Source organism: Nitratireductor aquibiodomus, from assembly GCF_900105565.1.
GTDB classification, from domain to species: Bacteria; Pseudomonadota; Alphaproteobacteria; order Rhizobiales; family Rhizobiaceae; genus Nitratireductor; species Nitratireductor aquibiodomus.
The window spans coordinates 2334845-2389963 of sequence record NZ_FNSL01000001.1 but is presented as its reverse complement, the minus strand read 5'-3'; the positions used below and the strand labels follow the sequence as shown (position 1 = coordinate 2389963).

Here is a 55119-nt window from a genome sequence, read left to right as displayed (position 1 = left end):
CGCGCGCTTTATAACTGACGCCACCCCAGCCCTCATGTTGAGTCTCTTGAGCTTGCCGAAAGGCGAACCACGAGAGCGGGATGACGGTCTGATTTTGCCTTACATCTTGCACTCGGCCGCGTAGGCGTCCTTGTGGTCGGTGAATGCGGTGGCCACGATCTTGTTGGTCAGCGTGTCGCCATCCTTCACCACCTCGCGGACGTAGAAGTCCTGGATCGGGTGGTTGTTGGTGTTGAAGGAGAACTTGCCGCGAACGGAATCGAAATCCGCTTCCTTCAGGGCAGCGCGGAAGGCTTCCTTGTCCTTCACGCTCGCCTTGCCGGCGGCGGAGAGGATCAGGTTCGCTGTGTCATAGGCCTGAGCGGCATAGACGGAAGGCAGGCGGCCATAGGCTTCCCTGAACCCCTCGACGAAGGCCTTGTTGGCCTCATTGTCGAGGTCATAAGCCCAGGAAGCGGTGTTTTTCACCCCAAGCGCCGCATCGCCAATGGCGGGCAGCACATCCTGGCTGAAGGAGAAAGCAGGTCCCAGCAGCGGCAGGCCGACGCCCGACTGGGCATACTGCTTGGTGAAGGCAATGCCCATGCCGCCCGGCAGGAAGATGAACACCGAATCCGCACCCGAAGCGCGGATCTGGGCGATCTCGGCGGCATAGTCCGTCTGACCGAGCTTGGTGTAGACCTCACCCGCCAGTTCACCCTTGTAGAAGCGCTTGAAGCCAGTCAGCGAATCTTTGCCGGCCGGATAGTTGGGCGCCATGATGAAGGTCTTTTTGTAGTCCTTGTTGGCGGCCTCGCCCATCGCCTCGTGGAAATTGTCGTTCTGATAGGCGACGTTGAAATAGCTCGGGCTGCATCCGGCACCGGCAAGGGCCGAGGGGCCGGCGTTGACTGACAGATAGATGACGTCCTGCGCGGTCGCCGACGGCACGACCGCCATGGCGAGGTTCGACCAGATGATGCCTGTCATCAGGTCGACCTTGTCGCTCTGGATCATCTTGTCGGCGATCTGGACCGCGAGTTCGGGTTTCTGGGCATCGTCTTCAACAACGACATCGATCTCCTTGTTGCCGGACTGTTCGATCGCCAGCATGAAACCATCGCGGGCGTCAATGCCAAGGCCGGCGCCGCCGCCTGAAAGCGTGGTGATCATGCCGATCTTGATCGGCTCGGCGAAGGCGTTTCCGGCAACGCTTGCCGAAAGGGCAAGCAGGCTTGCTGCAAGTAGCTTTCTCATGTGTGGTCTCCCAATCGTTCCCTTGTCATTGACGCCACGATCCGCGGCTTTGTTACCCGTGCCCCGCTACATGTCCGTTCGGACCCGCCAGAGCTCAGGGAATAGTTCCACATCCAGCATCTTGCGCAAGTAGGAAACGCCGGATGTGCCGCCGGTGCCCCGCTTCAGCCCGATGATCCGTTCGACGGTGGTCACGTGATTGAAACGCCAGCGACGGAAATAGTCTTCGAAATCAATCAGTTTTTCCGCCAGCTCGTAAAGCGCCCAGTGCTCGTCGGGCCGCGCATAGACCGCCTTCCATGCGGCCTGCACCTGATCGTTGGCCTCGCGCTTCTCACGCCAGCTCGTCCGCTCCGCATCGGGGCCAATGTCGAAACCGTTGCGCGCCAGAAGCTGCAGCGCCTCGTCATAGAGGCTGGGCTCGGCCAGAATCTCTTCAAGCCGTGCGGTGATCTGCGGCAGGTCGGAATGCGGTTTGAGCATTGCCAGATTGCGGTTGCCGGCCAGAAACTCGATGGAACGGTATTGCCAGGACTGGAAGCCCGAGGACTGGCCGAGCGCATCGCGGAAGGTGGAATACTCGCTCGGCGTCATGGTACGCAGCACGTCCCAGGCGCTGTTCAACTGCTCGAAGATGCGTGCCACGCGGGTCAGCATCTTGAAGGCCGGGCGCAGGCGGTCTTCGGCGATGGCAGCGCGTGCGGAGCGGATCTCGGTGATGGCGAGTTTCATCCAGAGCTCGGAGGTCTGGTGCTGGATGATGAAGAGAAGCTCATCACGTGCCGTGGACAGGGGTTCCTGCGCGTCGAGTATTTTCTCCAGATGCAGATAATCGCTGTAGGACATGGGCGGCTTGATGTCCGCTGCCCTTTCGTCGTCGAGCTCCGGCTGGCTTGCCATGGTCAGTTCTTCTCCCGCAGGCGGAAACGCTGGATCTTGCCTGTCTCGGTCTTCGGCAGGGCGTCCAGAAACTTGATGGAACGTGGATATTTGTAAGGCGCGATTGCTGCCTTCACGTGGTCCTGAAGGCGTTTCACCGTGAGCTCATCGCGCGCGACGCCATCGGCCAGAACCACATGAGCCTCGACAATCTGTCCGCGTTCCTCGCTCGGTGCGCCGATGACGGCGCATTCCATGACGTCGGCATGGGCAAGCAGTGCCGCCTCCACCTCGGGACCGGCAATGTTGTAACCGGCGGAAACGATCATGTCGTCAGAGCGGGCGGCGAAATGGAAGTGGCCGTCCTCATCCTGATAGAAGCTGTCGCCGGTGAGATTCCAGCCGTCACGGACATACTCCTTCTGTCTGTCGTCGGCGAGATAGCGGCAGCCGGTCGGGCCACGCACGGCCAGCCGGCCGGTTTCGCCGCGCGGCAGTTCGTTCATGTCTTCGTCCACGATGCGCGCTTCATAACCGGTCACCGGGCGGCCCGTGGTGGCCGGGTGGCGATCGTCGAAGCGGTTGGAGATGAAGATATGCAGCATCTCGGTGGCGCCGATGCCATCGAGGATCGGTTTTCCGGTCTTTTGCGTCCACGCCTCGAACACGGGACCGGGCAGGGTCTCGCCGGCCGAAACGGCAACGCGCAGCGAGGAAAGGTCCGCACCCTCGTCCATCGCCGCCATCATGGCGCGGTAGGCGGTGGGAGCGGTAAAACTCACCGTCGCACGGTATTTTTCGATGATCTCGATCATGTTGGGCGGGGTGGCGCTTTCGAGCAGAGTCGCCGTTGCACCGAAACGCAAGGGGAAGATCGCCAGACCGCCAAGCCCGAAGGTGAAGGCGAGCGGAGGCGAGCCGACGAAAACGTCCTCGGGTGTGACCTGAAGCACTTCCTTCGCATAGGCATCGGCGATGATCAGCAGATCGCGGTGGAAATGCATGGTCGCCTTGGGCGTGCCGGTGGTGCCGGAGGTGAAACCCAGAAGCGCGACATCGTCACGGCCGGTTTTGACGGCATCGAACTGGACCGGCTTGTCGAGGGCGATGCGGTCGAGTTCTGCGTCGAAATTGGCGGTGCCGTCGAAGCCGACCACCTTTTTGAGGAATTTGCTCTCCTTCGCGCAGGCGACGAGCTCGTCCTTGATGCGCGTGTCGCACAGGGCAAGGTCGATTTCCGCCTTGTCGACGATCTTGGCGAGCTCGCCGGCGCGCAGCATCGGCATGGTGTTGACCACCACTGCGCCCGCCTTGGTGGCGGCCAGCCAGCAGGCCACCATGGCCGGGTTGTTGGCCGAGCGGATCAGGATGCGGTTGCCGGGTTTGACGCCGTAATCCTCGACCAGCGCATGGGCGAGGCGGCTCGTCCAGTCTGCCAGCTCCTTGTAGGTGCGGCGGCGGCCATTGCCGATCAGCGCCACATGGTCGCCAAAGCCGCGCTCGACGAGGCGGTCGGTCAGTTCAACGCCGGCATTCAGATACTCGGGGTAGTCAAAGCCATCGAGAAGGAAGGCCGGCCATTGGTCTTCCGGCGGGAGATTGTCCCGCGCAAAGGTGTCGGTATGACCTGTCGGTCCGAGCATGTTTCCTCCCTCATTTTCCAATCTGCCGGGCAATCACGACCTTCTGGACGTCTGATGCGCCCTCATAGATGCGCAGAGCCCTGATCTCCCGGTAAAGGCTTTCCACGATATGTCCGCGGCGCACACCGTCGCCGCCATGAATCTGAACCGCCTTGTCGATGACCTGTTGCGCGCGGTCGGTGGCAAAGAGCTTCGCCATTGCCGCTTCGCGGGTCACGCGCGGCGCACCCATGTCCTTGGTCCAGGCGGCGCGGTAGATGAGAAGTGCTGCGGCGTCGATGTCGAGCGCCATCTCGGCGATGTGGCCCTGCACCATCTGCAGGTCGAACAGCGGGGCGCCGAAAAGTTCGCGGCTGCCTGCCCGGTCCAGCGTCTCGTCCAGCGCGCGGCGCGCAAAGCCGAGTGCGGCCGCACCCACGGTGGAGCGGAAAACGTCGAGCACCGACATGGCAATCTTGAAGCCCTCGCCCGGCCTGCCGATCATCGCGGAGGCAGGCACGCGCACATCGTTGAAGGCGAGCCGCGCCAGCGGATGCGGCGCGATCACGTCAAGGCGCTCTGCCACCTCCAGCCCTGGCGTGTCGGCGGGAACGAGGAAGGCCGAGATGCCTTTGGCACCCGGCGCTTCGCCGGTGCGGGCAAAGACGGTGTAGAGGTCGGCGATGCCGCCATTGGAAATCCAGGTCTTTTCGCCGGAAAGCACATAATCATCGCCATCGCGGGTGGCGGTCATGTCCATGTTCGCCACGTCCGAACCGGATCGCGGTTCCGACAGGGCGAAGGCCGAGATCGCCTTGCCGGCACGGGTCCTGTCGAGCCATTGCTGCTGTTCGGGCGTGCCGAACAGGCTGATGGCGCCGGTGCCAAGCCCCTGCATGGCGAAGGCGAAATCGGCCAGCCCGTCATGTCGGGCCAGCGTTTCGCGCGTCAGGCACAACGTGCGCACATCGAGCGGGCCGGGATTGTCGGTGTCGAGCGCGGTGGGTTTGAGGAAACCGGCTTCGCCGAGCCGCGCAACGAGGTCGCGGCAGGCGGCGTCCACATCGCTGTGGTCGACGGGGAGGTTTTGGGCGCACCATGCGTCGAGTTTATCGGCCCAGTCGCGGTGGCGCTGTTCGAAGAAGGGCCAGTCGAGGAAGGAGCGGTCAGGCATCAATCCCCCTCGAACACCGGTTTTTCCTTGGCGACAAATGCCCGGTACGCCCGCTCGAAATCCTTTGTCTGCATGCAGATGGCCTGTGCCTGTGCTTCGGCCTCGATGGCCTGTTCGAGACCCATCGACCACTCCTGGTTGAGCTGTGTCTTGGTGATGCCATGGGCAAAGGTCGGACCGGCGGCGATGCGCGCGGCCATGCTCAGTGTCTCCGCTTCCAGAGCATCGACAGAGACGAGCCGGTTGTAAAAGCCCCAGCGCTCTCCTTCTTCGGCGCTCATGGAGCGGCCGGTGTAGAGCAGTTCCGCCGCACGGCCCTGACCGATGATGCGGGGCAGCATGGCGCAGGCGCCCATGTCGCAGCCGGCGAGCCCGACGCGGGTAAAGAGGAACGCTGTCTTTGCCTCCGGCGTCGCAAGCCGCAGGTCCGATGCCATGGCGATGATGGCGCCAGCGCCCACCGCCACGCCATCGATGGCGGAGATGATGGGCTTGTTGCAGGCGATCATCGCCTTGACCAGATCGCCGGTCATGCGGGTGAAGGCGAGCAGGCCCTTCATGTCCATATCGACCAGCGGGCCGATAATGTCGTGCACATCGCCGCCCGAGCAGAAATTGCCGCCATTGGGAAGGAACACCACCGCGTCCACGTCATCCGCATAGGGCAGGGCGCGGAATGTGTCGCGCAGTTCTGCGTAGGATTCGAAGGTGAGCGGATTCTTACGGTCTGGCCGGTCGAGCTGGATCAGCGCGACATTGCCTTCCATACGCCAGATGAAGTGTTTCGGTTTCAGGCCTGCCATGGTGCTCATACGCCGCCCTCCCAATTGCTTTCGAACGTTTTGAGTGTGCCGGCCAGAGCCCGTGCTTCATCCTCCGGCAGACTGCCGAGAAGCTCGTCGACCCAGCGCTCATGCGCTTCGGCCATTGCCGCGAAGGCTTCCTTGCCGGCCGGTGTCAGCTTTATGATGGAGGTGCGGCGGTCGCCATCGCGCTTGGTTCGACTGGCCAGACCATCGGTCACCAGCCGCTCGACAATGCCGGTTACATTGCCGTTCGAAACAAGCAGGAAGCGCGAGATGTCACTCATCGCCATGCCCTCGGGAGCGCGGTCGAGGGCCGACAGCACATCGAAACGCGGCAGGGTCGTGTCGAAGCGGGTCTTGAGCCTTTCGCGCAGAACGGCTTCGATGAGACGCGAGGCGCGCAGAATCCTGATCCACAGGCGCAGGCGTTCCTTTGCCGGTGCGCCGCTGCGGACGGAAGCCAGGGGAGCGCTTACCATGTTTCACCTCCAGAGATTGAAATCGACTGGCCGGTGACCGACGAGGCGGCCGGACTGACGAGCCACAATGCTGCCGCCGCGACCTCTTCCGGCTGGATCAGCCGGCCATGGGGATTGGCTTCGACAAAGCCCCTGCGGGCCTCCTCGTGGCTGCGCCCGGTCTTCTCGACCACGCGCTCGATGGATTCTTCCAGCATCTCGGTTTCCACGTAACCGGGACAGATGGCGTTGACCGTCACGCCGGTCTTGACCAGTTCCACGGAAAGCGCCCGCATGAGCCCGATGACGCCGTGCTTCGATGCGACATAGGGCGCGACATAGGCATAGCCCTTGAGGCCGGCGACAGAGGCGACGAAGATGATGCGTCCGCTGCCGCGTTTGGCCATGGGCGAAAGCGCTGGCTTCACGCTTAGAAACGCTCCCGTCATGTTGACGTCGAGGATGCGGTTCCAGTCTTCGAGTTTCGTGCGGTGGGCGGGCGCGCTGGAGGCCGTGCCTGCATTGGCGATGACAATGTCGAAGGGTCCGCGCGCGGCTTCCGCCACCTCATAGAGTGCCTGCATGGAGGCTTCGTCGGTCACGTCGGCGGTGAGCGCGTGGATGCGCTCGTGCCGGGCCGCGACCTTTTCGAGAGGCTCGGCCCGCCGCCCGCAGATCGTAACGTCGATGCCGGCTTCCGCGAGGGAGAGCGCGATCGCTTCGCCGACGCCCGTTCCGCCGCCTGTGACGAGTGCGTGGCGGGTTGCGTTCATCGTCAAACCTTCCCCGTCATCTGTTCGGCCCGCTCAGCGAGCCGGTAGAGCTGATCGCGGCCTGGCAGGTAGGGATCGGGCCAGGTCACGCCGCGATCACCAAGCGATGCCGCGGCATGCAGTGTCCAGTAAGGATCGGCCAGATGCGGGCGGGCGAGGCAGACAAGGTCGGCCCGGCCGGCCATCAGGATCGAATTGACATGGTCGGGCTCGTAGATGTTGCCCACGGCCATCGTCGCCATGCCGGTTTCGTTGCGGATGCGGTCGGAGAACGGCGTCTGGAACATGCGTCCATAGACGGGGCGGGCGCGCTTCGAGGTCTGGCCCGCGGAAACGTCGCAGATGTCGACGCCGGCTTCCTGCAGCATGCGGGCGATCTCCACGGCCTCTTCCGGTGTCACGCCTTCACCGCCCACCCAGTCATTGGCCGAGATGCGTACGGAAATGGGCTTGTCGTCTGGCCAGACGGCACGAACCGCATGGAAGATTTCCAGCGGATAGCGCATGCGGTTTTCAAGGCTGCCGCCGTAGTCATCCTCGCGCCGGTTGGTGAGCGGCGAGATGAAGGACGACAGGAGATAGCCGTGGGCGCAGTGCAGTTCGAGCATGTCGAAACCGCAGCGCTCGGCCATCTGGGCAGCCGCGACGAACTGGTCGCGCACCATGTCCATGTCGTTGCGATCCATGGCTTTCGGTGTCTGGTTCTGCTCGGACCAGGACACTTCGGAAGCAGCCAGAACCGGCCAGTTGCCGTCTTTCAGCGGAGCGTCCATTTCTTCCCAGCCAAGCTGGGTCGAGCCCTTCGGGCCGGAATGGCCGATCTGCGCACAAATCTTCGCATCCGTCTCCCGATGAACGAAATCGACGATGCGTGTCCATGCGACCTCATGCTCGGGTTTATAGAAGCCGGGACAACCGGGCGTGATGCGGCCCTCGGGGCTGACACAGGTCATCTCGATATAAACCAGGCCGGCACCGCCCTTGGCGCGCTCGCAGTAGTGCACCATGTGCCAGTCGGTCGGTGAGCCGTCGACGGCCTTGTACTGGGCCATGGGTGACACGACCACGCGGTTTTTCAGCGTCAGGCCGCGCAGTTTGTAGGGCGCGAACATGGGCGGGCGGGCGGCATTGTCTTCCGCGCCGGCCTGCTGCTGGAACCAGCTTTCGGCGTCCGCAAGCCATTCGGGGTCGCGCAGGCGCAGGTTTTCATGGCTGATGCGCTGGGAGCGGGTGAGCAGCGAATAGTTGAACTGCACCGGATCGAGATCGAGATAGCGCTCAACCTCCTCGAACCATTCCAGCGAGTTGCGCGCCGCCGACTGGAGACGCAGCACTTCCAGCCGCCTTGCGTCTTCGTATTTGTCGAAGGCTTCCTTCAGCGTCGGCTCGGTGTGGAGATATTCGGCCAGGGCAATGGCGCTTTCGAGCGCCAGCTTGGTGCCCGAGCCGATGGAAAAGTGGGCGCTGGCAGCGGCGTCGCCCATCAGCGCGATGTTTTCGTGCGACCAGCGCTCGCACAGCACGCGGGGGAAGTTGATCCACGCCGATCCGCGAATGTGGTTGGCATTGGTCATCAGGCTGTGGCCACCCAGATGATCCTTGAAGATCCGCTCGCAGACCGCGATGGATTCCTGCTGGCTCATCTCCCCGAAGCCGAACTTCTCCCAGGTTTCCGGGCCGCATTCCACGATGAAGGTCGCGGTCTCGTCATCGAACTGGTAGGCGTGCGCCCACACCCAGCCATGCTCGGTCTTTTCGAAGATGAAGGTGAAGGCGTCGTCGAATTTCTGATGCGTGCCGAGCCAGACGAACTTGCACTTGCGCACGTCGATGTCGGGCTTGAACACGTCGGCGAAGGTGGTTCGCGTGCGGGAGTTCAGACCGTCTGCCGCCAGCACCATGTCGTGTTCGGCCATGAAGGGGCGGGGATCGTCGATTTCCGTCTCGAACTGGAGATTGATGCCGAGCTCGCGGGCGCGCTCCTGCAGGAGAATGAGGAGGCGCATGCGGCCGATGCCGCAGAAGCCGTGTCCCGTGGAGAGCGTGCGCACGCCCTTGTGCACCACCGCGATGTCGTCCCAATAGGCGAAATGCTCGCGGATGCGTTCGGCACTGACCGGATCGTTTTCGGCCAGATTGTCGAGGGTTTCATCCGAAAGCACCACGCCCCAGCCGAATGTGTCGTCGGGCCTGTTTCGTTCGAAAACCGTGATGTCGTGAGCCGCGTCGCGCAGCTTCATCGAGATTGCGAAGTAGAGGCCCGCCGGGCCACCGCCGAGAACAGCAACTTTCATGCTCGCGCTCCTTCCTCCCAGGATCGCTTAACACCTGGCTTGTAAGCTTGGAGCATTGCACCGGACCGGGAACATTTCAAGTATGAAATTTTAAGGTTGAAATATATCCGGCCTGGGCGCAGTCTACATGACGTGCTGCAATGATGACAGAGTCTGGGATGACAGGGTTTGCGACCACGGGGCCTGCTAGAACGTCAGGCAGGCCGGCTCGCTTTACCACAGGGAGGAATGCTCGTGTTTTACCGCCAGGTTGCTGACTGGGACGACGCTTATGCCAATGGCGCAAACATTCCTCAGGGTGAGCGATGGCCCGGTGTCTGGGTCGAGCCCGCGCAGGCTTACCGCGACGCGCTTTCCGCTGCGGGACGGGCCAAGCTCGACATTCCGTACGGGGAAGGCGCGCGCAACCGTTTCGATCTCTTTCTGCCGGAAGGCCGGCCAGCCGGTCTGGTTGTCTTCATCCATGGCGGCTTCTGGCTGAAACTCGACAAGAGCTACTGGTCGCATCTGGCGGCCGGGGCGGTCGATAGCGGCTATGCGGTTGCCATGCCGTCCTACACGCTTTGCCCGGAGAACTCGATTGCAGGCATCGTGCGTGAAATCGGTGCAGCGGTTTCCGCTGCGGCGGAGCGCGTTGATGGTCCCTTGATCCTGACCGGCCATTCGGCGGGCGGGCATCTTGCGTCGCGCATGGCCTGCGAGACCTCGCCACTGCCTTCGGGTGTGCGTGCGCGGTTGCGTCATGTCCTGTCCATTTCCGGCGTGCATGACCTGCGCCCGATGATGAAGACGGCCATGAATGAGGGGCTCAGGATCACGCCCGAGGAAGCACAGGCGGAAAGCCCGGCGCTGCTTGCGCCCATGCCTGGCGTCAAACTCACCTGCTGGGTTGGTGCCTCCGAACGTGGCGAATTCCTGCGCCAGAACGCACTTCTGGCCAATGTCTGGGTCGGGCTCGGCGCGGAGACCGCGGCTGTGGAAGAATCAGACCGGCATCATTTCGATGTCATTGACGGACTGGCGGATTCGGATCATCAGATCGTCCGCTGTCTGTTGACAGCATGAGACTATGGGCCAAGTCTGGTCCGACCCCGTTTAGCATCCGCTCCATGGAGCCCCTATGAGACCTGTCTTCGTTCAACTGCGCTGCAAGCCCGGCAAGACCTACGAGGTTGCCGATGAGCTTTACAAGCGCGAAATCGCCTCGGAACTCTACTCGACCAGCGGCGACTACGACCTGCTCATGAAGGTCTATATCGACGATGGCGTCGACATCGGAAAATTCGTCAGCGAGAATATTGCCAATGTGCCTGGCATCCGTCGCTCGCTCACCACGTTGACCTTCAAGGCATTCTGAGCAAACAAACGTCTTGGCGCGGCGCCCGGCTTGCGATACGAACCGACGATCTAAATCGGTTCGCATATGGGAGGCGGCGGTGAAACGGTCGAAAGTCAACGAGATTTTGCGCGAGGGAGACGCGTTCATCCGCTCCTTCGGCTACGTGATGCCGCCATTTGCAGACTGGACGCCCGACGAGATGAAACGGCGGCGCGAGTCGATCGGCGGCATTGTCGATGCGAGACTCGGCTGGGACATCACCGACTATGGCGGCGGCGATTTCGACCGGCGCGGCCTGTTCCTCTTCACGGTGCGCAACGGCAATCAGGACGATTTGAAGCATGGCCGCGGCATGCTCTATGCCGAGAAAATCATGATCTCCCGGCGCGACCAGGTTGCGCCGATGCACACCCATGCCATCAAGGCTGAAGACATCATCAACCGCGGCGGCGGCACGCTCTGCATCGAGCTTTTTGCGTCGGATGCCGATGGCAAGATTGACCGGACGGCCCCGGTCAGCGTGCCCACGGACGGCATGATGCGCCGCGTGGATGCAGGCGGTGTCCTGAGACTGCAGCCTGGAGAGAGCGTTACGCTCCTGCCCGGTGTCTGGCATGCCTTCTGGGGCGAGAAGGACGATGTGCTGATCGGTGAGGTTTCAACCGTGAACGACGACGTGACGGACAATATTTTCGCCGACCCGATCGCGCGGTTTTCCGAGATCGAGGAAGACGAAGACCCCTATCGGCTGCTCGTTTCGGATTACCCGACCTGGCTCTGAGGGAACCCGCACCATGGTGTGCCCGTTGCCTTCCGTGGCAGAACATGTTTTCTGCGCGACGGAACATACGGGATTGAATCATGAGCTTGAGCACTGCGGCGCGGCCGGGATCGGTCGATGCCAGATTTCACTGGATCGCAGCACTGGCGCTGGCAGTGGCATTTGCCCTGCAGACCCCACTTTCTGCACAGGGCCTGCAGAGCGAAGAGGCTATCGATGCCATCGTTGGCTCCGAGGTAAAGACCGAAGAGGTCGAGGCCGAAACGGCGAGCGCGCGCATCGTAGCGGCGATCGGCGCAACGGCGGAGAACGCCGAGCGGGTGCGCAAGACCTTTTCGCTGGAAGAGATCGACATCGTCTTCCTTCCGGATCTGGATGAAAAGAAAAGCGAGATCGCCTCGGTGATTGCCGAACACGAGGATGAGATTCGCCTGCTGCGCGAGTCGATTGAGGGCAGCGCGCTGTTTTTCCATGCGGTGGATTCGCGCTCGATCCAGCTCAAAGACGTGGTCGCGCTCGAATATGCCGACAATGGGGCCGTAACAATCTTCGTGAAAGGCGGTGCAAACGGAAACTGACTGTGCGGTGTCGGCGGATATGCACCGCATACCCTTGCCGCTTGCCCCGCTTTGGTTTCTTATGGCTGCAGATTGTCAAGAGTAGAGTGCGGACGACTTGCCCCGCGATATCACAGCCGGCGCAAAAGCAAGCAGTCCCAGGAGATGTTTCATGAATGCTGAAGCCAGTTTGAGCGCAGACGAGATCGGCAAGACGATCCTGGAGAAGATCAAGACCCACGCGCAGGACGATGTCGAGACCATCACGCTCGATACGCCACTGGCCGACCTTGGCATTCATTCCCTCGAACTCACCGAGATCATTTTCGATGTCGAAGACGAGTTCAATATCGAGGTGGAGATGAACACCGCTGAAGCCTGGGAGAACATGGAAACGGTCAAGGACATCGTTGCCGCCGTTCGTGAACTGGTGGACGCCAAGAAATAAATGACAGCGCCGCGCATCGTCATAACCGGCATCGGCGGCATTTGCGCGCTTGGAACCGACGCCCCGGCCATCTGGTCGGCCATGCGGGCCGGTCGTCCTGCCATCGGACCAATCACCACCGCAGCACTTCACGAACTGAAAGTGCGCATCGGTGCCGAGATCAAGGATTTGCCGGATCACGGGATCGACCGGAAACGGCTCGTGACCATGGACCGCTTCAGCCTTCTTGCGGCGATCTCCGCCCAGGAAGCGCTGAGCCAGTCGGGTTTTACGGTTGACGCATCGAACACGCACCGTGTGGGGGCCGTCGTCGGCACAGGCGTTTGCGGCTGGGAAGCCATCGAAGACAGCTATCGGGCCATTCTCCTTGAGGGGAAGCCGCGGACCGGAATTTTCACGGTGCCGCGTGTCATGCCGGGCGCTGCCGCCGGGCAGGTCAGCATGACGCTTGGTCTGCGCGGGCCTGTTTTCGGCGCCACATCTGCCTGTTCATCATCCAACCATGCAATATTGGCCGCTGCCGATCAGATCAGGCTCGGCCGGGCCGATGTCATGCTTGCCGGTGGTTCGGACGCGCCGCTGATCTACGGCATTCTAAAGGGATGGGAAGCGCTGCGGGTCCTTGCATCCGAGACCTGCCGGCCTTTCTCGGCCGACCGTAACGGGCTGGTGCTCGGCGAAGGCGCCGGCATTGCCGTTCTCGAAACGCTGGAACACGCAAAGGCGCGCGGTGCAACCATTCTGGCCGAGCTTGCCGGTGGTGGCATGTCCGCCGATGCCTCGGATATTGTGGCTCCAACGGTCGACGGGCCGGTGTCCGCCCTCAAGGCGTGTCTGGATGAAGCCGGCCTTTCGCCTGCCGATGTCGATTACATCAATGCGCATGGCACCGGCACCAAGGCCAACGACAAGATTGAGACGGAGGCGATCAGGCGCGTGTTCGGCGCGCATGCGGAGAAGCTCTCCGTGTCTTCGACCAAATCGATGCATGCGCATTGCCTGGGCGCATCCGGTGCGCTGGAACTGATCGCCTGCGTCATGGCGATCCGGGATGGCGTGGTGCCTCCCACGGCCGGTTACCGGGAGGCCGATCCCGACTGCGATCTGGACGTGACCCCAAATGAGGCGCGCAGGCGGGATGTGCGCGTGGCGCTCAGCAACGGGTTTGCGTTTGGCGGCACCAATGCGGTGATCGCTGTCAGAGCGATGGAGTAGCCCCGCAAAAGCGACGCCGGGGTTGCCTTCATAAACCTGATAATCTAAATCCACATTATTTGATGGCCGTCAATGGCCGCAGGTCGATCGCATGTTTCCTGCGGTCGATGATCTGGATTGGACGAGAGGGGAAGTCACATGAAGCGTCGTTTACTCATCGGTACCGCACTCGCAGCCGTCATGGCATCGCCGGCTGTTGCAGCCGAGCCGCAGGAGGTGGTTTCCACCTATGCAGACATTGCGCTGGCCACCTATGAAGACAGCCTGGAGACCGCGAAGACGCTGCGCGAAGCGGTGAACCGGCTGGTGGAGGCGCCGTCTGAAGAAACTATGGCAGCCGCCCGTGAAGCCTGGCTCGCGGCGCGTGTTCCTTACCAGCAGAGCGAGGCTTATCGCTTTGGCAACGCGATTGTCGATGAATGGGAAGGCAAGGTGAACGCCTGGCCGCTCGATGAGGGCCTGATCGACTATGTCGACGCGAGCTACGGCACGGAATCCGATGCCAACGAATTCTACACGGTCAATGTGGTCGCCAATGACAAGGTGAGCGCCGGCGGTACGGAGATCGATGTCTCCGAGATCACGCCCGAGGTGATCCAGTCGCTTCACGAGGCTGGCGGCATCGAGGCGAATGTGGCCACGGGCTACCACGCCATCGAGTTTCTCCTCTGGGGGCAGGATCTCAACGGAACGGATGCTGGCGCCGGCGCGCGCTCCCACACCGATTTCGATGCGGACAACTGCACCGGCGACAATTGCGACCGTCGTGGACAGTATCTTCAGGCCGCTGCCGACCTCCTGGTCACCGATCTGGAAGAGATGGTGGCCAACTGGCAGACCGATGGCGAGGCGCGCGCGGAGGTGGCGGCTGACCCGAAGGTCGGCCTGACCGCCATGCTGACGGGCCTTGGATCGCTTTCCTATGGCGAACTGGCAGGCGAGCGCATGAAGCTGGGCCTGCTTCTGAACGATCCCGAAGAGGAGCATGACTGCTTCTCCGACAACACCCACAACAGCCACTATTATGATCTCGTCGGTATCCGGAATGTCTATTTCGGTTCCTATGAGCGTGTCGATGGGTCCAAGGTTGAGGGTCCGAGCCTTGCCGACCTGGTGTCCGAGAAGGACCCGGCGCTCGCCGAAGAGGTGAAGGCGAAGCTCGACACCACGCTGGAGGCGATGACGGCTTTGAAGGAACGCGCCGAGGGCGGCGAAGCCTATGACCAGATGATCGGTCAGGGGAACGAGGAAGGCAATGCGGTCGTGCAGGCAGCCATTGACGGGCTTGTCGACCAGACCCGCTCGCTGGAGCGCGTGATTGTTGCACTCGACCTTTCCGGTATCGAACTCGAAGGCTCTGACAGCCTCGATAACCCCGACGCCGTTTTTGAGTGAGATCAATTCTGCACCGGGCCGCTTGTCGGCCCGGTGTCCGTTTGTATAGACCCTTTCCATGAACGCTTCTGTCCGCGCCGCGCTTCTGAGCGGCCTGATTTCTCTCGTGACGCTATCCGTTCAGGCGGACAGTCTGTCCCCTGGTTCCCGCGAAGATCTGAGCGAGAAGGATCGCAGGCGGGTGGAAAAGGTGACCCGGCCTGCGACCACTTTCGACAAGCCGGAACGTTTCGAGCGCATGTCTGCAGGCGCGACAACGTCGACGAAGCTGATCAATGCGGATGCGTTCTCGCACTCTTCCGCCAATCTGGAATTTGCCGAACTGGAGCGCTTCCTGCTCGGCAACGGTCTTTTCCGCAAGGACTGGGTTTCCTCGCCGTCGTCAACACAGGCCTCCGACGGGCTTGGACCGCTGTTCAACGCGCGGGCCTGCCAGTCGTGCCATATCAAGGACGGGCGCGGTCATGCGCCGGCGCGGCCGGAGGATTCGGCGGTGTCGCTGCTCGTGCGCCTGTCCGTTCCAGCGAACAGGGAACAGGAAGCGGCGATTGCAGACGGTCGTTTGGCGGCGGCACCTGATTCTGTCTACGGGCTGCAGCTTCAGGACCATGCGGTGGCGGGGCTCAATCCCGAGGGTCGAGTCAAGATCACCTATGAGGACGTGCCGGTGGCGCTTTCCGGGGGCGAGAAGGTCACATTGCGCAAGCCGACGCTTCGGGTCGCCGAACCCGGGTTCGGCCCGATGCGCGATGATCTGATGATGTCGGCGCGCGTTGCGCCGCCGATGATCGGGCTCGGCCTTCTGGAAAGCGTGCACGAGGCTGACATTGTCGCCTGGGCCGACCCCGACGATGAGGATGGCGACGGTATTTCCGGACGCGCCGCAAGGGTGCGCGACGCGGAGGGCCGATGGAGACTTGGCCGCTTTGGCTGGAAGGCCATCGCGCCCACCATCGCCGAACAGACGGCAGGCGCGTTTTCCGGCGATATGGGGCTTTCGACCCCGCTTGCGCCGGACCATTGGGGTGACTGCACCGCGGTGCAGATCGAATGCCGGGCCCTGCCGCATGGCGCGCAGGAGCGACTGGGCGCCGAGGAGGTGCCGGAAGACCTGTTGAACCTCGTAACCTTCTATTCGAGCCACCTCGCCGTACCCGTGCGGCGTGACGTGGACGACGCTGCGGTGCTTGCCGGGAAGAAGGTCTTTTACGACAGTGGCTGTGCCTCGTGCCATCGGCCGAAATATGTGACCCGGCGCGATGTGGACGATTCGGCCCTGCGCTTCCAGCTGATCTGGCCGTATACCGACATGCTGCTGCATGACATGGGCGAGGGGCTGGCCGATGGTCGCGGTGAGGGGCTTGCCGATGGCTATGAATGGCGCACGCCGCCGCTCTGGGGCATCGGCCTTACCGCGACGGTGAATGCGGAAGCGACCTTCCTGCATGACGGTCGTGCGCGGACGCTGCTTGAGGCCGTTCTCTGGCACGGCGGAGAGGCGCAGGCGGCGCGTGATCGCGTGGTCGACATGGCAAAGCAGGATCGGGACAATCTGATCCGTTTCCTGGAATCACTTTAAGTTTCCCGGTGCAGATTGAGTTCGGCGACGAAGTCGAACCGGTCGCCTTTGAAGTGGGAACGGGTGAACTCCACCACGCGCCCTTCGACCGTGCGCGATATGCGTTCCAGAAAAAGGGCGGGCTCTCCGGCCTCGGCTTCGAGAAGACGCGCTTCGAACTCCGGCAGGGCACATGCGCGCATGCGCTGCAGCGCCTTGTGCGGCCGCGCCCCGGCTGATGCCATGGACTCGTAGAGCGAGGTCCCCAGGGCCGAAAGGTCCGGCAGAAGGTCTGCCGGCACGATGGCCAGTTCGACCGCAAGCGGCAGGGCATCGGCAAGCCGCAGACGATGCAGCCGCAGCACGCGGTCGCCGGGCGAGAGACCGAGCGTCATGGCCTCCTGCGCCGAAGGGCTTGCATATTCGCGTGCCAGCCAGCGCGTTTCGGGCTTCCGACCATAGGAAAGCATGTCCTCGGTGAAGCTGGTGATCGCCGCCAGCGGCTGCTCGAAACGCTCGACCGGTGCGAGAACATAGGTGCCCGAGCCCCGGCGCTGTTCCAGAACACCCTCGCGCACCAGGAGCTCAATGCCGCGCCGCACGGTGACGCGCGAGAGTCCGGTCATCCCGGCCAAGAGGCGCTCCGACGGCAATGCGGCTCCGGTGCCCAGAGCATCGGTCTCGATCAGAAGCCGCAGCGCATTGGCGAGCCGGATGTAGCGCGGCGTCGCGTCGGCGGCATCGATTTCGATGCTCCGGGCGAGGAGTGCACCGAGATCTTCCCTCGTTTCTGGAAGGGTATCTGTCATCGATTTGGCGGGCTCATCATCGTAGAAATGGTATTTATCTTATAAGTCCAATTATGGATTCTACGGAAACCCAATGCAAGCGGATTTGACTGGAAGCGCGCTGTCTTACTCCTGAAACAGGCAGATATAATGGTTGCGCGTAAATTTTGCTCAGGGGAATGGATTTTTGCAAGGATGCCTGATAAATAATTTGGTATTTAATTGGTCTATCAAAGACGGGCAGACCCGCAACCAGAGAGCCGGCCATGACAACAGCGACAGAAATAGCTAGCGAGGCGTATCGTGACATTGAGCGGTTTTCGACCGCGGATATGCTGAGCGCCATGCTTGATGGTCAGCGGGCCGCGGTGGATGCGGCCGCTGCCGCCCTCCCGGCGCTGGAAGAGGCTGTCGAAGCGGCGGCAAAGCGTCTGGCGAACCCGGAGAGCCGGCTCATCTATGTGGGCGCCGGCACATCGGGCCGTGTGGCCATGCTGGATGCGGTCGAGCTTTATCCCACGTTTGGATGGCCGGAGGAGCGCAGCCTTTTTCTGCTCGCCGGCGGCAGCATCAGTGTGGCTGAAGCGCGCGAAAGTGCCGAGGACGACACGGATGCGGGCAGAGCCGAGATCGACGCCGTCAACTGTGGTCCTCAGGACGTGGTCGTCGGGCTCGCCGCGAGCGGAAGCACGCCCTATACGCTGGCCGCAATCGAGGCCGCGAAGGCGCGCGGGGCGCTGACCATCGGCATCGCCAACAATCCCGGCAGCGCGCTTCTTGAGAGCGCTGATTGTGCGGTGCTTCTGGAAACGGGCGCGGAGGTGCTTGCCGGCTCCACGCGCATGGCGGCCGGCACCAGCCAGAAGATCGCGATGAACCTTTTTTCCACGGCGGTCATGATGCGGCTGGGCAAGGTTTATCGCGGCCGCATGGTGGACATGAAGCCCTCCAACAGGAAGCTGGTGCGCCGCGCTGTCGAGATGCTGATGCAGGTTGCCGACTGCGACGAGGCTTCGGCGCGGAGGGCGCTCGAGGAGACGGAATTCCACGTCAAGCCGGCAGTGCTCGTCCTGCGTGGCCTTTCGGCGGGGGAGGCGAAGGCCGCCCTCGATCGCAATGGCGACGACCTGCACCGTGCGCTTGCCGAACTTGGCTGAATGGTCCCACATTTACCTACGAACCCACGGAAAGACTGACATGACTGACACGCCTTCCCTGATGTTTCAGGAAACCGCCGAGGCTGCCGAGGCGGTAGAGCGGCTTTTTGCGCAAGAGGCAAAGACCTTCGCCGAACTTGGCCGGGTGATTGCCGAGCGCGGACCCGCCGTGGTGAGCATGTCGGCGCGGGGCTCGTCGGATCATGCCGCGAGCTTCTTCAAATATCTGTTCGAGATCCACACGGGCATTCCCGTGGCCTCCATCGGCCCTTCGGTGGCGTCCGTCTATGACGCGTCGCTAAAACTGGAGCGCGCGCTTCACATCACGATTTCCCAATCCGGCGGGAGTCCTGACATCGTTGCCGCGCAGGCATCGGCCAAGAAGGGCGGCGCGGTGACGCTCGCTGTGGTCAACGTGGCCGACAGCCCGCTTGCGAAGGCGGCCGACATCGTCTTGCCGATCCATGCCGGACCGGAGCGGAGCGTCGCGGCGACCAAGAGCTTCATCGCGTCCGCAGCGGCACTTGCCGGTGTCACGCAGGCAGCCTCGGGCGATGCAGCGCTCAAGGACGCGCTCGGTCGGCTGCCCGGGGCGCTGGCCGCCGCCTGCGACGTGGACTGGGAGCCGGCGCTGCCACTCCTGACAAATGCCGGGTCGATCTACACTGCCGGTCGTGGCCCGGGCTTCGCCATCGCGCTGGAAGCGGCGTTGAAGGCAAAAGAGACGGCTCAGCTTCATGCGGAAGCCTTCTCCCTCGCCGAGCTAATGCACGGGCCTATGCAGCTGGTCGACAAGGGCTTTCCCATTCTTGCCTTTGTGCCGGAAGACGCAGCGCTTGCTTCAAGCGCGCAGTCGCTCGAAAAGCTGCGCGGCTTCGGTGCGCAGATTGCGAGCTTCTCTTCGCGTGATCTCGGAGAAAGCACCATCAGAACGCCGTCCACCGGCCATGGCCAGGTGGACCCGCTGGTCTCGCTCGTCGGATACTATCGCCTGATCGAGCGGGTCGCGCGGGAGCGTGGGCTCAATCCGGATACACCGGACAAGCTCAAGAAGGTCACGGAAACGATCTGATCCTGCACCAGCGGCCTCCCAATCATGCCGCTGGCGTCGGGTCTGATCCTGCGTTAGCTTCCGGCAGATCAACACCGTGCCGGAAGCACTTCCATGACCTTCATTCCCGACTTCGCCACCATTCTCCAGTTTGCCCTCGCCACCTTCGTGATTTCGATTACGCCGGGCCCGGATATGACGCTGTTCGTCGGCCGGGCGCTGAGTCAGGGCAGGGCGGCCGGCTTCGCCTGCATGTTTGGTGCGATGACCGGGATCATGATACACACGGCGCTTGTGGCGCTGGGGCTCTCGGCGCTGATTGTCGCTTCACCCGAGGCATTCCTCGCGCTCAAGGTGTTCGGTGCGGGCTATCTGATCTGGCTGGCAATCCAGGCGATCCGCAAAGGCTCCGCCTTCTCGCCGGAGAAGAAGGGCGGGGTGGGGCGGTCGCTATTGAAGAACTGGGCCACGGGGCTCGGCATCAATCTTCTGAACCCGAAGATCATCCTGTTCTTTATGACATTTCTGCCGCAGTTCGTGTCGGCCAGCGATCCGCACGCGCCGGGCAAGTTGTTCTTTCTTGGGCTTCTGTTCATTCCGCTGGCGCTGCCCATCGTCGCGCCGATGGTGATCGCGGCAGACAGTTTTTCCAAGCTTCTGAAGAAGAGCCCGCGTGTCACCCGCGTGGTCGACTATCTGTTCGCAGGCGTTTTCTCGGCCTTTGCGCTGAAGATCCTGACAGCGCAGGCGCGGTGAGCCAGAATTGCCCTATTCGCCGTGGCCAGCGATCATCATGGCTTCCAGCTTCAGCCGGTCGGCCTTCTTCATCCGCTCCGATGCGGATTTGAGCTGACCGCAGGCGGCCAGGATGTCGCGTCCGCGCGGGGTGCGGATGGGCGAGGCGTATCCGGCCTTGTTGACCAGGTCCGCAAACTCCTCGATCTGCTCCCAGTCGGAGCATTCATAGTCGCTGCCCGGCCATGGATTGAAGGGGATCAGGTTGATCTTGGCAGGGATGCCCTTCAGAAGCCGCACCAGTTCGCGGGCATCGTCGAGCGAGTCGTTGACACCCTTCAGCATCACATACTCAAAGGTGATACGCCGCGCGTTCGAGAGGCCCGGATAGGCGCGGCAGGCGTCGAGCAGCTCCTTCAGCGGATACTTTTTGTTGATCGGCACCAGCTCGTTGCGCAGCTCATCGCGCACGGCGTGCAGCGAGATCGCCAGCATGACGCCGATTTCCTCGCCGGTGCGATAGATTTCGGGAACCACGCCGGAGGTTGAAAGCGTGATGCGGCGCTTTGAGAGCGAAAGGCCCTCGCCATCGGAAGCGATGAGAAGCGCCTGCTTTACATTCTCGAAATTGTAGAGCGGCTCGCCCATGCCCATCATGACGATGTTGGTGACCTTGCGGCCTTCCGCCGGCACGATGGCCCCGTCCGGCGTATCGGCATCGGGAAAATCGCCGAGGCGATCGCGCGCGACGAGAAGCTGGTCGAGAATTTCTCCTGGCGTGAGATTGCGAACCAGCTTTTGCGTGCCGGTGTGGCAGAAGGTGCAGGTAAGCGTGCAGCCTACCTGGCTGGAGATGCACAGCGTGCCACGGCCTTCTTCGGGAATGTAGACCGTTTCCACGTCGACCGGGCGACCCGCGCCGCGCGCCGGAAAGCGCATCAGCCACTTGCAGGTGCCGTCCTTCGAAATCTGCTCTTCGATGATTTCCGGGCGGGCGATTGTAAAGCGCTCATCGAGCTTTGCGCGCAAATCCTTGGAGATGTTGAACATCTGCGAGAAATCGGAAACGCCGCGCACATAGAGCCAGTGCCACAATTGGCGTACGCGCATGCGCGCCTGCCGTTCGGGCACGTCGAGCGAAAGAAGGGCCTCGGCGAGTTCATCGCGCGAAAGCCCGATCAGCGATTGCCTGTCTGCGGTGGCCTGGGGGCGCAGGTCGGCGCGGCCCGCAGGCGTGGATAGGTCGAGTGTCAGTGCCATGGCGTTCTTGAAGTGCGTTGCGGGTGGCTCACTCCGAAAGCCGGGGCCACCCTTCAATTGCCGCGCTCATAGCACGCTTGCGGGCCGCCGTCACCCATGGCGGCGGCAAACCCGGTTTTGCGGAACGCTATTTGCAGTTCTGCGTCGCGTTGATCGCGGCGGTGACACCGCTCAGCGAGAAGGTGTAGCCGGTGTCGTTGCCGCGGCCGGATTTGGCTGCGATCTTCATGTCCGAACCACCCTTCATGGCGGCGATCAACTGGGGCTCCTCGGCGGCATTTTCCAGCCAGGCGGATTTGCCCTGGGTGAACATGCTGAACCTCTTGTTGCCAATCGTGACGATCACCTTGGATCCCGACTGGAAATTGTAGGCGGCGATGAACTGCGGTTCTGAAGCCACGTTCTGACCGGGCTTTTGGCTGACGAAGAAGAAAATATCGCCATGGTCGAGGCTGGCCGGCTGCTTTTCCTTCGGCACGCTCATGGCGTAGCACACCTTGCCGTTACCGGACTGGTAGCTGTAGACACCCCAGTCGCGATGCTGTCCCACCGCCGTTGCCTGGGCCAGCGCGGGGCTTGCCGCCGCCATTCCGCAAATGAGCATCAGTGTCGAAATCAGTACGCGCATCGTCTTGACCGTCTTTTTCTGCCAGTGTTTGGAGACCGGCTGGTCCCTCTAGATCACTTCATTTTTATTTAATCTGGGTTACCAAAGCGTGAAGCGAATCGACGGATTCTTCATGCGTTCAACCCCGATTGTCCGTTGCCGCAAAAAAGATGCGCCAACTCCCGAACACCCTTCATTTCCGGTTGAAACGAATGAAAGAGGCAAGAATTTGACTGGCTAGATCGTCGTGCGTCCATCCGGACGCACAAAGGACGATCTAAATTATTGATGGGACATCGGAATAATCCGAAAATCGGATCCCACTTTTCGGGCGATGCTCTAGGCTTTGCGTTCGGTTTCCGTGAGGGCCTGTCTGGCGGCAATGCGATGCGCCGGCGTGATGTGGCGGCGTACGGCGTTGAGTGCCGCCGCCAGCACGGCGACGTCATCCGTAAAGCCGAAACCCAGCAGAAAATCGGGCACTACATCAAGCGGAAGCACGAAGTAGGCCAGTGCGGCGAGGAGAATGCCACGCACCTTTGGCGGTGTGTCATTGTCGAGCGCGCAGTAATAGCCAGCGACAAGATCTTCCATGAAGGGCACCTGGCGGGCGGCCTTCTTCACCGTGCGCCAGAACTTGGCGCGCACACGTTCCTCGCGTTCCCGGTTCTCGCCGGGCCCGACAGGTTCAAGGATTTCGCCGATTTTCACATCTTCCATTGTGTGCTCCTGCAGGCAAAGATGTGGGAATCAGCCTGCAAAATTCAATGCTCAGCTGGAAGCGATGGCTGGATCAGTCGCGGGCCAGGTCGTTCATTGCGGCAGCGAGCTTCAGATCGAGTTCGGTCAGCCCGCCCGCATCATGCGTGGACAGACTGACATCCACGGTCTTGTAGACATTCGACCAGTCGGGGTGATGGTTGAGTTTCTCGGCCATCAGTGCCGAACGTGTCATGAAGGCGAACGCTTCGGAGAAATCGGCGAAAACGAAACGCCGCTGGATGGAGCCGCCATCCTCCGCGAGATCCCATCCGTCGAGTGTTCTGAGCGCCTGTTCCAGTGCTGCCGGATCGAGCTTTGCCCTTGCCATTGCTTCTCTCCATGGTATCGCCTGTCGGAACCATCACCCGGATGATAGCGCATAGACCATGAACGCAAAGCCCCGTACCTCGATCCTGTTTGTCTGTCTCGGCAACATCTGCCGTTCACCGCTCGCCGAGGGCGTGTTTCGCAGTGTGGTGGCCGAGCGCGGGCGGGATGCGGATTTCATGATCGATTCTGCCGGAACGGGTGCCTGGCATGTGGGCAATGCGCCCGACCCACGTTCTATCGAGATCGCCCGCCGGTTCGGTGTCGACATCTCCATGCAGCGGGCGCGACAGGTGAACGCCAGGGACTTTGAACGGTTCGACCTGCTTCTGGGCATGGACCGCAATAATGTCCGGACGCTGCGTGAGCGAGCGCCGGAGGCGGCGGCAGGGAAGATCCACCTCTTCCTCAATTATGCAGACGGCCGAACGCTCGACATTCCCGACCCCTACTACGGGGGCGATGATGGCTTCGCGTCGGTCTACCAGACGATCCGCGAAGCTTCCGAAGCACTGTTGTCGAAACTCGCCTGACGGTCGTGGTCCGCACCCACCAGAGGCCAGGCTTCCTCTATGATATACGGCCCGCCGCCGAACGAGGCACGCGACGACATGAGCACGAAACGGCCCACGCTGAAGGGCACCGAGGCAAAGTTGCCGCGGGCGGAAAGATAGTTTGCCACGTCGCGTGGATTGGCGTTCTTCAGGCGCGCCAGCGTTACATGCGGTGTGAACTTCCTGGGATCCGGCGGCAGTCGTAAGCGCCGGCAGATGCCTTCAATCTCACCCTGCAGGGCGTAGAGATCGGGCGAAGCGGACACGCCGGCCCAGATGGAGTGCGGTTTCTTCTGCCCGAACGCCCCGACACCGGAGAGCTTCATCGTGAAAGCTGGCCGCCGAACCCTATCGAGGGCATTGGCGATCTCGTCGGCCGTGTGGCCTTCCACATCGCCAAAGAACCGCAATGTCAGATGATAGTTTTCGACGTCGATCCAACGAGCTCCTGGGAGGCCCCCGCGCAGAAGTGACAACGACAAAGCGGCGTCACGCGGGATCTCGAGGGCGGTGAAAAGTCGCGGCATGGCAACCTCCTCGAATCGCACTGTCAATGACAGCGAATCACCGATTGCCACCGTGAGCAAGCGGTTTCTTCATCAAGTTTTACGTGCCTTCTTCCTGTTGCTCGTCGAGCACTTCGCGGAAGGTGGGCAGGATGCGCTCCACCATGCGTGCGACGCCCTGGGCATTCGGGTGCATTCCGTCTTCCAGAAGCAGTGACGGTTCGGCGGCCACGCCGTCGAGAAAGAACGGGATGAGCGGGATTTCGTGTTTCTCCGCCAACCGCTCATAGAGCGGGTTGAAGGCGGCGGCATAGTCTTCGCCGAGATTGGGCGCGGCCAGCATGCCGGCCAGGATCACGTGCTGCCCGCGTTCCTTCAGTGTGGAGATCATCCGATCGAGATTTTGCTCGGTGGATGCGGGGGGAATGCCACGCAGCATGTCGTTGGCGCCCAGCTCCAGAAGCACAATGTCTGCCGTTTCGGGAACGGACCACTCAAGGCGTGAAAGCCCGCCGCTGGTGGTGTCGCCGGATACGCCGGCATTGGTGATTGCAACATCGTAATCTTCCGCCCTGAGCGCGTCTTCGAGCTGCTCCGGGAAACCTTCTCCTGGCCCGAGATTGTAGCCCGCCATAAGACTGTCGCCGAAACCGACGATTTCAATTGTCACGGCGGTTTCGGCTCGTGCGGTCACGGCGATGCAAAGCGCCAGCATGAGTGCTGCGGCGGCCGATGAAATTTTTGTGAACTGGCCGGAAGGACGAAAAAATTTGAATGCCATGCGGGATAACCCATATTTGCCAGAATCGTGCGGTTGTACGATCCCAGCGTCATTTCTTCCCAATATAGGATGTCTTTTCCGTGACAGAAGCCGTGATCGAACTTGAGAACGTTTCGCTGACGCTGGGCGAGGGCGCTTCCTCGGTGCATGTTCTCAAAGGGGTAAGCCTCTCCGTTGAACGGGGACGCTCGACAGCGATTGTCGGCCCTTCCGGTTCGGGCAAGTCCACACTGCTGATGGTGATCGCAGGGCTCGAGCGCGTCGATGACGGCATCGTGCGCGTTGGTGGGACGCAGATCAACGGGCTGAGCGAAGATGCGATTGCCGCCTTTCGCGGCCGTTCGATCGGTATCGTTTTCCAGTCCTTTCACCTCATCCCCAACATGACGGCGCTGGAGAACGTCGCCGTGCCGCTGGAACTGGCCGGGCACGCCGATCCGTTCGGTGCGGCCGAGGAGGAGCTGGCCGCTGTCGGTCTTTCGCAGCGCCTGACACACTATCCGGGCGAGCTCTCGGGCGGTGAACAGCAGCGCGTGGCCATTGCCCGCGCGCTGGCGCCGGGGCCGGCGATCCTGATCGCCGACGAACCGACCGGCAATCTCGATCAGGCCACGGGCCGGCAGATTGCCGATATGCTGTTTGCCAAGGCGAAGGAACGGGGGACGTCGCTTGTGCTCGTTACCCATGATCCCGCCCTTGCCGCACGCTGCGAGCGACAGGTGGCTATGCGCTCGGGGCGCATCGAGCCCGAGGTCGCGGTCGAGAAGGCCGCAATGGCATGAATTCGGACGAGATGAGCTTCCGTCGCAGCCTCAGCCTGGCTTTTCGTTTCTCTTTGCGCGAGATGCGCGGCGGGCTCTCGGGCTTTTTCATCTTTCTGGCCTGCATTGCGCTGGGCGTGGGCGCCATTGGTGGCGTCAACTCCGTGGCCACGGCTATTACCGGAGCCGTGGAAGCCGAAGGCCAGTCGCTGCTCGCCGCCGATCTGCGTTTCGAGTTGAACCAGAGGCGTGCCGGCGATGCCGAGTTGTCGTTCCTTTCCGGGCTGGGCGACGTCGCCGAGAGCGCGAACATGCGCTCCATGGCGCGGCTCCCGGACGGTTCCGACCAGACGCTCGTGGAGGTGAAGGCGGTCGACGCGCTCTATCCGCTCTATGGAGAGCGGGTGACCGAGCCGCAGCTTTCCCATGCCGAACTCTTCGATGAGAAGGCGGGCGCGTATGGCGCCGCGGCGCCTCAACTGCTTTTTGAGCGGCTGGGTCTCGGTGTCGGCGACCGCATCATGCTGGGTGGGGAGACCATCGAGCTGCGTGCCGTGCTTGTCAGCGAGCCGGATGCCGTTTCCGACGGGTTCGGCTTTGCGCCGCGGCTGATGATTTCGCTGGATGCGCTTCAGGCGACCGGGCTCATCCAGCCGGGCAGTCTCGTCGAGCACGTCTACAAGGTGCGGCTCGATGGCGACGCTGGCGCTCTCGAAACCGTGCAGGCGCGAGCTGCGGCCGCGTTTCCGGAGGCCGGGTGGAGCATCCGTACGCGCAGCAACGCCGCGCCCTCGCTTTCGCGCAATATCGAACGGTTTTCGCAGTTTCTCACCCTGGTGGGTCTAACGGCTCTTGTGGTGGGGGGCGTCGGGGTTGCCAACGCGGTACGAGCCTACCTCGACAGCAAGCGTGCCGTGATTGCGACCTTCAAGAGCCTTGGCGCTTCCGGCGGTTTCGTCTTCACCGTTTACCTCGTGCAGATCCTGATGATCGCCGGGATCGGCGTTCTCGCCGGCCTGGTGATTGGCGCCCTGATGCCGTTCGGCGCATCGGCTGTTCTGGCGAATGTGCTGCCGGTTCCCGCGACGGGCGGCGTCTATCCGGCTGCGCTTATGGTGGCAGCGCTGTTCGGCGTCATGATCACGCTCGTGTTTGCGCTGATGCCGCTTGGCCGTGCGCGTGATGTGCCGGCGACAGCGCTTTTCCGGGAAATGGGTGTCGACGGGCGCGGCTGGCCGCGTTCTGTCTATATCGCTCTTTCGGTTGCCATCGCGGCGGGTCTTGCCGGTTTCGCGGTCTGGTTTTCCGACGACCGGCGCATGGCTGCGATCTTCGTCGGCGCGACCGTGTTCGCGTTCATAGTTTTGAGGGTCGTGGCGCTTGGCATTGAGTGGCTGGCGCGCCGCAGTCCGCGTGTAGCCTCGACGCCGCTGCGCCTGGCGCTCGGCAATATCCATCGCCCCGGCGCGCTGACGCCCTCCGTGGTGCTGTCGCTGGGCCTCGGTCTCACGCTGCTTGCCACGCTGGCGCTGATCGACGGCAATCTGCGCCGGCAGATCACCGGCAATCTGCCGGACGTCGCGCCAAACTTCTTTTTCGTCGACATCCAGAGCGGTGAGGTGGAGGCCTTTGCTGATCTGGTGAAGCGGGAAGCGCCCCGTGGCAAGCTGATCCAGGTGCCGATGCTGCGCGGGCGCATCACCGCGCTCAACGATGTGAATGTGCGTGACATGGAAATTCCGCCGGAGGGCGGCTGGGTGCTGCGGGGTGACCGTGGCATCACCTATGCCCGCAACGCGCCCGAAAACGCCACGCTGACACAGGGTGACTGGTGGCCGGCAGATTATCAGGGCGAACCGCTCGTTTCCTTCACGGCGGAGGAGGGCGGAGAGCTTGGTCTCAAGATTGGAGACACGATTACCGTCAACGTGCTCGGGCGTGACGTCACGGCGCGAATCGCCAATTTCCGCGCCGTCGAATGGGAGTCTCTGGCGATCAACTTCGTGATGGTGTTTTCGCCCAACACATTTGCCGGCGCTCCGCACGCCTGGCTGGCGACGCTGACGGATGCGGAAGCGAGGCCGGCCGACGAATCGCAGATTCTCAATGCCGTTACGCGCAGTTTCCCGACGGTGACCACCGTGCGCGTGAAAGATGCGCTCGATGTGGTGAACCGGCTTGTCGAGCAATTGGCCACCGCAATCCGTGCGGCAGCCGCCGTTGCGCTGATTGCCTCGGTTCTCGTGCTTTCCGGTGCACTGGCAGCCGGCAATCGGGCGCGGGTGCACGATGCCGTGGTCCTGAAGACGCTGGGTGCTACACGGCGCACGCTGATTGCCGCCTTTTCGCTCGAATATCTGCTGATCGGTCTCGCCACGGCGGTGTTCGCGCTGCTTGCGGGCGGGGTTGCAGCCTGGTTTGTGGTGGCGCAGGTGATGGGCCTGCCCTCAAGCTTCCTGCCGGAGGTGGCGTTCACCACCGTTGTGGTGGCGCTGGTGATGACGGTTGGCTTCGGCCTGATTGGCACTTGGCGGGTTCTCGGACACAAGGCGGCGCCGGTTCTACGCAATCTGTGAGCGTGAAAAATCGTTAACCCTGCGCATGGAGAGGTGCCGTTTCGCCCGCGAACTGTTGCCGCAGGTGCATTTCCGGCGTGGAGAGGTCTTGTCCTGAACACAAACTGACATCATATTTGATCTACGCATGCTGGTATCCCGCCAGCGGCGCACGGCCTTATGGCCGTCACCGGACGGGATTAAAGCCAGAAAGGGGTAATTATGGCTGACCTTCGTAACTATCAGGCCCGCGCAACGCCCGGCGTGCGCGCGGACGCGGCCATCGACGAGGGCCTGCGCGCCTATATGATCCGCGTCTACAACCTTATGGCGCTCGGCCTGGCGATCACCGGCCTTGCAGCCTTTGGTGCTTTCAATCTTGCCATTGCCGACGGCCAGCTCACGGCTTTCGGCCAGCTCATCTATGCCAGCGCCTTCCGCTGGGTTGTCATTCTCGCACCGCTTGCGCTGGTGTTCTTCCTGAGTTTCCGCATTCAGAACATGAGCGTGGGAGCGGCGCAGACGACCTTCTGGGTCTATTCGGCCCTGGTGGGGCTGTCGCTTTCGACGGTCTTCCTCGTTTTCACGGGTGAAAGCATCGTCCGTACGTTCTTCATCACCGCCGCTTCGTTCGGCGCACTGTCGCTCTGGGGTTACACGACCAAGCGTGACCTTTCGGGCATGGGGTCGTTCCTGTTCATGGGTCTGATCGGCATCATCATTGCCTCGATCGTGAACATCTTCCTCGGCTCGTCGGCGCTGCAGTTCGCCATTTCGGTGATCGGCGTGCTGGTGTTCGCCGGCCTCACGGCCTACGACACCCAGCAGATCAAGGAGATGTACTACGAGGGCGACGACGCCACCGTGTCCGGCCGCAAGGCGATCATGGGTGCGCTGCGTCTCTATCTCGACTTCATCAACCTGTTCATGTTCCTGCTGCAGTTCCTCGGAAATCGCGAGTAGCGGGCGCGAAACCAGAAACAGTGCTATGGAGAGGGCGGCTTTCGGGCCGCCCTTTCTTTTGCTTCATTCGAGAGCAACCAACGAGTTTCCATGAAACCCACCATTCGCGCCGTAACCCCGGCTGATCTCCCGGCCATCACCCGCATCTATGCGCACGCCGTTGCCGAGGGCACGGCAAGCTATGAGCTGGAACCGCCGGGCGAGGCCGAGATGCGCGAGCGCATGGAGGCGCTCGTTCGCAATGGCTACCCCTATATCGTTGCGGAGAATGAAGACGAAATTCTGGGTTACGCCTATGCGGGTCCGTTTCGCCCGAGACGGGCCTATCGCTTCATGGTCGAGGATTCCGTTTATCTGGCGCCGGAAGCGCAGGGTCGCGGTGTAGGGCGACTTTTGCTGCAGGCACTGGTTGAATCGTGCGAACGGTGCGGATTTCGCCAGATCGTCGCTGTCATTGGCGACGGCTCGGAGGAAAGCGCCTCGGTAAAACTGCATCGGGCCGCGGGTTTCCGCGATGCCGGCATTCTTCGCGGCAGCGGCTTCAAGCACGGGCGCTGGCTCGACACGGTGTTTATGCAGCTCGCGCTGAATGAGGGCGACCGTGCGCCGCCCGATCCCGATTCCATCCCCGAACGTCTGTTTCGGGGCGAGTCGGTTCGTTGATGCCGGTTAGATTGTTGTGCGTCCATCCGGACGCACAAGGGACGATCTAGACCATCTTTCGGTCCTGACCCTACAGCGCCGCGCGTCTTATAAGACGCGCAAAGGACGCTGTAACACTTTCAAATGAATTCATTTGAAAGCGACATGCATTAGGTGACGAGTTTCAGCTTCTTGTCGAACACCGCCAGGACACGTGCCAGTTCATGCCCGCGTTTCAGGATTGCGCCTGTCGCGGCGATAACGCTGTAGGCGCCCTGCTTCCGGGTCAGCTTGGGATCCTTGACGATCTGAAACAGCGGGACTTCGCTGGTTCGCCGGAACACGGAGAACACCGCCCGGTCCCGGAGATGATCGATGGCGTAGTCACGCCACTCGCCTGCCGCGACCATGCGGCCATAGATGCGCAGAATCTGATCAAGTTCGCGCCGCTCGAAGGTTACGGGGAGATCGGAACGTGCCCTGCGTGCCTCGTGCAGCGGGATCAGTATCCCGGAGCCGTCCCTATCCTCCCCCGCGCTGCCGTAATCTGTCATTGGCTGTACCTCATGACGATTTGGTGACAGGGGAAGGTTCGCCCGCCATAGGCGGAATTGCAAGCCCGCAATCCCCGCGCTGCATCTGGCAGGGCTTGATGCTCAAGAAAAGCGCCTCATCCTTCTTGATGGCATGGTTCATCAGAGTGGTTAGAGTTACCCACATCTTTTGCCGGCACGGCTATTCTTGCTCTGCAAGCCTCAATTGTTAGCCGGTAGTCACAAATCAGGACCGTCTGTCGGAATTGGTGATGACTTGCCTTTTTCTTGCCGCATTTTGTCCAAGCTCACGCCCCATTGTGCCGCAACGATCCAACCGTTGCCTGAGACGGTTCGGTCCGGACACGGATCCCGAAAACCCCAAGCCCCCCCGCCCTCGGGGTCATGACCGGATCGAACCAACTCTCGGATGTCCGAGCAGGGCAACGGTCCCAAGAGATCAAAACCGGTGCTGAATGAGTCAGCGCCGGTTTTTCTTTTGGGACCAGGCCGCGCGGCGGCCATATTCATAGGCCCCCATCCCCGGGGTTCATGGCAAATGCGCCCAATATCGCGCCCGGTCGACCGTCTTTGTCGACGCGCTGGAGCAGTAGTGCGCAGCCATTGCCCTTCTGCACCAGTTCGGCCTTGGGCATCTCGAAGCTCTTGGCCGCGCCGTCCCACATGCCGATCGTCTGGATGCGGTTGACCGCGTTGCGATACTGTATCGATCGGCCACGGTTTTCGCCGGCGCGAATCTCCACAGTCCTTTGTGGCGTGTAATCGACAAAGACCAGATGCGCATTAACGGATTCGCCCTTCAGGGCCTCGGGTATTGAGCCGACATTGACGACGATGGTGTCGCCCCTGTCCTTGAGGGAAATATCCACCTGAAGTCCGTCCACGGTTCCTGCGAGGGCTTCGAGCGTTGAAGTGACCCTGCCCCGGTCCGCGCCATTCATGTCGCGCCGGCCGTTGACGATGGCCTGCGGCGTGTAGACGGACGCCCTTTGAAGTGCACCCGCATATCTTCTCTGCCGTTCGGAGTTGGCGGGGCTTGCGAGCGCATCACGCCAGCCCAGATAATCCCAGTAATCGACGTGGTAAGCCAGAGCGACAACATCGTCCCGTGCCGCGAGTTCACCCAGCACGGCGTCTGCTGGTGGGCAGGAATTGCAGCCCTGGCTCGTGAAGAGCTCCACAACACCGATCGGACCGACCGGGGGGCTGGTGCTTTCAGCACTGCCGGGGCCAGTGAAGGCCAATAAGCCTAAAGCCACGGCCAGATAATGGCCGGGTATCCAGAGCCGAAACATGCGCTCTCCGTTTGGGATGTGAAGCGATCATTGCTTTGTTTCAGAACTATAGGAGCGACCCCGCCTCAACAAGAAGTCACGTTCAGGTGAGGCCGGCCCGCGGCGCGGTTTTCAATGGCAGAAACAAAAAGACCGCCGGCGTTTCCACCGGCGGTCTGATCAATGCGAGGACTGGACGATCAGGCGGCTAGATCGCGCAGGACGTATTGCAGGATGCCGCCGTTCTTGAAGTATTCAAGCTCATCCAGCGTATCGATGCGGCACAGAAGCGGAACCTCTTTCACCGCACCATCGGCAAAGGTGATCTTCGCGTTCACCGTGGCGCGCGGCTTGATGGTCTCGAGCCCATCGATTGTGACGGTCTCATCGCCCTTCAGGCCGAGGCTTGACCAACTCGTTCCTTCGTCGGCAAAGACGAAGGGAATGACGCCCATGCCAACCAGATTGGAGCGGTGGATGCGCTCGTAGCTCTCGGAGATGACGGCGCGGACACCGAGCAGGTTGGTGCCCTTGGCAGCCCAGTCACGCGAGGAGCCATTGCCGTATTCGCCGCCGGCAAAGACCACGAGCGGCACGCCTTCCTTGCGATACTCCATGGCTGCGTCGTAGATCGACATCTCCTCTTTGGAGGGATAGTGGATCGTGTAGCCGCCTTCGGTACCGTTTTCGCCCAGCATGTGGTTGCGGATGCGGATGTTGGCGAAGGTGCCGCGCATCATCACTTCATGGTTGCCGCGACGCGTGCCGTACTGGTTGAAGTCGGCAACGCCCACGCCATTGTCCATCAGGTACTTGCCGGCTGGCGACTGTGCCTTGATGGAACCGGCCGGCGAAATGTGGTCGGTGGTGATCTTGTCGCCGAACAGGCCGAGGATGCGTGCGTTCTTGATGTCGCTCACATCGCCGGTCGTCTTCTTCATGCCGACAAAATAGGGCGGGTTCTGCACATAGGTCGACTTGTCGTCCCATGCATAGGTCTCGCCTTCCGGCACCTGCACGGCCTGCCAGTTTTCGTCGCCCTTGAAGACCTCGGCATACTTCTTCTCGAAGAGATCGCGGGTGACGTTCTTCTGGATAAATTCCTGGATCTCCTGATTGGAGGGCCAGATGTCCTTCAGATAGACGTCGTTGCCGTCCTTGTCCTGACCGATTGGTTCCTTGGTCAGGTCCTTGGTCACCGAGCCGGCGAGCGCGTAGGCGACGACCAGCGGCGGCGAAGCCAGGTAGTTGGCCTGCACATCCGGCGAGATGCGGCCTTCGAAGTTGCGGTTGCCGGAGAGAACGCCGGCAGCGATCAGACCCTTGTCGTTGATGGTCTTGGAGACCGGGGCCGGAAGCGGTCCGGAGTTGCCGATGCAGGTCGTGCAGCCGAAGCCGACGAGGTTGAAGCCGATCTGGTCGAGCTCCTTCTGCAGGCCGGAATTTTCCAGATATTCCGCAACCACCTGTGAGCCGGGGGCGAGCGAGGTCTTCACCCATGGCTTCTGCTTGAGGCCGAGGCGATTGGCGTTGCGGGCCAGCAGGCCGGCGCCGATCAGCACGCTCGGGTTCGAGGTGTTGGTGCAGGAGGTGATGGCGGCGATTGCCACGTCACCATGGCCAAGGTCGTAATCCTCGCCCTCAACCTGCCAGCGCTGTTCCAGCGTGGACGGATCCTTCTTGTATTCCTTCTCAAGCGATTCGGCGAAGCCGGATGCGATGTTGTCGAGCGGAATGCGGCCTTCGGGACGCTTCGGGCCAGCCATTGACGGAACGACTTCACCGAGGTCGAGCTCGAGCGTGTCGGTGAAGACCGGATGCTCGGTGCCCGTCTCGCGGAACATGCCCTGCGCCTTGCAGTAGGCTTCCACCAGCGCGATGCGGTCCTTGGAGCGACCGGAGACATTGAGATAGTTCAGCGTTTCCGAATCGACCGGGAAGAAGCCGCAGGTCGCGCCGTATTCCGGGCCCATATTGCCGATGGTGGCGGCGTCGGCCAGCGTCAGATGGTCGAGGCCTTCGCCGAAGAACTCGACGAACTTGCCGACCACGCCCTTCTTGCGCAGCATCTGCACGACGGTGAGCACAAGATCGGTGGCCGTCACGCCTTCTTTCAACTTGCCGGTGAGCTTGAAGCCGATGACTTCGGGCAGGAGCATGGAGATCGGCTGGCCGAGCATGGCCGCTTCGGCCTCGATGCCGCCCACGCCCCAGCCCAGCACGCCCAGACCATTGATCATGGTCGTGTGCGAATCGGTGCCGACGCAGGTGTCCGGATAGGCAATCGTCTTGCCGTCCTCATCCTTCGTCCAGACGGCCTGGCCAAGATATTCGAGGTTCACCTGGTGGCAGATGCCGGTGCCGGGGGGCACGACGCGGAAGTTCTTGAACGCCTTCTGACCCCATTTCAGGAAGCGGTAGCGTTCGCCATTGCGCTGGTATTCCAGTTCAACATTGCGCGAGAAGGCCTTCGGTGTGCCGAACTCATCGACAATGACCGAGTGGTCGATGACGAGGTCGACTGGCACCAGCGGATTGATCTTCTGCGGATCGCCGCCGAGCGACACCATGGCATCGCGCATGGCCGCCAGATCCACCACGGCGGGAACGCCGGTGAAGTCCTGCATCAGCACGCGGGCCGGGCGGTAGGCGATCTCGTGACCGGCCGTACCCCGGTCGTCGAGCCATGCCGCGACCGCTTCGATATCGGACTTGGTGACCGAGCGTCCGTCTTCGTTGCGCAGCAGGTTCTCAAGCAGCACCTTCATGGAGAAGGGCAGGCGGGAAATGCCTTCGAGACCGTTTTTCTCGGCCTCCTTGAGGTCGAAATAAACATATTCCGCATCCCCCACCTGGAGGGTGCGACGGCAATTGAAACTGTCTAGAGATTTGGTCACGGGCGATCCTATCCTGTTCTGCTATCCGAAACGGGAACGGACTCCTCGAGGCATCACGCGCAAAAGGTGCGGGTACGGTCATTTCCGCTGTCCGCCCCCAAGCGTCCCGGCCGTTCAAGGCGGCGCGCGCGCGGGGTATCGGCACAAAGAGTTACACGCCGACCGCTGGCGTGGTTGAGGCGGATATAGAGAATTTTGTAGAAGAGTTCTAGAGTGAGAAATGGCAAATCTGCCATGTCGTAAAAAATTCAGGACCATATCTTTGCCGAAGGACGACCACATGATGCGGCTTGCTGCCGAGGGGCTTGGCGGTGAGCGCGGCGGCGAGACCGTGTTCGCCGGCATTTCCTTCACGCTCGGTGAAGGCGAGGCGCTGACGGTCACGGGGCCAAATGGCGCCGGCAAATCCACCTTGTTGCGCGTCGTGTGCGGCCTTTTGCCCGCCTGTGAGGGCACCGTGCAGTTTACCGGCGGCGGCGAAGCCTTTCCCGATGCCGCCTCAGCCTGCCACTATCTTGGCCACCGCAACGCCATGAAGGCGGAGCTCGGAGTCGAGGAAAACCTGCGCTTCTGGCAGGAGTTCATGGGTGAGCCCCATCTGCCGCCATTCGAGGCGCTGGAGATGGTGGGGCTGGGCGATATCGGCCATTTGCCGTTCGGCTATCTGTCCACGGGCCAGAGGCGGCGTGCTTCCATCGCGCGGCTTCTGGTGAGTTATCGGCCCGTCTGGCTGCTCGATGAGCCGACCTCCGGTCTCGACAAGGCATCCGAAGCGCAGTTTGCCGATCTGATGGCGGTGCATCTGGAGGATGGCGGCATGATCATGGCCGCCACACATCTGCCGCTTGGCCTGAAGGGCGCGCGTGAATTGCGCATGGGGGAGGCGGCAATATGAAGGCATTTGGCCGCCGCGGGGGGCGAGGTGAAGCAAGGCACGTCATCCCGGAAGTCCGAGGGGCTATCCGGGACCCATTGGGAGAATGCCAAGGGACGAGTCCCCGTTTCGCGACAGGCTCCGATTGGCGCTGTTTGTCGGTTTCTCGGAGACCGGCCGTGCCTCTCAATGGGTCCCGGCTCTCCTTCCAGTCGGCCGGGATGACGGGGGGCAGGGATGAATGTTCTGCCTTTCAGACAGGTGAAATTCGCTTTCATCTCACGCCAATGCCGCCTTTGGTGGCGCCATGCTAGCGCTTTTCCGACGCGAGCTGCAGATTGGCGTGCGCACTGGAAACGGGGCGCTGACCGGTGTGCTATTCTTTCTTGCCGTTGTCGCCGTCATACCTTTCGGCGTCGGGCCGGATCTAAACCTCCTTGCGCGCATTGGCCCGGCGATCCTCTGGATCGGAGCGCTGCTTGCCGGCCTTCTCGGGCTTGAGCGCCTGTTCCAGGCTGATCGTGAGGACGGCTCTCTGGACCTGATACTTCTGGCCGATAGCCGGCACATGACGGCTTTGACCGTGTTTGTAAAATGCTGCGCGCACTGGACCGTCAACGTCCTGCCGCTGGTGGTGGTGACCCCGCTGCTTGGTCTTTTCATGAATGTCGAGCCGGCGGGCATTCTCGCGGCGACCGCGACGCTGGCCGTCGGCACGCCGGCCATCACCTTCATCGGCGCGGTCGGGGCGGCCCTTGCCGTGGCGCTGCCGCGTGGCGGGCTTCTGGTCTCGGTGCTCGTGCTGCCGCTCACCATCCCGGTTCTGATCTTCGGTGTGGCGGCGGCGCGCGGGGCGGTGGCCGACCCCGATCCATTTCTGCCGCCTTTCCTCATTCTTGCCGCGCTGATGCTGTTCTTTGCCGTCATCGGGCCGCTGGCCGCTTCCCTTGCACTGCGCTGGGGCGGCGACTGATGTGCGGCAATCGATTCGATTGCGGAACAGGACACGCAACGCTATGGGTTCAGGCATGACAAACGCCACGCCGCAAGCCTCTACGCTCTCCGGTCGCCTGACGGCGCTCGCCAATCCCACGCGTTTTCTCGCGCTGGCCGACACGCTTGTTCCATGGCTCGGCGGCCTGTCGCTGGCCGTTCTCGCTGCCGGCTTCTACATGGCGTTCTCCGCGCCGGAAGACTACCAGCAGGGCATCACCGTGCGGATCATGTACATCCATGTGCCGTTCGCCTGGCTTGCCATGTTCTGCTATTCGCTGATGGCTATTTCCGCGCTTGGAACACTGGTGTGGAAGCACCCGCTTGCCGATGTGGCGCTGAAAGCCGCTGCTCCCATCGGCGCGGCTTTCACGGCGCTCGCCTTATTCACCGGCTCCGTCTGGGGCAAACCGATGTGGGGCACATGGTGGGTCTGGGATGCGCGGCTGACCTCCGTCTTCATCCTGTTCCTGATGTATCTCGGCATCATTGCCTTGACGCGGGCCATGGATGATCCCGGCCGTTCGGCGCGGGCTGCGGCAATCCTCACGCTCGTCGGCTTCGTCAACATACCGATCATCAAGTTCTCGGTGGACTGGTGGAACACGCTGCATCAACCGGCCTCGGTGTTCCGTCTCGATGGCCCCACGATCCACGCCTCGCTGCTGTGGCCGCTGCTCATCTGTGCGCTGGGCTTCACACTGCTTTTCGTCACGCTGCATCTGATGGCGATGCGCGCTGACATCTGGCGCCGTCGTGTTGTCGCCATGCGCCGGCTTTCGGCGCGGGCAGCAGAAAGGGCAGCACGATGACACACGCAGCCTATGTCTTCGCCGCCTACGGAATCTCGGCGCTGGTGATCGCGGGGCTCGGCCTTTGGATCCTGATCGATCAGGCCGGCCGCAAACGAGAGCTCAAGGAGCTTGAGGAGCGTGGCATTCGCCGCCGCTCGGACCGCAAGGCACCGAAGAAATGAGCGTGACGAGCGAAAAGCCGCCCCGTTCGCGGCGGCTTCTGTTCCTGCTGCCGCTGTTGCTTTTTCTGGCGCTCTCGGCCGTCTTTCTGATGCAGCTTTTTTCCGGCAAGGATACCTCTCTCGTGCCATCCGCACTGATTGGCCGCTCCGCGCCGCAGACCGATCTTCCCCCGCTCGAGGGGATGAACCTGCCTGGGCTTTCATCGCAGGCGTTCAGTGGCCGGGTCACGCTGGTCAATGTCTGGGGTTCCTGGTGTCTGCCATGCCGTCAGGAGCACCCGCTACTGATGCAACTCGCCACGGATGAGCGCGTCGTGATTGCGGGGCTCAACTACAAGGATAAGCCGGAAAACGCCCGCCGGTTTCTGGGCGATCTCGGCAATCCCTACGATGCCATCGGTGTCGACCAGAATGGCCGCGCGGCGATCGACTGGGGTGTCTATGGCGTTCCTGAAACCTTTCTCGTCGGACCTGATGGCACGATCCGCTACAAACATGTGGGGCCGTTCACGCCCGAGAGCATCCGCAAAAGTCTGATGCCCGAGATTGAAAAAGCTCTGGCGGAGCGCCCGGCAAGCTGACAGCCCACGCCATTTCCTCTGGCCCAGATGAAATGCTGCACTGCAGCAAAAGCGCCGTAAAACGCATGCTAGGGTTTTCATCCCAACGAGCAGGAGGGATGTATGACGACCCATATCAGCGCGCATTTCGAGAAGCAGGCGCTAGCCTGCGATCGCATGGGCTCTCCCTTTACGGCGCAACTGTGCCGTCTTCTGCCCGACACACTGGACCGCGAGACCGCCACCGGCGCGCGCGTGCTCGGGTGGCCGGGCGAGGCCGGGGAGGATGCGCTGGCGCTGCGTCTGTGCGGCGGGCTTCATGCGCTTGTGCTTGCCGGTGAGGATGCCGCACTTGCCGGGGTCTATCCACCGAACGCGGCTTCGCCTGAGGCGCTTCGAAAGGCCGTGAGCGCGGCCATCGCCCGCCATGATGAGCGTCTTTGCGCCAATCTGGACAGCCCACCACAGACCAACGAGATCGGTCGTTCGGCGATGCTTATGCCGGGCTTTCTCCAGATCGCGCGGGAAACCGGCCGGTCGCTCGACCTTTATGAAATCGGCTCGAGCGCAGGGCTCAACCTTCTGTTTGACCGCTTTCACTACCGCTATGGCGATAGCGTATGGGGCAACGCCGATTCACCCGTGAGGCTGGCGCCCGAGACGCGAGGGGCAGCCCCGGACCTGTCGGGGGCACTGGATATCGCCACGCGCCAGGGCAGCGACATCGCGCCCATCGATGTGTCGCGGGATGATCAGCGGTTGCGATTGACCTCCTATGTGTGGGCGGATCAGGAGGTGCGGCTTTCCCGCTTGCGCGCGGCAATGGAGCTGGCAAACGAGACGCCTTTCGCACTGGAAAAGGCGGATGCCGCTGACTTTGTGGATGCCGCGCTTGCCGCCCGCCGGCCCGATCGGGTCACGGTGTTTTTCCATTCGATCATGTGGCAATACCTTCGCCATGAAACGCGGGCCCGTATAGAGACCGCGCTTGGAACGGCTGGCCGGGCAGGCGGTCCACCCATCGCATGGCTGCGCATGGAACCCTCGGACACGAATGAGCCATTCGCGCTGGTTTCGCTCACGCTGTGGCCCACTGGAGAGCGCCGCGATCTTGCACGCTGCGACTTCCATGGCCGCTGGATCGAGTGGTTGCTCTAATGCATGTCGCTTTCAAATGAATTCATTTGAAAGACAACGAACATGCATCATTTGAAAGTGTTACAGCGTCCTTTGCGCGTCTTATAAGACGCGCGGCGCTGTAGATCGCCCTGCGTCCATGCGGGACGCACGGCGATCCAGACTATTGATGGAGCATCGGAATAGTCCGAAAACCGGGTTCCACTTTTCGGTCCGATGCTCTAGCGCGTTGCGATGGCCGCCGCTGCGCCGGCCATCATCGAGGCGCTGGTGCGGTTTGCAATGCGCATGGCGCGCGGGCTTTTGAGCAGCCTGCGCGCCTGTGTGGCGGCAAGCACCCACACGGCATCCACCGCCACCAGAACAACCACCATGGTGAGCGTCAGCTCCGCCCAGCCGATCAGCGTTACCGAGGCGACATCGATGATGGTGGGCAGCAACGCCAGATAGAACATCATGATTTTCGGATTTCCGAGGGTCACTGCCATGCCGGTAAAGAAGAGACGCAGGCGCGAGCCGGCATTGGGCAGGGCTTCGCCACCCGTTTCCACGGGCGCGGTCCACATCTTCCATGCGAGATAGAGCAGATAGGCCACGCCCGCATATTTGATCGTCACAAAAGCCATGTGGAAGGTCTCCGCCACATAGGCGAGGCCTAAAATGGCGAAGGAGAGCCAGATCCCCTCGCCGATCCACATGGCGGCCAGAAATGGCAACACATCGCGCCAGCCGCGCGTGATGACGCGGGCAACCAGCGCCGCGATGCTGGGGCCGGGAGAGCCGGCCGCGACAAGCAGGGCGCCGGCAAAGATGATGAGGGCGGACATATCCATTTGTTCTACCTTGCAGAGAGCGCCAGACGCAGGCCGAGCGCGGCAAAGGCTGCCGCAAACGAGCGCCGGAGCCATTTCATGATGGTCGGGCTCGACAGGACCCTGCCTCGCACGAGCGAAGCCATCTGCCCGTAGAGCACGAAGACGACAAAGGTCATCGCCATGAAGATGAAGCCCAGCCATGCCATATCGAGCGCGGGCATTGCGCTTTCGGCGGGAATGAACTGGGGCAGGAAGGCCAAAAAGAAGATCGAGAGCTTTGGGTTCAGAATGTTGATCAGGAAGCCGCGGCGGATGATCGCCCGATGCGGGATCGCGCTGCGGTCGGGTTCGGCATTCAGCATGCCGTTCTCCTTCAGCGCACCCCATGCCATCCAGAGGAGATAGAGCACCCCGGCGAATTTCACGATCTGGAACAGCATCGCGCTGGCGTGCAGCAGGGCGGCGATGCCGAGGACCGCGGCTGCGATATGGGGCAGAATGCCAAGCGTGCAGCCGAATGCGGCCGAAACGGATGCCAGTCCGCCGCGGCCAAGCGCGATGGCCAGTGTGTAGATCACACCAGTGCCTGGAATGAGCACGACGACAAGCGCCGTGAGCAGGAATGCGGGATCCATTGGGGAACTCCTCCACGAAGGTACGGAGATTAGGGCGCTATGTATGGAAACTGTCAACCCGGATGGTGGGATGTGTTGACGGCTGCGCCAGGCGCGAGATTGGTGCCCGCCTGACGCTACAGCGTGCTTCAACTGGCTATTGCGGCACTGCGCGCCCAAGCGGAATGATCTCCTTCGATGCCGGTTCGAAGGTGCTTCCGGTCCAATCCCCAAACCATCGTTCGACCTGAAGCCCGCTTTCCTGCAACAGCTCTGCGATGACATTCTTCGGCGTATAGCGAATGCGTGCCGTGGCCGTATGCACCTCACCGCTTTTCAGCGCGCGATAGCTGTTTCGATAGCTGAGTATCTGCGCCGCGTCGTCAAAGGTGGACTCATTCCACGCTTCGACCTCACCATGCCCGGGGTGTGTGAAGCGGCGTAGTGTCGTTTCCTTTGTGCGGGTCTTCCCGCCGGGAAAATCCGGATTGCGACTGTCGAAGATGAACTGGCCACTCGGTTTCAGATGTGCGGCGATGGTTTCAATCACAGCGCGCTGATCCGCTTCGGTGAGAAAGACCTGAAACGTATGGCCCGTGAGAGCAACCAGATCGAAACGCTCATCAAGTCGGATCGTGCGTGCATCGCCTTCGGTCCAGTCCACCGTACTGCCATCTGGGCGGGTGCGCGCGATGTCGAGCATAGCCGCTGCGGGATCGACCCCGACAACGCGTCGACCTGCGCTCAGGAGAGCGGCCAGTTCGCCAGTTCCGCAGCCGAGGTCTAGAACCGAGCGGGCGTTGCCGGCGAGTTTCCTGCAGAAAGCCAGGTCAGGTCGCGCAGCCCCGCGAAAATCATAGAACTGCGCGACATCTGGTTCGGCATAGAGCGGTTCGACCAGGTCATTCATGCAGACAACCTGGCCGGAAAATCGGTCAGTCTCAAGCCGCGCCGGCGCGGCTTTTCTCGAAACGTTTGCGCTCGTGCGGGTCGAGATAGAGCTTGCGCAGGCGGATCGACTTCGGCGTCACCTCCACCAGCTCATCTTCCTGAATCCAGGAAAGCGCGCGCTCCAGCGTCATGCGGATCGGCGGAGTCAGTTTCACCGCCTCGTCCTTGCCGGCGGCGCGGATGTTGGTGAGCTTCTTGCCCTTCAGCACGTTCACTTCCAGATCGTTGTCACGGGAGTGAATGCCGATGATCATGCCGTGATAGACTTTCACGCCGGCGTCGATCACCATCGGACCGCGATCTTCCAGGTTGAACAGGGCGTAGGCCGCTGCCTCGCCGTCATCGTTAGAGATCAGGACGCCGTTCACGCGGCCGCCGATCTCGCCCTTGTAGGGCTGATAATCGTGGAACAGCCGGTTCATGATGGCCGTGCCGCGCGTGTCGGTCAAAAGCTCAGACTGGTAGCCGATCAGGCCGCGCGTGGGCGCGTGGAAGACGAGGCGCTGGCGGTCACCGCCGGAGGGGCGCAGCTCGATCATCTCGGCCTTGCGCTCCGACATCTTCTGAACGACGACGCCGGAATGCTCCTCGTCCACATCGATGACCACTTCCTCGATGGGCTCGAGAAGCTGGCCGCTTTCGTCTTTCTGCATGACCACGCGGGGGCGCGAGACGGCAAGTTCGAAGCCTTCGCGGCGCATGGTTTCGATGAGAACGGCGAGCTGAAGTTCGCCACGGCCGGAGACGTAGAAGGAATCCTTGTCGTCGGCTTCCTCGATCTTCAGCGCCACATTGCCCTCGGCTTCCTTCAGGAGGCGGTCGCGGATCACGCGGCTCGTCACCTTGTCGCCCTCGGTGCCGGCCAGCGGCGAGTCGTTGACGATGAAGCTCATGGTCACGGTCGGCGGGTCGATCGGCTGGGCTTCCATCGGCTGGGTGACCGATGGATCGCAGAACGTGTCGGCGACGGTGCCCTTGGAGAGACCGGCAATGGCGACAATGTCGCCCGCATGGGCCTCCTCGATGGGCTGGCGCTCAAGCCCGCGGAAGGCGAGGATCTTGGAGATGCGGCCGTTTTCGAGAAGCGTGCCGTCGTGATGCAGCACCTTCACCGCCTGGTTCGGCTTGATGGAGCCGGCGGCGACGCGTCCAGTGATGATGCGGCCGAGGAATGGGTTGGCTTCCAGAATGGTGCCGATCATGCGGAAGGGGCCGGGCTCGGTGGTCGGCTCGGGCACATGCTTGAGCACGAGGTCGAACAATGGGGCGAGACCCTGGTCCTTCGGGCCTTCGGGCTCGTAATTCATCCAGCCGTCGCGGCCCGAGCCGTAGAGGATCGGAAAGTCGAGCTGCTCGTCCGTAGCGTCGAGCGCGGCGAAGAGGTCGAACACCTCGTTGATCACCTCGTCGGCACGCGCGTCCGGACGGTCGATCTTGTTGATGGCGACGATCGGCTTCAGACCGACCTTGAGCGCCTTGCCGACAACGAACTTGGTCTGAGGCATCGGGCCTTCGGCGGCATCCACCAGAAGCACGGCGCCATCCACCATGGAGAGGATGCGCTCCACCTCGCCGCCGAAATCGGCGTGGCCGGGCGTGTCGACGATGTTGATGCGGGTGTCCTTCCATTCCACCGAAGTGGCCTTGGCAAGAATGGTGATGCCGCGTTCTTTTTCGATGTCATTGGAGTCCATGACGCGTTCGGCGACGCGCTGGTTCTCGCGGAAGGCGCCGGACTGCTTCATAAGCTCGTCGACGAGTGTCGTTTTCCCATGGTCAACGTGGGCGATGATCGCAATATTGCGCAGTTTCATGTGTGCTCTTTTGGGGTCGGTAGGCGCGCGAAAGGCATGGCGCGGCCAGTTGCGTTGCCGCGCTCATACAGGTTTTTTCGCAATTGCGAAAGTGTTCACTGCCCTTCGTGCCGCGGGCGGCCGCAAGATCAGCCCCAGCTTGCGCCCTCGAGCGCGTTGAGCGGAAACTTGAGATAGCGCTTGCCATTGGTCTCCGGCGCGGGGAGTTGCCCGGCGTTCATGTTCACCTGCAGTGCGTGCAGGATGAGCTTTGGCATTGGCAGGGTCCTGTCGCGCGCTTCACGGACGGCAACGAAATCGGCTTCCGTTTCGCATTTCGACATATGAGTGTTTGACGCCTTCTGTTCGGCGACAGTGCTTTCAAATCGAGGTTCGCGCCCGCCCGGCTGATAATCGTGACCGACAAATATGCGGGTCTCGTCCGGCAGGCTGAGAATGTCCTGGATGGACTTCCAGAGCCGTTCGGCGCTGCCGCCGGGAAAGTCGCAGCGTGCCGTGCCGGAATCGGGCATGAAGAGCGTGTCATGAACGAAGGCGGCATCGCCGATCACATAGGTGATCGAAGCCAGGGTGTGGCCGGGCGAGAACATGACCCTTGCTGGCAGCGAGCCGATGGTGAAGGTGTCGCCGTCGGCAAAAAGCCTGTCCCACTGCGAACCATCCGCTTTGAATTCGGGCCAGTTGTAGATTGTTTTCCAGAGCTTCTGAACCTCTATGACCCTTTCACCAATGGCAATGGGCCTGCCGGTTTTCTCCTTCAGATAGCTTGCAGCGGAGAAATGGTCGGCATGGGGATGGGTGTCGAGGATCCACTCGAGTTCCAGCCCGTTCCCGGCAACAAAGGCAAGGAGCCTGTCGGCATTCTCCGTCGACGTGCTGCCCGATTTCTCGTCGAAATCCAGCACCGGGTCGATGATGGCGCATTTTCCGGTCGCCGGATCGGCAACGACATATTGCGCGGAGAAGGTGCGCTGGTCGAAGAAGACGGTCACATCCGGCCGCGCGGTGGTGGCCTTCGCCGCGGCACCGGCTTCCCGGGGCGTGTATGTCTGATCCATCGTGCTCTCCGTGAGTGCGTGCGATGCAGATTAGTTAATGCCGCTTGACAGAAGATGCAATTTCTCAAACTGCGACCTATTGGGCATGGCATTCCAATAAATTGGTAGTTTGAGCCAACTGTTGGCTTAATCTTTCGAAAGCGCGCAAAAAAACCGGGACCAGAGGCCCCGGTTTGCTGATCTGCGTGGTCCGTCAGGCAGAGCGCACGGGGTCGAGCGTCACTTTGTAGAGTTCGCTGTCGTCGCGGTCCATGAGCCGCACGGTCATCTGTTCCGTGGTGGCGTCGATGTCGACAAGACCGAAGAACTGGAAGCCGGCCGAAGGCGGCAGGTTGGCGCCCTGTTCCTCGCTGGGAGCCTTCACATATTTGAGCTCAGGTCCGAACGTCCCGTCGAGCTTGTTGGGCCCGAACGTGCCGGCGTGAAGCGGGCCGGACACGAACTCCCAGAACGGTTTGAAGTCCTGGAAAGCAGCCTTGTCGGGATTGTAGTAATGGGCTGCCGTGTAGTGCACATCGGCGGTGAACCAGACGGTGTTTTCAATGCCCGCATTCTTGATGTAGCGCAGCAGATCGGCGATCTCGAATTCACGGCCTTTCGGGCCTGCATTGTCGCCATTGGCGATCGCCTCGATCCTGTCGCCATCCGGCACCACCAGGCCGATCGGCATGTCGGCGGCAATGACCTTCCATGTGGCGCGGGAGTTGGCGAGTTCGCGTTTCAGCCAGCGGATCTGCTCGTCGCCGAGGAAGCGGGTTTCCTCGCCGGCGGCTTCCTGCAGACCTTCCGAATTGGCGGCTCGGTAGGAGCGCATGTCGAGGAAGAAGACGTCCAGCATCGGCCCGTAGGCGATCTTGCGGTAGACGCGGCCGGGCTCGGCCGGGGTATAGCGGATCGGCGTCATTTCGTGGAAAGCGCGTGCCGCGCGTGCCTGTAGCAGCGCCACCGACTTTTCGGTGTAGCGATCGTCTTCCGAAAGGTCCTTGGAGGCCGACCAGTTATTGACCACTTCATGATCGTCCCACTGGAAGAAGGTCGGGCAGACGGCGTTCAGCGCGCGCACGTGATCGTCCATCATGTTGTATTTCCACTGACCACGGAACTCATCCAGCGTTTCGGCAACCTTGCGCTTTTCGTCGATGAGCACGGTGTTTTTCCAGACGCTGCTGTCCTTCAGCGTGACCTCGTCTTCCATCGGGCCATCGGCATAGATGGTATCGCCCGAGTGGAGGAAGAAATCCGGGCGGTGCTTTGCCATGGTGGCATAGGTCTTCATGCCGGTCTCGTCGATGCCCCAGCCCTGACCCGCCGTATCGCCGGACCAGGCAAAGCGGATGTCGCGGCGGGCAGACGGAGCCGTGCGGAACTGGCCGACAATGGGCTCGGAACCAGCCGAGACATCGTTCAGGTCAACGGCCCTCATGCGATAGAAAATGTCCTGGTCCGAGGCGAGGTTTTCGAGCAGCCGCTTCACGGTGAAATCGCTCTCCGGCAGCGCGTCCATGGTGGGCAGCCGCACGGGGTTGGCGAAGCTCTCGGTGGTCGAGATCTCGAACTCGATCCGCGCCGGCCGGTCCGTGCGGGTCCAGATCATGCCGCTCGTCGTGTCGACATCGCCGGACTGGACGCCGTGTGTGAACAGGGGGCGCGAAGAGGCCCGCGAGATGGCGGGCATGGCAAGCCCGCCCACGGCGGTGGCGAGTGCGGTTGCGCCGGTTCCTAGCAGGAATTTGCGGCGGGTACTCACTGCGAAGGACTTCATGACAGTCTCCCTCAATCTGGTTGATTCTCGGGAGGCAATCTGGTGCTTCAATGTTGCAGTGAGTTATCGCTCACATGACACATCCGTGACTGTCAAAAGCCCTTTCAGGCGAGTCCCTTCTTCTCCATCATGGCTTCCGGGGTGGGCATGCGGCCCCGGAAGGCCTTGTAGAGGTCTTCGGGATCTGCGGAACCGCCCGCAGAATAGATGTGCCGGCGCAGCTTTTCCGCCGTCTCGGGATCGAAGGGATCGCCTTTCTCCTCGAAGGCACGGAACGCATCGGCATCGAGGACTTCCGACCACATGTATGAATAGTAGCCGGCTGAATATCCATCGCCGGCGAACACATGCAGGAAGTGCGGCGTGCGGTGGCGCATGGCAATGGCCCTGGGCATTTCGAGCTTCTCAAGCGTTTCCGCCTCGAAGCGCAGCGGGTCTTCCGGTGCTTCCACCTGGCTGTGAAAGGCCATGTCGACCAGTGCGGATGCGGTGAACTCCACTGTGGCGAAGCCGGCGTCGAACGTGCGGGCGGCGCGCATTTTCTCCACCAGTTCCTGCGGCATGGGTTCGCCGGTCTCGTGGTGCAGCGCAAACTTCTGCAGCACCTCAGGCACCGTGAACCAGTGCTCGAAGAGCTGCGAGGGCAGTTCCACGAAGTCGCGCGAGACCGAGGTGCCGGAGATGGATGGCCAGGTCACATCGCTCAGCAGGCCGTGCAGTGCGTGTCCGAATTCATGGAACAGCGTGCGCGCCTCGTCCACGGAGAGCAGGGCGGGATGCCCTTTCGGCGGTTTGGCGAAGTTCATCACATTATAAATGATAGGGGATTTGCCTTCCCCCAGACGATAGCCGGATTGAAGCGCGCTCATCCATGCGCCGGAGCGCTTCGACGGGCGATTGAAATAATCGGCCATGAAAAGGCCCCGCGTGGAGCCATCGGCGTTGCGGGCGATGAATGTGCGCACGTCCTCGTGCCATGCGGGCACCGCTTTCAGTTCCTCGAAGGTAAGTCCGAAGAGCCGGTGCGCCACATCGAACGAAGCAGCGATGACATTCTCCAGAGCGAGATAGGGTTTGAGAGCGCTCTCATCGAAAGCAAAGCGCTCGGCGCGCCGTTTTTCGGCATAGTAGCGCCAGTCCCAGGGGGCGATGGCGTGGTTCTGCCCTTCCCGCGCGGCGAGGCGGGCCAGTTCCTTCTCGTCCTCGGCGGCCTTCTCGCGCGCTTTCTGCCAGACCGGTTGCAACAGGTTCTGCACGGCTTCGGGCGTTTTGGCCATCGTGTCGTCGAGTTTCAGCGCGGCATAGGAGTCGTAGCCGAGCAGTTTCGCTTTTTCGGAGCGCAGCTTCAGTGTGCTGGCGATCACGTCGGAATTGTCGGTCTTTCCGCCATTCTCGCCACGCTTCGTAAACGCGCTGAATACTTTTTCGCGCAGGTCGCGCCGTTCTGACGAGGCGAGGAATGGCTCGGCGATGGAGCGCGACAGCGTCGCCGCAAACCGCCCCTCCTCACCGCGCGTTTCAGCAGCTTCGGCCATGGCGCTCTTCAGGGCATCGGAAAGCCCGGCCAGGTCGCTTTCGTCCAGAAACAGCGCCCAGCCGCTCTCGTCGGCAAGCACATTCTGGCCGAACTGCGCGCCAAGCCCGGCCAGTTCCTCATTGATCGTGGCAAGCCGCGCCTTGTCATCCGGATCGAGCTGCGCGCCGCCGCGGACGAAACGCTTCCAGGTTTTTTCCAGAACGCGGCTTGCTTCCGCATCGAGACCCAGCGCCTCACGATCCTGATAAAGCCGGTCGATGCGGGCGAAGAGCGCATCGTTCATGAAGATCGCGGAAACGTGCCGTGCCATACGCGGTGAAATCTCCCGCTCCAGCGTCTGGATCGTCTCATTGGTATGTGCGCCGGCCCGGCACCAGAAAACCGCGGAGACCTTCGACAGAGCGTCTCCGGCAAGCTCCAGTGCGGCCAGCGTGTTGTCGATGTCGGGTGCTTCGGCGTTGCCGGCAATCCTGGCGATCTCGGCTTTGTGCGCGCTCAAGGCAGCCTCGAACACAGGTGCGAATGCTGCGTCGTCGAACGCGGTGAAATCCGGCAGGCCATGCGTGCCGGTCCAGTTCGTCAGCGGGTGCGTTGCGAGATCGATTGGGGCGGATTTCTGCATGAGGGTTCCAGAATGTTGGAAGGGTGGGCTCCCTGCGATGTAGGCGTTGGTTGTCAGGCGCGCAATGGCTGGAGTTGACGATGATCGGTCATGACTATATGTAGTGCTTATATTAAGCTTACCTTATAATAAGGGGCAACTGTTGTGACGCATTCCGTCAATCCTGATTCCTTCGGTTTTCTGGTCGCCGACATCCATCGCCTGATCCGTGGCACGATGGACCGCGCGATCGCGGATGCCGGTCTTGGTGTAACGCCTGGTGAGGCAAGAACCCTGGTGCATGCGGCGCGCGCTGGAGCCGTCCGGCAAAATGTCCTGGCCGAACGCATGGGCGTGGAGGCCATGACGCTCAGCGGTTATCTGGACCGGCTCGAAGCGCGGGCACTTATCCGCCGTGCAAACGATCCGAAGGACCGTCGCGCCAAGCTGGTCGAGCTCACCGATGGGGCTGACGACGTTCTCGAGGCGATTGGCCGGGTGGCTGCGGAGATGCGGAAGAAGGCTGCGGGCTCGCTCAGCCACGCAGAATGGGAAAGCCTGCTCGATCAGCTGAAACTTGTTCGCGCCAATCTTGCCGGGTTCTCGCAAAAACCTGCCGACGCCCGTGCGGAGGCGCGTTTATGAACCTGCGTGCGGACACACCGGATGATGTTGCCGCGCCGCCGCTCATGAGCGAGCGGCGTGTCAGCATCATCGGGGCAATGCTGGTGGCGCTCGGGCCGGTCTCGATGGCGCTGTTCACGCCTGCCATGCCGCAGATCGTGGAGGCGTTCGGCACCACGGAAGCAGCGGTCAAGATGACCATATCGCTTTATTTTGCCGGCTTTGCATTTGCCCAGCTTTTCTGCGGACCCCTGTCGGACGGGCTGGGGCGCAAGCCCGTCACCTTCGCGTTTATCGGCATTTATGTCGTGGCGAGCTTCATCGCGCTGATGTCGCCCAACATCGAGACATTGATCGCGGCGCGTTTCATGCAGGGCTTTGGGGCTGCGGTTGGCGTCGCGGTGTCGCGCGCGGTGGTGCGCGACCTTTTCACCCAGGAAAGCTCCGCCCGCATCATGAACCTGATCGGCATCATTCTGGCGATCGGTCCGGCCTTCGCCCCCACTCTTGGCGGCCTCACAATGCAGCTTGCCGGCTGGCATGCAATCTTCGTTCTCATGCTTGGGGCGGGTGCCGTGATTGCGCTGGTCATACATTTCTGCATGCGCGAGACGGTTGCGCGCGACCTGTCACGCATCAGCCCGAGTGCGTTGATCCAGTCATATGGCCTTTTGCTCGGCAATGCCTATTTCATGCTTTCCAGCCTGGTTATCGCCGGTGCGGTGGGGGCGCTCTACACACAGGCGACAGTGCTGCCCTTCATTCTCATGAGCCGCGTCGGGTTGACGCCGGCCGAGTTCGGGATCGGCATGCTGGCGCAGTCGGGCATGTATTTCACAGGCGCGGTTGCGGCGCGTTTCCTGATGAAGTCACTTGGAGCCTACAGGCTGGTGCCCATCGGCCTTGTTGCCATCGGCGCGGGCAGCCTGCTCCTGATTTTCTCCCTCACTTTGTTCGATCCGAGCTTTATCGGGGTGATGGGCCCCGTGGGGGTCTATGCCTTCGGCATTGCCTTTGTGATGCCGGCAATGATGACAGCCGGCCTCGCGCCGTTTCCACGCATCGCGGGTTCGGCATCGTCGCTCACCGGTTTTCTGCAGATGGGAACCGGGCTTGCCGGTGGCAGCATCGCGGCGCTAATTGGCGATCCGGTGCTGGCAATGGTGCTCATCATTCCGACGCTTGGAACCGTCGCGATCATTTCATGGCTGATCTGGAACAGATTGCCTGAACCGGCATTGGCGACAGCCCTGCGACCGAGCCCTCCGGGGCCGGTTTAGGGTATCCGCAGTCAGGCAGAAACACCCGGTGTCCGCATGAACGGGTGGTCCGTCAGGTGAGTTCTGGCCGTTCGAAATCGCCGGTCTGGGGGTTCATCACCCATAGCTCGCCGCTGGATATATCGAACCATGCGCCGTGCAGGGAGAGCTTGCCCTTGTCCTCCAGTATCTTCACACAGGGGAAGCTGCGCAGGTTCTGCACCTGGTAACGGATCGAAATACGTTCCAGCGCTGTCTGGCGCTCTGCCGGTGTCATCAGTTCATTGCCGGAGAGTGCTTCGGCCGCCGGCGCGACGAGGCCCATCCACTTGCCGATGAAGTCACCCGGCGAAAGCGGCTCTGCCGAGGGGTTTAGTGCCGCACCAATGCCGCCGCAGCGACCGTGCCCCATCACCACGATATGCTTTACCTTGAGGCTCTGCACCGCAAACTCAAGCGCTGCCGAGGTGCCGTGATGCTGGCCGTCCGGCGCATAGGGCGGCACAAGATTGGCCACATTGCGCACGACGAACAGTTCGCCCGGGCCGCAATCAAAGATCGTTTCGGGCGCCGCCCGGGAATCGCAGCAGGCGATGACCATGGTTTGCGGAGACTGGCCATCCTTGGCCAGCTTGCGATAGCGGTCGCTCTCGGAGCTGTAACGGCCGGCCATGAAATTTCGGTAGCCGGTGATAAGGCGTTCTGGAAGATGGGTCATGGGCTTTCGAATAACGGCAAAACGCGTGGCGGGCAATCCGGTTTAACGTTGAACCACGCACAGCATCAATACAATGGCAGTCGCGCACCGCTCTCCGATGCCCGGAGCTATACCCTCTGTGTTACGTCACCGCATCCATATGGATCTCGGAAGTTTTCGCCTGCCCCGGAAGAGCCCGCATATTCAGGATGATGCGGAAACAGGCTCTGCGACGTGTTCGATATTGACCAACATCTGAGGGCGTGTGAGAATCTGTCGGTCGGTTTCCAGCATGAGTTCGTCCGAACCGCGTTCCGTGGCCCTGTTGAGGATGGTCACCACGGAGCCCGTCGTCTTCGCAAGCGCTTCTTCTCGTGTCTCGCCGGCAAGCAGCCGTGCAAGGTAGAGCGCTGCCGTGAGGTCGCCGGTTCCATTGGGGGCTTTTGGAATGCTGTCATGTGCGGCGCGCAGGACAGCCGTCTCATTGACCAGCAGGTTTGCCAGCCGGTCGGGGCTGCTTGCCGGGGCCGATGTCACCATGACGTCGGCAGGGGGCGCCTTTCGCGCAGCGCGGATCGCTGTCTCCGTGCCGTCGATCTCTACGCCTGTAAGCCAGGCGAGCTCATATCGGTTGGGAGTGGCGATGTCGGCCAGCGGCAACAGCCGGTCGCGGATTGCTGCCGCCGTTGCCTCCGGCACATAGAGCCCGCCCCGGTCGCCAAGCACCGGGTCGCAGATATAGCGGGCCTTGGGATTGCGGGCTTTCAGGGCTTCCACAAGGCCTGCAATCGCTTGTGCCTGTTCCGGGTTTCCCAGATAGCCGGTCAGAACGGCGGAGACCTCGCCGAGCCATGGCGCATTCTCCAGATCGTTCATAAACCGTGCGAACTGGTCGGGTTCCGGCACGATGCGCGTTGCGGGGCCGTGCCCTGGGTGCCACGGCAGGATGACGGTCGGCACCGCCCAGACCGGAAAGCCAAGTGCCTCCAGCGTGAAAACGGCTGCGCGGTTTCCCACGCTGCCGCGCGCGACATGGCTTGAAATGACGATTACGGCGCGTGTTTCGCGCCGGTTTTCTTCTGTGGTCATGCTGCCCTTATCCGCCGATGATGCCGAAAACGTAGAGGAGGAGCCAGAGGATCAGCGCGGTCAGAGTTGTCACGGCGATGGCCCTGCCGATCCGTGTGCCCCAGAGTTCGATCGGATCGTTCTGCTCCGCATCCCTGGCCGCGATGTGATCGCGCGCGCGGGTCATCATGGAACTGCCTTCGCTTTCGCGGCTGACCCGGTCGAGGATGCGGCGCGACTCCGCTTCCGCCCGTTCCTCCCGTTTCTGTGCTGACCCCATACGAAAACCTGCTGCAGTGAGTGAGGGTCGACCGTACAGCATGGACGCACTGATCGGAATTGGTTTCCTATCAGTGGACCATGTTCTAATGTCCGGAGAACCAATTTTCTGGAGGTGCTCCTTCATGTCGTTTGCCAATTCGCTCGCCGCCGTTCCTGCACGCGGCCTTTTCCCCCTGCTTGCGCTCTGCCTGATGCTGCCGTTGCTATCGGCCTGTGGTTTCAACACGATTCCGACCCGTGAGGAGCAGGCCAAGGCGGCATGGAGCGAGGTGCTGAACCAGTATCAGCGCCGCGCCGACCTCATTCCCAATCTGGTGGAGACGGTAAAGGGCTTTGCTGCGCAGGAGCGCGAGGTGCTGGAAGGCGTCGTCGAGGCGCGGGCGAAAGCGACGCAGGTCCAGATCTCGCCGGACATGCTTACCGATCCTGAAGCCTTCAAGGCGTTTCAGGAGAGCCAGGCCGGCCTCTCCGGCGCGCTGTCGCGTCTTCTGGCCGTGGTCGAAAACTACCCCGACCTGAAATCCAGTCAGAATTTTCTCGCTCTTCAGGCGCAGCTTGAAGGCACCGAAAACCGCATCGCGGTCGCAAGGCGCGACTATATCGAGGCGGTCCGCCTCTACAACACATCACTGAAGACACTGCCTTCCATGCTGTGGGCCATGTTCTGGTTCACCGGCAACGAGCCCTACGAGACCTTCACGATCCCGGAAGACAAGATGGATGTGCCGTCGGTCAATTTTGGCACTGGCAGCGGCGGCTGACGGAGACGGATCCATGGGGCAGGCTTTTCCGCGCGCCTCGAATGCGCGTGGCATTCGGGGCATCCGGCTGGCGTTTTTGACCGGGCTCATCGCGCTGGCGATGGCATCTGCGCTCGTCGCAGCGGAACTGCCGCGACTGACGGGCCGGGTGGTCGACAACGCGGAGATCATCGACTCGGCCACCGAGGCCTCGCTCACCGAGCGGCTTGAGGCTTTCGAACGGAAGGCCTCCGACCAGATCGTCGTCGCTACGATTCGCAGCCTTGAAGGCGAGGCGCTGGAACCGTTTGCCAACCGCCTGTTTCGCGCATGGGGGCTGGGGCAGGCGGGCGAGGACAATGGTGTCCTGCTCCTCGTCGCGCTCGATGATCGCAAGATGCGCATCGAGGTGGGCTATGGGCTCGAAGGCACACTGACCGACCTGCATTCGAAGCTCATCATCGAAAACACCATGGTTCCCGCCTTCCGCGCCGGCGATTTTTCCGCCGGCATCAGCGATGCGGTCGATGACATCGTCATGGTTCTGGAAGGCAATGCCGCCGAGCTTGAAGCGCGCGCCAGGCGCAGCCAGCAGGATGACGACGGTCTCCCCTGGCCGGTCATTCTCTTCTTCATCGTCTGGGGCACGTTCTTCTTCGGTGGGTTTGCCATGGCGTTCCTGCCACCCATCTTCGGTCGCAAGATCGGTCCGAAGCGCTACAAATGGCTCGGCATGACGGTGGATTACAACAAGTCGAGCAGCGGTTCGTCCGGCGGGCGTTCATCGGGGGGCTGGTCGTCCGGCGGTGGCGGCGGTGGCGGCTTTTCCGGCGGTGGCGGTTCGTCCGGTGGCGGCGGCGCTTCGGGGAGCTGGTAGAATGAGGCGGCACATGAAAAGGCTTTCAGGCGCGGAGCACGCGCGCATCGCCCGGGCAATCAGTGACGCCGAGGAAAAGACATCGGGCGAGATCTACTGCGTGCTTGCGCGGACGAGCGACCCCTATCTCTATCCGGCCTGCCTGATCGTCGCTCTTGCGATCCTCATTCTGGGGCCGTTCCTGGCGCTTGCGCTCAGACACTGGTGGATTTCGATCGATCCGGTGGTTTTCGCTGCGGCCCAGCTTGCCGCCTTCGCTGCCGCAGCCGCTTTGGTTGTTGCCTTTGAGGGGCTGCGTGTGGCCCTGGTTCCCAAAGCGCTGAAATACCGGCGGGCGCACAACAATGCGCAGAACCAGTTCTTCGCGCACAACATCCATGTGACGGAAGGCCGGACGGGCGTTCTGATCTTTGTTTCGCTGGCGGAACGATATGTGGAAATTGTGGCCGATCACGAGATCGACGCCTGTGTCGAACAGAGTGTCTGGAACGAAGGTGTTGCGCTGATGCTGGACCATGCGCGGCGTGGCACGCTGACCGATGGCTTCGCCGAAACGGTCACTTATGCGGGCGAGGTGCTTTCCAGGCATTTTCCTGCCGGACGGCGTAATTCCAATGAAATCGAAGACCGTTTGACGGAAATCTGAGCGCTTTTCGGCCATTTGTGTGTGACCGCAAAGATGAGCGCTCTAATGCTTGCGCATGTCGACCCGACGCAGCTATGGTTAAGAAACTATGAACACGCTGACGATCGACATCAGACGAGCAGAGCCGAACGACGCCGAGGCTGTCGCCGAGGTTCATGACAGTGCGTGGCGCAGCGCCTATACCGGCATCATCCCCTATCAGGCGCTCGGACGCATGATAGGCCGTCGTGGTCCGCGCTGGTGGGCGAATGCGATTCGCCGGTCTGCCACTGTTCTGGTGATCGAGATCGGCGGCGAGATTGCCGGCTATGCAACACTTGGGCGCAACCGCGCCCGCGAACTCAGCCAGGAAGGCGAGATCTACGAGCTTTATCTGCGGCCCGAATACCAGGGTATCGGTCTGGGCCGGCGTCTCTTCCAGGCGGCACGCGACATGCTGGAGGCTCATGGTCTGAAGGGACTGGTGGTCTGGGCGCTGGAAGACAACGAGACGGCTCTGGCGTTCTATTCGGGCACAGGCGGGCG

At 61.9% G+C, this 55119-nt stretch carries 56 protein-coding genes (1 of these 56 running past the window's edge); 28 read left to right on the top strand and 28 right to left on the bottom strand.

The genetic code is table 11. The features are described from left to right. Positions 1-99: 99 nt before the first annotated feature. The 8 genes from BLW55_RS11390 to BLW55_RS11355 all read right to left on the bottom strand — a co-directional run bounded on the left by BLW55_RS11390 (position 100) and on the right by BLW55_RS11355 (position 9242). Complete coding sequence (locus tag BLW55_RS11390; protein WP_025029334.1) at positions 100-1236, bottom strand: ABC transporter substrate-binding protein; 1137 nt, start codon at positions 1234-1236, stop codon at positions 100-102. A gap of 66 nt (positions 1237-1302) precedes the next feature. Then, positions 1303-2136, bottom strand: coding sequence for a tryptophan 2,3-dioxygenase (kynA, locus tag BLW55_RS11385; RefSeq protein WP_090328896.1), 834 nt, complete (start codon positions 2134-2136; stop codon positions 1303-1305). Between the two features lie 2 nt (positions 2137-2138). Further along, the gene (locus tag BLW55_RS11380; RefSeq protein WP_090328895.1) at positions 2139-3758 is read right to left on the bottom strand and encodes an AMP-binding protein; all 1620 of its coding nucleotides are present in this window, start codon (positions 3756-3758) and stop codon (positions 2139-2141) included. 10 nt (positions 3759-3768) lie between these two features. Continuing rightward, a complete protein-coding gene (locus BLW55_RS11375) occupies positions 3769-4911 on the bottom strand; it encodes an acyl-CoA dehydrogenase family protein (protein ID WP_090328894.1) in 1143 nt (380 codons plus the stop codon). Then, positions 4911-5723, bottom strand: a complete 813-nt coding sequence (locus BLW55_RS11370) for an enoyl-CoA hydratase family protein (protein WP_090328893.1) — start codon at positions 5721-5723, stop codon at positions 4911-4913. The genes BLW55_RS11375 and BLW55_RS11370 overlap by 1 nt, the downstream gene beginning before the upstream one ends. Next, complete coding sequence (locus BLW55_RS11365; RefSeq protein ID WP_007010704.1) at positions 5720-6196, bottom strand: MarR family winged helix-turn-helix transcriptional regulator; 477 nt, start codon at positions 6194-6196, stop codon at positions 5720-5722. The genes BLW55_RS11370 and BLW55_RS11365 overlap by 4 nt, the downstream gene beginning before the upstream one ends. After that, the gene (locus tag BLW55_RS11360; RefSeq protein ID WP_007010703.1) at positions 6190-6948 is read right to left on the bottom strand and encodes an SDR family NAD(P)-dependent oxidoreductase; all 759 of its coding nucleotides are present in this window, start codon (positions 6946-6948) and stop codon (positions 6190-6192) included. The genes BLW55_RS11365 and BLW55_RS11360 overlap by 7 nt, the downstream gene beginning before the upstream one ends. A 2-nt stretch (positions 6949-6950) precedes the next feature. Next, on the bottom strand, positions 6951-9242 hold the full coding sequence (locus tag BLW55_RS11355) for a bifunctional salicylyl-CoA 5-hydroxylase/oxidoreductase (RefSeq protein ID WP_090328892.1): 2292 nt from the start codon (positions 9240-9242) through the stop codon (positions 6951-6953). A gap of 234 nt (positions 9243-9476) precedes the next feature. Between BLW55_RS11355 and BLW55_RS11350 the strand changes: the two genes are divergently transcribed. The 8 genes from BLW55_RS11350 (at position 9477) to BLW55_RS11315 (ending at position 16556) form a co-directional block, all read left to right on the top strand. Further along, complete coding sequence (locus BLW55_RS11350; RefSeq protein WP_090329973.1) at positions 9477-10307, top strand: alpha/beta hydrolase; 831 nt, start codon at positions 9477-9479, stop codon at positions 10305-10307. Positions 10308-10362: 55 nt separating this feature from the next. Further along, positions 10363-10599 carry an Lrp/AsnC ligand binding domain-containing protein gene (locus tag BLW55_RS11345; protein ID WP_007010700.1) on the top strand — a complete coding sequence of 79 codons (237 nt, stop codon included), beginning with the start codon at positions 10363-10365 and terminating at the stop codon, positions 10597-10599. Between the two features lie 79 nt (positions 10600-10678). Then, the gene (locus BLW55_RS11340; protein ID WP_090328891.1) at positions 10679-11362 is read left to right on the top strand and encodes a D-lyxose/D-mannose family sugar isomerase; all 684 of its coding nucleotides are present in this window, start codon (positions 10679-10681) and stop codon (positions 11360-11362) included. An 80-nt stretch (positions 11363-11442) separates the two neighbouring features. Beyond that, on the top strand, positions 11443-11940 hold the full coding sequence (locus BLW55_RS11335) for a hypothetical protein (RefSeq protein WP_025029339.1): 498 nt from the start codon (positions 11443-11445) through the stop codon (positions 11938-11940). Positions 11941-12091: 151 nt separating this feature from the next. Beyond that, positions 12092-12367, top strand: a complete 276-nt coding sequence (locus BLW55_RS11330; RefSeq protein WP_007010696.1) for an acyl carrier protein — start codon at positions 12092-12094, stop codon at positions 12365-12367. Continuing rightward, complete coding sequence (locus BLW55_RS11325; RefSeq protein WP_025029340.1) at positions 12368-13582, top strand: beta-ketoacyl-[acyl-carrier-protein] synthase family protein; 1215 nt, start codon at positions 12368-12370, stop codon at positions 13580-13582. Positions 13583-13720: 138 nt separating this feature from the next. After that, the gene (locus BLW55_RS11320; protein WP_090328890.1) at positions 13721-14977 is read left to right on the top strand and encodes an imelysin family protein; all 1257 of its coding nucleotides are present in this window, start codon (positions 13721-13723) and stop codon (positions 14975-14977) included. Between the two features lie 58 nt (positions 14978-15035). After that, positions 15036-16556, top strand: a complete 1521-nt coding sequence (locus BLW55_RS11315; protein ID WP_090328889.1) for a di-heme oxidoreductase family protein — start codon at positions 15036-15038, stop codon at positions 16554-16556. Here the strand turns inward: BLW55_RS11315 and BLW55_RS11310 are convergent. Then, the gene (locus BLW55_RS11310; protein WP_025029343.1) at positions 16553-17344 is read right to left on the bottom strand and encodes a GntR family transcriptional regulator; all 792 of its coding nucleotides are present in this window, start codon (positions 17342-17344) and stop codon (positions 16553-16555) included. The genes BLW55_RS11315 and BLW55_RS11310 overlap by 4 nt on opposite strands. 245 nt (positions 17345-17589) lie before the next feature. On the opposite strand from BLW55_RS11310, the gene BLW55_RS11305 reads away from it, so the two are divergent. From BLW55_RS11305 to BLW55_RS11295, 3 genes are all read left to right on the top strand, one after another. After that, a complete protein-coding gene (locus BLW55_RS11305) occupies positions 17590-18480 on the top strand; it encodes an N-acetylmuramic acid 6-phosphate etherase (protein WP_090328888.1) in 891 nt (296 codons plus the stop codon). 40 nt (positions 18481-18520) lie between these two features. Beyond that, entirely contained in the window at positions 18521-19552 is a 1032-nt protein-coding gene (locus BLW55_RS11300) for an SIS domain-containing protein (RefSeq protein ID WP_090328887.1), read from the top strand. A 93-nt stretch (positions 19553-19645) separates the two neighbouring features. Next, a complete protein-coding gene (locus tag BLW55_RS11295; RefSeq protein ID WP_090328886.1) occupies positions 19646-20287 on the top strand; it encodes a LysE family translocator in 642 nt (213 codons plus the stop codon). 12 nt (positions 20288-20299) lie between these two features. Here BLW55_RS11295 and rlmN read toward each other — a convergent pair whose 3' ends face one another. From rlmN to BLW55_RS11275, 4 genes are all read right to left on the bottom strand, one after another. Next, positions 20300-21526, bottom strand: a complete 1227-nt coding sequence (rlmN, locus tag BLW55_RS11290; RefSeq protein WP_007010688.1) for a dual-specificity RNA methyltransferase RlmN — start codon at positions 21524-21526, stop codon at positions 20300-20302. A 127-nt stretch (positions 21527-21653) separates the two neighbouring features. Further along, entirely contained in the window at positions 21654-22154 is a 501-nt protein-coding gene (locus tag BLW55_RS11285) for an invasion associated locus B family protein (protein WP_007010687.1), read from the bottom strand. A gap of 318 nt (positions 22155-22472) precedes the next feature. Beyond that, on the bottom strand, positions 22473-22853 hold the full coding sequence (locus tag BLW55_RS11280; RefSeq protein WP_007010686.1) for a YkvA family protein: 381 nt from the start codon (positions 22851-22853) through the stop codon (positions 22473-22475). A 73-nt stretch (positions 22854-22926) separates the two neighbouring features. Beyond that, positions 22927-23223, bottom strand: a complete 297-nt coding sequence (locus BLW55_RS11275; protein ID WP_090328885.1) for a 4a-hydroxytetrahydrobiopterin dehydratase — start codon at positions 23221-23223, stop codon at positions 22927-22929. Positions 23224-23281: 58 nt separating this feature from the next. Between BLW55_RS11275 and BLW55_RS11270 the strand changes: the two genes are divergently transcribed. Continuing rightward, the gene (locus BLW55_RS11270; protein ID WP_025031303.1) at positions 23282-23755 is read left to right on the top strand and encodes a low molecular weight protein-tyrosine-phosphatase; all 474 of its coding nucleotides are present in this window, start codon (positions 23282-23284) and stop codon (positions 23753-23755) included. On the opposite strand, the gene thpR is transcribed toward BLW55_RS11270, so the two are convergent. Together thpR and BLW55_RS11260 are read right to left on the bottom strand one after the other, a co-directional pair. Then, positions 23704-24303 (bottom strand): RNA 2',3'-cyclic phosphodiesterase, encoded by a 600-nt coding sequence (gene thpR, locus BLW55_RS11265; RefSeq protein ID WP_007010683.1) that lies wholly within the window; start codon positions 24301-24303, stop codon positions 23704-23706. The genes BLW55_RS11270 and thpR overlap by 52 nt on opposite strands. Before the next feature lie 79 nt (positions 24304-24382). Continuing rightward, positions 24383-25063 (bottom strand): arylesterase, encoded by a 681-nt coding sequence (locus tag BLW55_RS11260; RefSeq protein ID WP_090328884.1) that lies wholly within the window; start codon positions 25061-25063, stop codon positions 24383-24385. 80 nt (positions 25064-25143) lie between these two features. Here BLW55_RS11260 and BLW55_RS11255 point away from each other — a divergent pair, with 80 nt between their 5' ends. From BLW55_RS11255 to BLW55_RS11240, 4 genes are all read left to right on the top strand, one after another. After that, positions 25144-25845 (top strand): ABC transporter ATP-binding protein, encoded by a 702-nt coding sequence (locus BLW55_RS11255; protein WP_007010681.1) that lies wholly within the window; start codon positions 25144-25146, stop codon positions 25843-25845. An 11-nt stretch (positions 25846-25856) separates the two neighbouring features. Beyond that, positions 25857-28400 (top strand): ABC transporter permease, encoded by a 2544-nt coding sequence (locus BLW55_RS11250; protein ID WP_090329972.1) that lies wholly within the window; start codon positions 25857-25859, stop codon positions 28398-28400. 201 nt (positions 28401-28601) lie between these two features. Further along, positions 28602-29342, top strand: a complete 741-nt coding sequence (locus tag BLW55_RS11245) for a Bax inhibitor-1/YccA family protein (RefSeq protein WP_007010679.1) — start codon at positions 28602-28604, stop codon at positions 29340-29342. 90 nt (positions 29343-29432) lie between these two features. After that, on the top strand, positions 29433-30005 hold the full coding sequence (locus BLW55_RS11240) for a GNAT family N-acetyltransferase (protein WP_090328883.1): 573 nt from the start codon (positions 29433-29435) through the stop codon (positions 30003-30005). Positions 30006-30154: 149 nt separating this feature from the next. Here BLW55_RS11240 and BLW55_RS11235 read toward each other — a convergent pair whose 3' ends face one another. From BLW55_RS11235 to acnA, 3 genes are all read right to left on the bottom strand, one after another. Further along, complete coding sequence (locus BLW55_RS11235; protein ID WP_025031307.1) at positions 30155-30538, bottom strand: DUF2794 domain-containing protein; 384 nt, start codon at positions 30536-30538, stop codon at positions 30155-30157. A gap of 506 nt (positions 30539-31044) precedes the next feature. Further along, positions 31045-31833, bottom strand: coding sequence for a DUF1223 domain-containing protein (locus BLW55_RS11230; RefSeq protein ID WP_244509058.1), 789 nt, complete (start codon positions 31831-31833; stop codon positions 31045-31047). Positions 31834-32012: 179 nt separating this feature from the next. After that, positions 32013-34709, bottom strand: coding sequence for an aconitate hydratase AcnA (gene acnA, locus BLW55_RS11225; protein WP_090328882.1), 2697 nt, complete (start codon positions 34707-34709; stop codon positions 32013-32015). Positions 34710-34992: 283 nt separating this feature from the next. Here acnA and ccmA point away from each other — a divergent pair, with 283 nt between their 5' ends. The 6 genes from ccmA to BLW55_RS11195 all read left to right on the top strand — a co-directional run bounded on the left by ccmA (position 34993) and on the right by BLW55_RS11195 (position 39270). Beyond that, a complete protein-coding gene (gene ccmA / locus BLW55_RS11220) occupies positions 34993-35604 on the top strand; it encodes a heme ABC exporter ATP-binding protein CcmA (RefSeq protein ID WP_090329970.1) in 612 nt (203 codons plus the stop codon). Between the two features lie 286 nt (positions 35605-35890). After that, entirely contained in the window at positions 35891-36556 is a 666-nt protein-coding gene (gene ccmB, locus BLW55_RS11215) for a heme exporter protein CcmB (protein WP_090328881.1), read from the top strand. 43 nt (positions 36557-36599) lie between these two features. Further along, positions 36600-37388, top strand: a complete 789-nt coding sequence (locus tag BLW55_RS11210) for a heme ABC transporter permease (RefSeq protein ID WP_090328880.1) — start codon at positions 36600-36602, stop codon at positions 37386-37388. Further along, complete coding sequence (ccmD, locus tag BLW55_RS11205; protein ID WP_007010672.1) at positions 37385-37552, top strand: heme exporter protein CcmD; 168 nt, start codon at positions 37385-37387, stop codon at positions 37550-37552. Before BLW55_RS11210 ends, ccmD begins: the two co-directional genes overlap by 4 nt. Continuing rightward, positions 37549-38133 (top strand): DsbE family thiol:disulfide interchange protein, encoded by a 585-nt coding sequence (locus BLW55_RS11200; protein WP_007010671.1) that lies wholly within the window; start codon positions 37549-37551, stop codon positions 38131-38133. Before ccmD ends, BLW55_RS11200 begins: the two co-directional genes overlap by 4 nt. Before the next feature lie 102 nt (positions 38134-38235). Then, positions 38236-39270: a DUF2332 domain-containing protein gene (locus tag BLW55_RS11195; RefSeq protein WP_090328879.1), complete on the top strand. Its 1035-nt coding sequence runs from the start codon at positions 38236-38238 to the stop codon at positions 39268-39270. Positions 39271-39470: 200 nt separating this feature from the next. On the opposite strand, the gene BLW55_RS11190 is transcribed toward BLW55_RS11195, so the two are convergent. The 7 genes from BLW55_RS11190 to BLW55_RS11160 all read right to left on the bottom strand — a co-directional run bounded on the left by BLW55_RS11190 (position 39471) and on the right by BLW55_RS11160 (position 48422). Beyond that, positions 39471-40082, bottom strand: a complete 612-nt coding sequence (locus BLW55_RS11190) for a LysE family translocator (protein WP_007010669.1) — start codon at positions 40080-40082, stop codon at positions 39471-39473. A gap of 5 nt (positions 40083-40087) precedes the next feature. After that, positions 40088-40699: a LysE family translocator gene (locus BLW55_RS11185; RefSeq protein WP_090328878.1), complete on the bottom strand. Its 612-nt coding sequence runs from the start codon at positions 40697-40699 to the stop codon at positions 40088-40090. Between the two features lie 136 nt (positions 40700-40835). Further along, the gene (locus BLW55_RS11180) at positions 40836-41588 is read right to left on the bottom strand and encodes a class I SAM-dependent methyltransferase (RefSeq protein ID WP_090328877.1); all 753 of its coding nucleotides are present in this window, start codon (positions 41586-41588) and stop codon (positions 40836-40838) included. 31 nt (positions 41589-41619) lie between these two features. Beyond that, complete coding sequence (gene typA / locus BLW55_RS11175; protein ID WP_090328876.1) at positions 41620-43443, bottom strand: translational GTPase TypA; 1824 nt, start codon at positions 43441-43443, stop codon at positions 41620-41622. Positions 43444-43571: 128 nt separating this feature from the next. Beyond that, positions 43572-44501 (bottom strand): MBL fold metallo-hydrolase, encoded by a 930-nt coding sequence (locus BLW55_RS11170; RefSeq protein WP_025030924.1) that lies wholly within the window; start codon positions 44499-44501, stop codon positions 43572-43574. Positions 44502-44694: 193 nt separating this feature from the next. Then, positions 44695-46263 carry an alkaline phosphatase D family protein gene (locus BLW55_RS11165; RefSeq protein ID WP_090328875.1) on the bottom strand — a complete coding sequence of 523 codons (1569 nt, stop codon included), beginning with the start codon at positions 46261-46263 and terminating at the stop codon, positions 44695-44697. Positions 46264-46367: 104 nt separating this feature from the next. Then, complete coding sequence (locus BLW55_RS11160) at positions 46368-48422, bottom strand: M3 family metallopeptidase (protein WP_090328874.1); 2055 nt, start codon at positions 48420-48422, stop codon at positions 46368-46370. 144 nt (positions 48423-48566) lie between these two features. On the opposite strand from BLW55_RS11160, the gene BLW55_RS11155 reads away from it, so the two are divergent. After that, a complete protein-coding gene (locus BLW55_RS11155; protein ID WP_007010660.1) occupies positions 48567-49046 on the top strand; it encodes a MarR family winged helix-turn-helix transcriptional regulator in 480 nt (159 codons plus the stop codon). Further along, the gene (locus BLW55_RS11150) at positions 49043-50305 is read left to right on the top strand and encodes a multidrug effflux MFS transporter (RefSeq protein ID WP_090328873.1); all 1263 of its coding nucleotides are present in this window, start codon (positions 49043-49045) and stop codon (positions 50303-50305) included. The genes BLW55_RS11155 and BLW55_RS11150 overlap by 4 nt, the downstream gene beginning before the upstream one ends. Before the next feature lie 52 nt (positions 50306-50357). Here the strand turns inward: BLW55_RS11150 and BLW55_RS11145 are convergent, their stop codons facing one another. The 3 genes from BLW55_RS11145 to BLW55_RS11135 all read right to left on the bottom strand — a co-directional run bounded on the left by BLW55_RS11145 (position 50358) and on the right by BLW55_RS11135 (position 52329). After that, positions 50358-51002 (bottom strand): carbonic anhydrase, encoded by a 645-nt coding sequence (locus tag BLW55_RS11145; RefSeq protein ID WP_007010659.1) that lies wholly within the window; start codon positions 51000-51002, stop codon positions 50358-50360. 183 nt (positions 51003-51185) lie between these two features. Next, complete coding sequence (gene pdxY / locus BLW55_RS11140; protein ID WP_090328872.1) at positions 51186-52070, bottom strand: pyridoxal kinase PdxY; 885 nt, start codon at positions 52068-52070, stop codon at positions 51186-51188. 7 nt (positions 52071-52077) lie between these two features. Then, complete coding sequence (locus BLW55_RS11135; protein WP_090328871.1) at positions 52078-52329, bottom strand: hypothetical protein; 252 nt, start codon at positions 52327-52329, stop codon at positions 52078-52080. Positions 52330-52453: 124 nt separating this feature from the next. Here BLW55_RS11135 and BLW55_RS11130 point away from each other — a divergent pair, with 124 nt between their 5' ends. From BLW55_RS11130 to BLW55_RS11115, 4 genes are all read left to right on the top strand, one after another. Further along, a complete protein-coding gene (locus tag BLW55_RS11130) occupies positions 52454-53092 on the top strand; it encodes a LemA family protein (RefSeq protein WP_007010656.1) in 639 nt (212 codons plus the stop codon). Between the two features lie 13 nt (positions 53093-53105). After that, a complete protein-coding gene (locus BLW55_RS11125; RefSeq protein ID WP_090328870.1) occupies positions 53106-53948 on the top strand; it encodes a TPM domain-containing protein in 843 nt (280 codons plus the stop codon). 13 nt (positions 53949-53961) lie between these two features. Next, positions 53962-54594 (top strand): TPM domain-containing protein, encoded by a 633-nt coding sequence (locus BLW55_RS11120; RefSeq protein ID WP_244509056.1) that lies wholly within the window; start codon positions 53962-53964, stop codon positions 54592-54594. Positions 54595-54682: 88 nt separating this feature from the next. Then, a protein-coding gene (locus BLW55_RS11115) for a GNAT family N-acetyltransferase (protein ID WP_090328868.1) crosses the window boundary here: on the top strand, positions 54683-55119 show its 5' portion. Its footprint extends 70 nt past the window's final position; 437 of the gene's 507 nt are visible here — the first part of the coding sequence; it begins with the start codon at positions 54683-54685; the stop codon falls past the right edge of the window.

What these genes read in the sequence shown, in the direction of transcription:
- ccmD (WP_007010672.1), top strand. Translation starts at nt 37,385, where the DNA reads ATGACACACGCAGCCTATGTCTTCGCCGCCTACGGAATCTCGGCGCTG.
- ccmA (WP_090329970.1), top strand. Translation starts at nt 34,993, where the DNA reads ATGCGGCTTGCTGCCGAGGGGCTTGGCGGTGAGCGCGGCGGCGAGACC.
- BLW55_RS11375 (WP_090328894.1), bottom strand. Translation starts at nt 4,911, where the DNA reads ATGCCTGACCGCTCCTTCCTCGACTGGCCCTTCTTCGAACAGCGCCAC.
- BLW55_RS11390 (WP_025029334.1), bottom strand. Translation starts at nt 1,236, where the DNA reads ATGAGAAAGCTACTTGCAGCAAGCCTGCTTGCCCTTTCGGCAAGCGTT.
- typA (WP_090328876.1), bottom strand. Translation starts at nt 43,443, where the DNA reads ATGAAACTGCGCAATATTGCGATCATCGCCCACGTTGACCATGGGAAA.
- BLW55_RS11185 (WP_090328878.1), bottom strand. Translation starts at nt 40,699, where the DNA reads ATGGATCCCGCATTCCTGCTCACGGCGCTTGTCGTCGTGCTCATTCCA.
- BLW55_RS11165 (WP_090328875.1), bottom strand. Translation starts at nt 46,263, where the DNA reads ATGAAGTCCTTCGCAGTGAGTACCCGCCGCAAATTCCTGCTAGGAACC.
- BLW55_RS11160 (WP_090328874.1), bottom strand. Translation starts at nt 48,422, where the DNA reads ATGCAGAAATCCGCCCCAATCGATCTCGCAACGCACCCGCTGACGAAC.
- BLW55_RS11250 (WP_090329972.1), top strand. Translation starts at nt 25,857, where the DNA reads ATGAGCTTCCGTCGCAGCCTCAGCCTGGCTTTTCGTTTCTCTTTGCGC.
- BLW55_RS11275 (WP_090328885.1), bottom strand. Translation starts at nt 23,223, where the DNA reads ATGGCAAGGGCAAAGCTCGATCCGGCAGCACTGGAACAGGCGCTCAGA.
- BLW55_RS11120 (WP_244509056.1), top strand. Translation starts at nt 53,962, where the DNA reads ATGAAAAGGCTTTCAGGCGCGGAGCACGCGCGCATCGCCCGGGCAATC.
- BLW55_RS11320 (WP_090328890.1), top strand. Translation starts at nt 13,721, where the DNA reads ATGAAGCGTCGTTTACTCATCGGTACCGCACTCGCAGCCGTCATGGCA.
- BLW55_RS11325 (WP_025029340.1), top strand. Translation starts at nt 12,368, where the DNA reads ATGACAGCGCCGCGCATCGTCATAACCGGCATCGGCGGCATTTGCGCG.
- BLW55_RS11190 (WP_007010669.1), bottom strand. Translation starts at nt 40,082, where the DNA reads ATGGATATGTCCGCCCTCATCATCTTTGCCGGCGCCCTGCTTGTCGCG.
- BLW55_RS11365 (WP_007010704.1), bottom strand. Translation starts at nt 6,196, where the DNA reads ATGGTAAGCGCTCCCCTGGCTTCCGTCCGCAGCGGCGCACCGGCAAAG.
- kynA (WP_090328896.1), bottom strand. Translation starts at nt 2,136, where the DNA reads ATGGCAAGCCAGCCGGAGCTCGACGACGAAAGGGCAGCGGACATCAAG.
- BLW55_RS11370 (WP_090328893.1), bottom strand. Translation starts at nt 5,723, where the DNA reads ATGAGCACCATGGCAGGCCTGAAACCGAAACACTTCATCTGGCGTATG.
- BLW55_RS11125 (WP_090328870.1), top strand. Translation starts at nt 53,106, where the DNA reads ATGGGGCAGGCTTTTCCGCGCGCCTCGAATGCGCGTGGCATTCGGGGC.
- BLW55_RS11360 (WP_007010703.1), bottom strand. Translation starts at nt 6,948, where the DNA reads ATGAACGCAACCCGCCACGCACTCGTCACAGGCGGCGGAACGGGCGTC.
- BLW55_RS11200 (WP_007010671.1), top strand. Translation starts at nt 37,549, where the DNA reads ATGAGCGTGACGAGCGAAAAGCCGCCCCGTTCGCGGCGGCTTCTGTTC.
- BLW55_RS11260 (WP_090328884.1), bottom strand. Translation starts at nt 25,063, where the DNA reads ATGGCATTCAAATTTTTTCGTCCTTCCGGCCAGTTCACAAAAATTTCA.
- ccmB (WP_090328881.1), top strand. Translation starts at nt 35,891, where the DNA reads ATGCTAGCGCTTTTCCGACGCGAGCTGCAGATTGGCGTGCGCACTGGA.
- BLW55_RS11310 (WP_025029343.1), bottom strand. Translation starts at nt 17,344, where the DNA reads ATGACAGATACCCTTCCAGAAACGAGGGAAGATCTCGGTGCACTCCTC.
- BLW55_RS11145 (WP_007010659.1), bottom strand. Translation starts at nt 51,002, where the DNA reads ATGACCCATCTTCCAGAACGCCTTATCACCGGCTACCGAAATTTCATG.
- BLW55_RS11345 (WP_007010700.1), top strand. Translation starts at nt 10,363, where the DNA reads ATGAGACCTGTCTTCGTTCAACTGCGCTGCAAGCCCGGCAAGACCTAC.
- BLW55_RS11130 (WP_007010656.1), top strand. Translation starts at nt 52,454, where the DNA reads ATGTCGTTTGCCAATTCGCTCGCCGCCGTTCCTGCACGCGGCCTTTTC.
- rlmN (WP_007010688.1), bottom strand. Translation starts at nt 21,526, where the DNA reads ATGGCACTGACACTCGACCTATCCACGCCTGCGGGCCGCGCCGACCTG.
- BLW55_RS11170 (WP_025030924.1), bottom strand. Translation starts at nt 44,501, where the DNA reads ATGGATCAGACATACACGCCCCGGGAAGCCGGTGCCGCGGCGAAGGCC.
- BLW55_RS11270 (WP_025031303.1), top strand. Translation starts at nt 23,282, where the DNA reads ATGAACGCAAAGCCCCGTACCTCGATCCTGTTTGTCTGTCTCGGCAAC.
- BLW55_RS11195 (WP_090328879.1), top strand. Translation starts at nt 38,236, where the DNA reads ATGACGACCCATATCAGCGCGCATTTCGAGAAGCAGGCGCTAGCCTGC.
- BLW55_RS11150 (WP_090328873.1), top strand. Translation starts at nt 49,043, where the DNA reads ATGAACCTGCGTGCGGACACACCGGATGATGTTGCCGCGCCGCCGCTC.
- BLW55_RS11135 (WP_090328871.1), bottom strand. Translation starts at nt 52,329, where the DNA reads ATGGGGTCAGCACAGAAACGGGAGGAACGGGCGGAAGCGGAGTCGCGC.
- BLW55_RS11335 (WP_025029339.1), top strand. Translation starts at nt 11,443, where the DNA reads ATGAGCTTGAGCACTGCGGCGCGGCCGGGATCGGTCGATGCCAGATTT.
- pdxY (WP_090328872.1), bottom strand. Translation starts at nt 52,070, where the DNA reads ATGACCACAGAAGAAAACCGGCGCGAAACACGCGCCGTAATCGTCATT.
- thpR (WP_007010683.1), bottom strand. Translation starts at nt 24,303, where the DNA reads ATGCCGCGACTTTTCACCGCCCTCGAGATCCCGCGTGACGCCGCTTTG.
- BLW55_RS11315 (WP_090328889.1), top strand. Translation starts at nt 15,036, where the DNA reads ATGAACGCTTCTGTCCGCGCCGCGCTTCTGAGCGGCCTGATTTCTCTC.
- BLW55_RS11305 (WP_090328888.1), top strand. Translation starts at nt 17,590, where the DNA reads ATGACAACAGCGACAGAAATAGCTAGCGAGGCGTATCGTGACATTGAG.
- BLW55_RS11300 (WP_090328887.1), top strand. Translation starts at nt 18,521, where the DNA reads ATGACTGACACGCCTTCCCTGATGTTTCAGGAAACCGCCGAGGCTGCC.
- BLW55_RS11240 (WP_090328883.1), top strand. Translation starts at nt 29,433, where the DNA reads ATGAAACCCACCATTCGCGCCGTAACCCCGGCTGATCTCCCGGCCATC.
- BLW55_RS11210 (WP_090328880.1), top strand. Translation starts at nt 36,600, where the DNA reads ATGGGTTCAGGCATGACAAACGCCACGCCGCAAGCCTCTACGCTCTCC.
- BLW55_RS11380 (WP_090328895.1), bottom strand. Translation starts at nt 3,758, where the DNA reads ATGCTCGGACCGACAGGTCATACCGACACCTTTGCGCGGGACAATCTC.
- BLW55_RS11285 (WP_007010687.1), bottom strand. Translation starts at nt 22,154, where the DNA reads ATGCGCGTACTGATTTCGACACTGATGCTCATTTGCGGAATGGCGGCG.
- BLW55_RS11295 (WP_090328886.1), top strand. Translation starts at nt 19,646, where the DNA reads ATGACCTTCATTCCCGACTTCGCCACCATTCTCCAGTTTGCCCTCGCC.
- BLW55_RS11355 (WP_090328892.1), bottom strand. Translation starts at nt 9,242, where the DNA reads ATGAAAGTTGCTGTTCTCGGCGGTGGCCCGGCGGGCCTCTACTTCGCA.
- BLW55_RS11280 (WP_007010686.1), bottom strand. Translation starts at nt 22,853, where the DNA reads ATGGAAGATGTGAAAATCGGCGAAATCCTTGAACCTGTCGGGCCCGGC.
- BLW55_RS11180 (WP_090328877.1), bottom strand. Translation starts at nt 41,588, where the DNA reads ATGAATGACCTGGTCGAACCGCTCTATGCCGAACCAGATGTCGCGCAG.
- BLW55_RS11230 (WP_244509058.1), bottom strand. Translation starts at nt 31,833, where the DNA reads ATGTTTCGGCTCTGGATACCCGGCCATTATCTGGCCGTGGCTTTAGGC.
- BLW55_RS11330 (WP_007010696.1), top strand. Translation starts at nt 12,092, where the DNA reads ATGAATGCTGAAGCCAGTTTGAGCGCAGACGAGATCGGCAAGACGATC.
- BLW55_RS11245 (WP_007010679.1), top strand. Translation starts at nt 28,602, where the DNA reads ATGGCTGACCTTCGTAACTATCAGGCCCGCGCAACGCCCGGCGTGCGC.
- BLW55_RS11235 (WP_025031307.1), bottom strand. Translation starts at nt 30,538, where the DNA reads ATGACAGATTACGGCAGCGCGGGGGAGGATAGGGACGGCTCCGGGATA.